Raw genomic sequence first — 57671 nt, 5'->3', positions numbered from 1 at the left:
ATCGTCATGGCAGCGGGCATACGGCCCAATACGGCTTTGGCCAGCGCGAGCGGCATTGAAGTGAAGCGGGGCATCGTCGTCGATGATTACATGCAAACGTCGGCGGATGGCGTGTACGCTGTTGGCGAATGCGCCGAGCACCGCGGCGTTTGCTACGGATTGGTCGCCCCGCTGTTTGAGCAGGGAGCCGTTTTGGCGAAGCAGCTATGCGGCGTGCAAACGAAGCCGTACGAGGGAACGCAATTGTCGACGAAGCTGAAAATTTCGGGCGTAGATGTATTTTCGACTGGCGTATTCTTGGATCAGCCAGAGCTGACGGTCATTCGCAAGCAGGATGACTGGAAACAGCAGTACAAGAAGCTGCTGCTTAAGGACGATACAATCGTTGGCGGTGTGCTTTATGGCGATGTCAGCGATTCGAGCCGGATTCAGCAATGGGTGCGCGAAGGGACTGCTATGACGGAGGCTATTTATGCAGAGCTGATGGGAGCAGGCGGCACCGTGCTGTCGGCCGCTGACCGCGTAGCGCAAATGGCCGACGATGAAATCGTATGCGGCTGCAACGGCGTATCGAAGGGGAGCATCATAAAGGCGATCAAGGACAACTCGCTTACTTCGGTCGATGAGGTGAAGGCGTGCACAGGGGCTGGGCGTTCGTGCGGCGGTTGTGTACCGACAGTTAGCCATTTGCTGCAATATGTGCTAGGTGACGAGTATGCGGGGCAGAAGACGAAGACGGGCATTTGCGGCTGCACCGACCTCAGCCGCGATGAAATCGTAGCTGCGATAAAAGAGAAGCATTTGACGACTGTGAAAGAGGTCATGCATGTACTGCAGTGGCATAATCCGGAGGGCTGCTCGAAATGCCGGCCAGCGGTCAATTATTATTTGGGCATGCTGTGGCCGCAGGAGCATGAGGACGAGAAAGATTCGCGCTTCGTCAATGAGCGGATGAACGCCAACATTCAGAAGGATGGCACCTACACGGTCGTGCCGCGGATGTACGGCGGCGTGACGACGCCGGAGGATTTGAAGAAAATTGCCGATGTTGCCGTGAAATATGATGTGAAAATGGTCAAAGTAACTGGAGGTCAGCGGCTTGATTTGATCGGGGTCGCGAAAGAAGATTTGCCGCTCGTATGGGAAGAGCTGGATATGCCCTCGGGCTATGCGTATGCGAAGGCGCTGCGTACGGTGAAAACCTGCGTCGGTCAGCAATTTTGCCGCTTCGGTACGCAGGATTCGATCGGCATGGGCATTCGGCTGGAAAAAACGTTTGAGCGGATCGACATGCCCGCCAAGTTCAAAATGGCCGTGAACGGCTGTCCGCGCAACTGTGCCGAGTCGTGTACGAAGGATATTGGCATCGTCGGCAATGACGGCGGCTGGGAAATGTTCGTTGGCGGCAATGGCGGAATCAAGCCGCGCATCGCCGAGCTGCTGTGCAAAGTGAAAACAGATGAAGAGCTTGTGCAGATGGTGGGTGCTTTTACCCAATATTATCGTTTAACGGCGAACTACTTGGAGCGCACTTCGGAGTGGGTGGAGCGCATCGGCATAGAGGCGATTAAAGCAGAAGTCGTTGACAATATGGACCGCCGCCGCGAGCTGTATCAGGATATTTTAGCAGTGCTTGCCGAGTTGAAGGAGCCTTGGAGCACAGCGCTTGAGGAGCAGCGGGAAAGCAGCTATCTGTTCGATGCGATTCAAATGAAATAGGCAGCGGCTTAAGGATAGGCTGAGCAAGCGCTAAAAAATAAAAGATAGAAGGCGAGGAGCATCCAAATGACTACACAGGTAAACAAGGATTTGACCTATATTAAAATCGGTACGCTCGAAGACTTTCGGGAACGGATGGGGCGGGTCATTCGCTTGAATCAGAAGGAGATTGCCGTGTTTCGTACAACAGACGGCACCTTGTATGCGCTGGACAATCGCAGTCCTCATCGCAGAGGAGGGCCGCTGGCTGAAGGCATGGTATCGGGACATTTTGTGCTGGACCCGCTATACGATTGGAAGATTGCGCTGGATACTGGGCAGGTGCAGGCTCCTGATTCTGGACTGGTGCAAACCTATCCGCTGCAGGTGGAAGGCACGGACGTGCAGCTGGGGCTAACGCTTGAGCAAGCGGGACAGTTAGGGCTGGAACGATAGAAGCAAGTATCTTAAATGAATAAAGGAGGTTTATCTATTGAATACGGCAACGCTTAACAAGGAAGGCGGTCAAGGCAAGAAGGGGCTAGGACAGTGTGCTTGCTGCAGCGGCAATCACCTGCTGCATGCGCTATTGGAGCAGAAGGAGAGGCAGGACGTTGGCATTCATCCGGAGAAGCTGAAACCGGCAGATTGGAGCAAGCAGTCTATTGCCGGGATGGTGCGCCAGCTCATGTTCGGCTATCATCTGTTTCTCAGAGCCGAGCTGCCGTTGCTGCATGAATTGACCGCGCTCATTACGAGCGTTCATGGCAGCCAGCACCGCCAGCTGATAGAGCTGCAGCAGCGCTTCCATGCTTTAAAGGCTTTGCTGGAGCAGCATTTGATTGACGAGGAAGAATGCTTTTTCCCGCTTATTCTGAAATACGAGCGGCACAATTCCGCTACTGCATTCAGGCAGGCGAAGCAAATGGTCGAGAAGCTTGAAGGCGACCATAGGCGGATCGGCAATATGCTCCTGCATCTTAGGTTGGCTTCGGCGCATTATATGCTGCCGGATGATGCGTGTGAAGCTTTCGCTTATACGTACAGCAGGCTGGAGCAGCTCGAAGCGAAGCTGCTGGAGCATATCCGGCTGGAAAATCATTATTTATTTTATAGATTGTGATAATTTTCACATTATAAAAGGAGATCTGGTTTTATACTGAAGCTATAAAGGATATAGGAGGCGGAAAAGATGGCTGTCAATCAAACCGATCGCATTAAAGTGGCAGAATCTGCGGGTGCTTGGCGCGGCTTTGCAGCAGGCAAATGGCAGGAGCGCATTGATGTAAAGGATTTTCTAGATCATAACATACAGCCTTATACAGGCAATGAGGCATTTTTGGCTGGAGCCACTGAGGCAACAGTCGAGCTATGGCAAAAAATCCAGCAGCTCGTCAAGCAGGAGCGGGCAAACGGCGGTGTGCTGGATATTGACCTGCATACGGTTTCCAGCATTACCGCACATGCTCCCGGCTATATTGACCAGAAGAAGGAGCAGATTGTCGGGCTGCAAACCGACGCGCCATTGAAGCGCTCCATTCAGCCATTCGGCGGCATCAAAATGGTCGTAGATGCCTGCGAGGCTTACGGCTTCGAGCTTCCCGCTGAAATGGTCAAAATGTTTACCGAGGTTCGCAAAACCCATAACCAAGGCGTATTCGATGCCTACACCTCAGAAATGCGCGCGGCGCGTAAAGCGGGCATCATTACAGGGCTGCCAGATGCTTATGGACGCGGCAGAATCATTGGCGATTACCGCCGTGTAGCCCTGTATGGGGTCGACCGTCTCATTGCTGGGAAAAAGCAAGAGCTGGTGCTGCTGGAAACAGGCACGATGACGGAGGACACGATTCGCGACCGGGAGGAAATATCCGAGCAAATTCGTTCACTGCAGGAGCTTAAGCAGATGAGCCTTGCCTACGGCTGCAACATATCCCGTCCGGCAGCTACAGCGAAGGAAGCGTTCCAATGGCTGTATTTTGCTTATCTTGGGGCGATTAAGGAGCAGAACGGCGCGGCGATGAGCCTTGGGCGCGTCTCCAGCTTTCTCGATATTTATATCGAGCGCGATCGGCTGGAAGGAAGACTGACGGAGGAGCAGGCACAGGAGCTGATGGATCATTTTGTAATGAAGCTGCGGATCGTGAAGTTTTTGCGGACGCCGGACTATAATGAGCTGTTCAGCGGTGATCCGACCTGGGTGACAGAGTCGATTGGCGGCATGGCAGTGAATGGGCAGACCCGGGTGACGCGCAGCTCCTTCCGTATTCTTCATACTTTATACAATTTAGGCCCGGCACCAGAGCCGAATTTGACCGTACTATGGTCAGCGAGCCTGCCGGAAGCCTTCAAAAAATATTGTGCGAAGGTGTCAATTGAAACGAGCTCGATTCAATATGAAAATGATGACATTATGCGCCCGCAGTTCGGCGATGATTATGGCATTGCCTGCTGCGTCTCTGCGATGCGGATCGGCAAGCAGATGCAATTTTTCGGAGCGCGGGCTAATCTTGCGAAAGCGCTGCTGTATGCCATCAATGGCGGAGTAGATGAGGTGTCCGGTGCGCAGGTTGGGCCAGCATTTGCCCCGATAACGAGCGATTTGCGGCTCGATTATAAAGAGGTAATGGGCAAATATGACGCCATGCTGGAATGGCTCGCTGGCCTCTACATGAATACGCTGAACATTATCCATTACATGCATGATAAATATGCGTATGAGCGGCTGGAGATGGCGCTGCATGACCGCGAGATTTTGCGTACAATGGCATGCGGCATTGCGGGTTTGTCTGTTGTGGCGGACAGCTTGAGTGCGATCAAGCATGCGGCTGTTATTCCGATTCGCAATGAAAATGGCATCGTTGTCGATTTTGACATTCAGGGCGAATATCCGATGTACGGCAACAATGATGAGCGGGTAGACCGGATCGCCGTACAGCTGACAGAAACGTTTATGAATAAGCTGCGCAAGCATCGCACTTACCGCGGCGCATTGCCAACGATGTCGGTGCTGACGATTACATCGAACGTCGTATATGGCAAAAAAACGGGCAGCACGCCGGATGGAAGAAAAGCAGGGGAGCCTTTTGCGCCGGGCGCAAATCCGATGCATGGCAGAGACCGCAAGGGCGCGCTTGCTTCGCTCGCATCCGTTGCCAAAATTCCGTACGAGGATTGTCTCGACGGCATTTCCAATACGTTCTCGATCATTCCAAAGGCGCTCGGCAAGGAGCCGCAGACACGCATTAACAATCTAGTCTCGCTGCTTGACGGTTATGCGGATAGCTCCGGCCATCATTTAAATGTAAACGTTTTTGAACGGGAGCAGCTGCTTGATGCGATGGAGCATCCGGAAAATTACCCGCAGCTGACGATTCGTGTATCGGGCTATGCCGTCAATTTTATTAAGCTTACCCGCGAGCAGCAGCTCGATGTCATTAACCGTACGTTCCACGGCGCGGTATAGAAAGGAGGCCCCAAGCATGTTAGGCAGAATTCATTCCTTTGATACGTTTGGAACCGTCGATGGGCCAGGGATCCGCTTCGTGCTTTTCATGCAGGGCTGCGCTTTGCAATGCCAGTTTTGCCACAATCCAGATACGTGGGATACCGGAGCGGGAAGACAGGTGACGATCGACGATATTTTGCAGGAAATAGAGCCCTATGTGCCGTATTACCGCCGCTCCGGCGGCGGCATTACGGTTACGGGAGGAGAGCCGACGCTGCAAGCGCCATTCGTAACCGAGCTGTTCAAAGCATGCAAGCAGCGCTGGGGGCTGCATACGACGCTTGATTCGTCTGGATTTTGCGAACCGAATCACGCCGAGCCTCTTATGGCGGTTACTGATCTGGTACTCTTGGATTTGAAAATGATCGATTCCGCCAAGCATGAGCAGCTGACCAGCCGTCCGAACGAGCGGATTTTGCGTTTCGCAGCTGCTTTGAGCTCGTGGAAGCAGCCGGTATGGATTCGGCATGTGCTCATTCCGCAGGTAACCGATGGCGGCGACGATTTGCGCGCGCTTGGCGCTTATATCAGCAAGCTTCAATCGGTTGAGAAATTTGAGATTTTGCCCTATCACCGAATGGGCGTATACAAGTGGCAGCAGCTTGGCCGCAAATATCCGCTTGAGGGCATTCCCAGCCCGACGGAGCAGGAGGTTGCGCGGGCTTACCGGCTCGTACAGGAGGGCGGGGTCCATGCAGCCTCGCAAATGCTAGAAGTTGCGAGCATAGAAAAGAAGCAGCCTATCGGCCGATTGCTCGGCTGAGGGCTGCTTTTTTTTCTTTTCAATTGCTCTGTATTTTCAGCGAATAGATTTATTAACGGCCAACTCTTGTAAAAGCAATTCGCTGCTTTTCTCCAGCTGCATAGGGTATAAATGCACGTTATCGGGCGTTTTTTGCTTCAGATCCTCGAACACGACTGATGAAGCGTATACACGATCAGCCTCACTCAGCACTTTGCTTAGCAGCATGGAATCATCCATTCCCACTGTACTGCAATTTGTGAGTTCAATTCCAGCCTCTAGTACGCGTTCAGCCATCCATTCACCGCCGACTTTACCTAAACAAACGAAAGCAAGCGAGGTAGCAGAAGGCAATTTTGCTATTTCCAATAGGGAAGCCTGTTCGATAATGGCCCCTATAACGGTCAATTTTTTCCCAAATGGATGAATCATTTGCTTTACTTCTTCAGCATGATTCAGAGTAGTTACAAAAGCATCCGCAAGGCTGACAGCCTCATTAAACGAGCTGCTCTCCGAACGTATATCCTCTAAAAACCATATTCCCACATCCGCGCCTGTGAGCCTACTAATCTCATTGCTGTAAAATAAAAGTTTCCAGCATCAGGGTATAGGCTAAGCCTGCCTGAAAATATTCTTTCGCTGACTGAAAAGTCGGACCTTGTATGGATTATGGCTCCGTTTGGAGCCACCTGTGTACTGGTTTTTGGCATATGGGATTCCCCGTTGTCGCAACCACGCAATGTTATTGGCGGGCATTTGATATCGACTGGCATTGGATTGCTCCTTTATCATTTGTTTGGACAGGGGAGCCTCGTTATGGCCGCTGGAGTGGGTCTTGCTATCGGATTAATGATGCTAACCAAGACGACTCATCCTCCTGCAGGAGCCGATCCGCTTGTTGTCAGCGGTTGAAGCATAAGAAGCCCGAAAGATGAACACCAATTTCTTAGTGTCTATCTTCCGGGCTTCAATCTTTCCAATCATCGCTCTACTAATCTGCTTCTTTCGCTTCCTGCTCCTCATTAAACCATAGAGGATCCTCGCAATCGACTTCGCCGTTATAGTTAATCAGCAGTTCTTCTCCTGCCTTAATATCGGAATGGGCAAAAAAGTCTACAGTCAAATTGTCAAAATTAAGCTCATAGAACGTATTCGGCGTATACGAGTGATTAAACAGCATGCCGTAGCCGAGCAAAATGGCGGAATGGTTTGCGCCATATTCAAAGGCATAGTCGCCAATAATCGTTTTCTCAATATGGACATGCTCCTCGTTGTCGTAAGGAATGACGGGTGCTTCGTGAATAAGTGCGCCCTCGGCAATGTCCTGGGTGGCGAAAACGCCGCGGTTCAGCTCGCCGTTGCTAAGCTGGGAAGTTCGAATTTCAATCATGAAAGTATCCTCTGTCCACTAAAGCATATAATGGAATTCTTTTTCTCAACATTATAGCCCGCCTTCGCTGAAAATAGCAATGCTGCTGCCGCCAACCCGTGCAAGTGTAATCAACCGGAGGTACTATAAAAACATGGTACTATTGCGTCCAATCATCCTCTTGTATAGTTAAGTTATTCATATATGGCAAACATACATACTGCTGTTTCCCCTCTTTATCATGGTTACATAGTTAGAAGCTTGGTGAAAAGGGCGCAGCGATGCCTCTTATTCACCAAGCTTTTAGAGAGCGGTTTCGCTTTAGATGAGGAACATTCGCCAGGGCAGGAAGGTGACTTGACGCCATGAACGCAACTTTGACAAGGCAACAGAAGCTGCAGCACAAAGCCGCTGTGCTCAAACAATATGAGGTCTATGGTTATCAGGTCGCTTATTATGTGCTGGAGAATGAAGCGCTGGCGGCTCAGGCAGCGATGCAGGCTTTTAAACAATTGTTTCAGGATGAGCAGTTTTTCGAGCAGCCACAGCCTGTACAGAAGCAGCAAACGAAACGAGCCGTCATGAAGCAATCCTTGCTTAGCAAATGCGCTGCTCTGCAATCCTCGCACGGAATAACATAGATTTGAAGCAGCCATTACGGCAGCTCATCCCCGTTTTTTTCACGAACAACAGCAGTTGGCATGCTTTCCAAAATGAACCTGGACAGCTCAGAGCAAACCGCAATAACCTCCGAAGCTCCCTTGTTTAGGTGAGTTTCGGAGGTTATTTTCAGTTCGGCTCGACGCGGCTAGTTGGAAGCCACTTTCAAGCGGATCATATTCCACGAAGCTTTGCCCAGTACGGCGCTAACTTGGCCGCCATCGACTTTGGCTGTGCCATTGTTATGCGGCAGAACTTGATTAGGACGAGCTTTCGTATTAGCTGCCTTAATATCGTCATGCTCCAGTACGACATACTCGATGATGCTGACGGCACCAAAGCTGCGAACATCGACATCAAGGTCTAGCGCTTCCTTCAAATGACGGTTGACGGCGAAAATCGTAATTTCACCCTGCTCTTCATTATGAACGCTAATCGCTTCCAGATAAGGCACATCAGTGAAATCCTTCGAATCGTATTTTGGCGATGAAGTAATCGGTTGAAGCACTGTGCCTCGTCCATACAGCGATGCGTGCTTGTAAGGAAAATATGTTGTTTGCAGCCATAGCGGACCACCATTTTCCGTCATAATCGGAGCGATGACGTTAATGAGCTGGGCTAGGCAGGCGATTTTCACCCGGTCTGCGTGCTTAAGCAGCGTAATGACGAAGCAGCCGACAGCAAGCGCGTCCTCAAGCGTATATACATCCTCAAATTCCGGCGGTGCAATATGCCAGCGTTCCTCTGCGCGGCTTGTGCCGATGGAGTTCCATACATTCCACTCATCCAGCGACAGCATGAGCTTCTTCTTGCTGCGCTTCTTCGCTTTCATGTAATCCGCAATCGCCGTTACGCTGTAAATGAATTGATCCATATCGAGCGATTTCGCAAGAAAGTTTTCTGAGTTGTTTTCATTATTGTTGTAATACGTATGCAGCGACAGGTAGTCGACCTGATCATACGTCAAATCCAGTACAGTCGCTTCCCAATCAGCAAATGTGCTCATGCCGCTCGACGAGCTGCCGCAGGCAACAAGCTCGATTGATGGATCGACCCAGCGCATCACTTTAGCTGTTTCATTCGCAAGTCTTCCGTATTCGACTGCTGTTTTGGCACCGATCTGCCAAGGGCCGTCCATTTCATTGCCCAGACACCACGTTTTGAACTTATGCGGCTCTTTGTAGCCATGGGAAATACGCAGATCGCTATAATAGGAGCCGGATGGATGGTTGCAATATTCGACGAGGTTGCGGGCCGCATCGACGCCGCGTGTGCCGAGATTGACCGCCATCATCACTTCGGAGCCTACGAGCTTTGCCCAATCGGCAAATTCGTTTGTGCCGACTTCATTCGTTTCGGTCGTCCACCAAGCCAGCTCAAGCAGACGCTTGCGCTCTTCTTTCGGACCAACGCCGTCCTCCCAATTGTAGCCGGAGACGAAATTTCCGCCTGGATAGCGTATAATAGGAACGTTCAGCGCTTGGATCGCTTCCAGCGCATCGCGGCGGAAGCCGTTCTCATCGGCAGTCGGATGCCCCGGCTCATAAATGCCGCCGTATACGGCACGTCCCAAATGCTCGATGAATGATCCGTACAGACGCGGGTCAACCTCGGCAATTTTAAAATGTTTATCAATGAGCATCGTTGATTTCAAAGACATAATGGTAAACCTCCTGTTTAAAAGTCTGGTGTCTGGTGAAAAAAGGTCTGCGCTGCGTGAAAAGGTTGGCTTACGACCGTTGTTGCCCGTTGTTTTTTCGATTAGATCGATTATAGGTAATAAACAACGGGCAAAGACGGGCGCTGACGCTTCTCCAGCTCAACCTTTTCACTCCGCTTGCCTTTTTCTCCTTGCTTATAAAAAATGATGAATTAGCCAAAAACTGAATTCATGTACTTGCTATCTCCTTATATTTTTAACATAATGAATAAATACAAGCAATAATTAAGAGCGGTTATGATGAAGGATTAGCTAAATTGCTAACTCTATAAATAGGATGTGTCAGAATGTACTTAACGACGAATGCGGAATCGCTTCGCGTGTATGAAGCGCTGGCGAGCGAGGTTCGCCTGCAAATTATTGATTTGCTGGATGAGCGGGAGCGGCATATTAAGGAGCTGGCTGCCGAGCTTTATTTGAGCAGCGCCATTGTCAGCACCCATGTGAACAAGCTTCAGCAAGCTGGAATTGTCACGAGCAAAATGAAACGGGTAGGCGGCGGAACGTATAAATATTGCTCGCTGTCGACGGAATATTTGCAAATTCAGTTGTCCAAGCCCAACGATCAGAAGCGGAAAAATATCGAAACGATGCTGCCGGTCGGCCATTATACCGATGTAGCCGCCTTCCCAACCTGCGGCATTGCGACAACGGAAAAACTGATCGGACAATATGATAATCCTAAATATTTTTTGGACCCGGAGCGAATGAATGCCGGCATTTTATGGTTTGCACGAGGGTATGTCGAATATAAGGTGCCCAATCATCTTTTTGTTGATCAACGAGTGCAGGAATTGGAAATTTCACTGGAGATTGGCTCAGAAGCGCCGCAAATTAATGAGAATTGGCCGTCGGATATTCGCTTTTTCATCAATGGCTTGTATTTGGGCGAATGGACGAGCCCGGGCGATTTTGGACGTGTGCGCGGCAGGCTGTCACCGGATTGGTGGCAGGGCGATGTCAATCAATATGGCTTAATGAAGGTGCTGCGCCTCAATGCGAATGGAACCTTCATTGATGGCTTGCAAATATCCGAGCTGACGATTCATGATTTGGATTGGGATAGCCCATATTTGATGCTGCGCATCAGCGCGGAGGAAAGTGTGCCGGGCAGGGGAGGATTAACCTTGTATGGCAAGGGGTTTGGCAATTACAATCAGGATATACGAATTCGCACCTATTATGAATAAGCCCCAGACACTTCGGAATGAATAGCAGGATGAAAATGGAGGGAACGTAATGGCTCCTTATTGCCGCGTGCTCATTGTAGATGATGAACTATTAGTCAGGCAAGGCATTAAGCATTTATTGAATTGGGAAAAGGAAGGCTTTCAAATCGTCGGCGAGGCGGCGAGTGGAACGGAGGCGCTGGAGAAAATTCAGCAGCTGGAGCCGCATATCGTTATAACGGATATCGTCATGCCAGTCATGGACGGCGCGGAGCTGACCCGGATTGTCAAAGCGAGATTTCCGGAAATCGAAGTTATTGTGCTTAGCAGCTTTGGGGAATTTGATTATGTCAGATCGACGTTTCAAAGCGGCGTTGCCGATTATATATTGAAGCCTAAATTGGAGGCGACCCATCTGCTTGAGGTTTTGAAGCGCACCGCGCAGCGAATTCCTTCATTGAAGCTGGAGCTTGCCCCAGCAGATAAAAACACAACGGTCCAGGTGCTGCTGGACATGCTGATGGATGGCTTCGGCGTAGAGCTTGAGGAAGAAACGGAGACGTTCCCTTACGACAGCTTTCGGATGCTTGGTGCAGAGTGCAAGCCGTCTGGAGACAAAAATGCCGTGCTCGCCGCAGCTGAGCTGCTCAAAAAAAGGATGCAGGCGGAGCTCGTCGTTTCGCTTGAAGAGTCGGTCTATTTTCCGCTTAGGGCGGAAGCGGGACGCGCCGTGCTGCTCATTAATTTGAATGAGCGGGAAAGCTCGCAGCTTGCCGCCGCAGCGCGCAGGCTTGATGAGTGGACAGGCGAGCAGAAGCTTGAGGCGAGATGGACGCTGGGCGAGCCGTTTAGCGATTATACCGAGGTGGGAGACCATTTCAAGCTCAACTTTCTGAAAATGAGCGACTACCGCTTTTTTTTGGCAGACCCGGATCGTCTGCTTATTGCAGGGGAACTGCCATACATGCCGCCTATAGAGGATAAGTTTGATTTGCCGCGTTTTTCCGAGCAGCTGAGCAAGCAGCAGTTTGATAACGCTTTTAGCGAACTGCTTGCTTATGTGCAGGGCGCCCCGCATTTTTATAAGAAGGATGTATTTGAGTTTAAATCATTCCTTAGCAATGTTATTTTTAATATGACGATTGTATTGGGCCGTCTGGAGGTGGATGCCACGCATCTGGAGGAGGCGAAATACCGCTACTTCAAGGAAATTGGCGATGCATCGCATATAAGCGAGGCTATTGTTTTAATGGAGGCATTCGTGAGCGAAGCGGAGGCCGTGCTGGCCACAAGGAAGCAGGGAGCTGGCAATCCGAATATGGCGATGCTGATTGCCTATATTGGCGAGCATTATGCCGAGCCGCTTAGCCTGACGGAGCTGGCGAAGCATTTTCATTTTAACCCTTCGTATTTGTCTACGTATTTCAGTGCGCATAATAATGAGGGCTTTAGCGAATATTTGAACAAAATTCGGGTGGAGAAGGCGGCAGAGCTGCTGCTAGCGGATACGGCATCCATTTCGGAAATCAGCGGCATGGTAGGCTATTCGGATCACAGCTATTTTACAAAAGTGTTTAAAAAAATAACGGGCTTGTCGCCTAGCCATTACCGCAAACAATATGTCAACCAGAAAAGGAACTAGTGCATGAAGGCATTTTTAGCAAAATTTAAATATCATGGCTTGTTTATTAAAATGTTTACCGTCACCTTAGTCAGCATCATTTCCGTTTCGCTGCTTACTACGCTTGTGATGATGCAGATGTCGCAGCGTCTGTTTATGGATACGTTCAGCATTACGAATGGAAAGATCATCAATCAGGTCCAGACCAATTTCGAGTCGTTCAGCTATTCCATTGTGACCGCGACGAATGATGTGCAGCAAAGCGGAACACTCAAATCATTTCTGAAGGAGCCCGATCAAGGGACCGCTCAGTCGCTGAAAAGATATTATGAAGCCAATACGCAGATGAAGCGGATTCAATCGAATGTCTCCGCTTATTCGGTGAACATTACGATAACGGGCATTAATGGGCGCAGCCATTCGTCTGACAGCAGCTATTGGCCTCGCTCTATCGAAAAGCTTCGCAGCAGCGAGCTAACGGAGCATGCGCTGCTGGAGCCGCGGCGTATTTTGTATGAGCTGGACCAGGAAAGCATGAAGGCTGGAGACAGCTCAAATGCGGTTGTTGTTGCCTCGAAAACGCTGCTGGAGCGGACGAGCAGCCAGCCTTATGGCCAGCTTTATTTTGCAATAAAAGAGAAGGATTTTCGGAAGTTTTATACGAGCTTTACGAGCATCGGAAATGATGTCGTTATATTAAACAAAGCGGGCATGATCGTTTCGAGCAACCGTGAGCAGCTTGTAGGGACAACGGTACCAGATCTTTTGACCTATGCCAAGCAAATTGAAGAGCAGCAGCTGGACGTTATGGATACAACGGCGATGGGAAAAAGCAGCCTTGTGCTGTCGAAATATTTGCCGACCTATGATTTTTATTTGGTGAACTTGATTGATAAGCAGCAGGTCATGAGCCAAATGGTTGATTTCAAAATGGTTGCGCTCATCTCTCTTGCGATCGTGCTGCTGGCGCTCATTATCGTCTTCGTGATTTCAAGGCGGCTAACGAAGTCGCTTACGCTGCTGGCACGGCAAATTTCGCGGGTGACGAAAAATGACTTCAACAATTATACGTCGGTAACGGGAAGCTACGAAATCAAGCAACTGGGCAATGCCTACAACTATATGCTGGATGAGCTGAACGATTACATTAAGCGGCTCATTCAAACGCAGAAGGATCAGCGCAATGCCGAGCTGTCTGCGCTGCAAATGCAGATCAATCCACATTTTTTGTATAATACGCTGGCATCGATTAAAATTTTGGTGCAGCAGGGCAACAAGGACAAGGCCGCGGACACGATAAATGCCCTGATCTCCTTGCTGCAAAATACGGTGAGCAATATTAGCGAGACGATTCCGGTTTCGCAGGAGCTCGTCAATCTTAAAAATTACGTATTTATTAACCATGTGCGTTATGGCGAGCAGATTCGGGTCAACTATTTTGCGGACAAGGATTGTATGGGGGCGCATTTGCCGAAGTTGATTATCCAGCCGTTTATGGAAAATGCTTTTTTCCATGCGTTCCATGATCGCAGTGAAGGATATATTTACGTGCTGATTTCCCGCGAGGGCGACTCGCTTATTTGTGAAGTCGTAGACAACGGCGTCGGTATTAGCGGCTTGGGACAAGCGGGCTCAACAGGGAGCACAGCCGTTGTCCAGTCTGGTGGCGCCGCGGATTTGGAAACCGGAGTTAAAGCACACAGTTGGGGTGCGAGTGAGGCAGCAAATGGGGAAGCGGAAAATAAGCGAAGCATGAAAGGAGGGGGAGCTCCTGCGGATTCGCCTGGCAAGGGGGATGACCGCGAGCGCGGACAAGGCCTGCATTCGGCCAGCCATTTTTTCTCGGGCATTGGCATTCGTAATGTGCATGACCGCTTAACCCTGCTCTATGGCGAGGGCTATGGGGTGACGATTATCAGCAATCCTGGGCAAGGTACCCGAGTAAAAATCAAGCTTCCTTTGCTGTTTGAGTAATGGACACGACTTAAGAAGTATGAAATCGGAAGTATGAGCATTATCAAAAAAACAGCAATTCTCCTAATTGGAGAGCTGCTGTTTTTTGCTAAAGGCAGGCCGGAGTGCAGCTCTGCATTTAATTAGTAGCGTGTACCGTGCACTGTATCTTTTGGACTAGCAGCTTCAATGCGGGCCAGATCCTCGGCGCTTAGTTCAATATCGACCGCTCCTGCATTTTCCTCGATATATTTTAAGCGTTTAGTTCCCGGAATAGGAAGTGTACCATTTGCAATGGTCCATGATAGTGCCAGTTGCGAAGCGGTGACATTTTTTTCAATGGAAATTTCTTTGATTTTGTTTACTAGCTCCACATTTTTTTGGAAGTTCTCCTTTTGGAATCGCGGCAAATGTCTGCGAACGTCATTCGCTGCAAGATCCTCAAACTTCTGCAATTCGCCAGTAATGAAGCCTCGGCTCAGCGGACTGTAAGCTACAAACGTAATACCCAGCTCGTTCACGGTAGGTAAAATTTCATCCTCCACTTCTCGGCTCCAAAGCGAATATTCGGTTTGCAAAGCAGTGATCGGATGGACGGCATGAGCTCGGCGAATGGTAGCGGAATCTGCTTCAGACAAGCCCAAATAACGAACCTTACCGGCAGCAATCAGTTCAGCCATCGCACCTACTGTTTCCTCGATAGGGACATTTGGATCTACACGGTGCTGGTAATACAGATCAATATAATCAATGTCTAAACGTTGCAGGCTCTCGTCTATTGATTTCTTTACATAATCGGGATGACCGTTAATAACGCCGAAATTGGGTGCGAAAGCAAACTTTGTAGCAACGACAGCTTGTTCACGACGGCCCTTGAGGGCTTGTCCCAGTAATTGTTCATTATGTCCATTGCCATAAACATCTGCAGTATCCAATAATGTAACACCTAGCTCCAAGGCACGGTGAATCGTACGGATGGAATGTTCATCATCGGTAGCTCCATAAATACCGGGGGACATGCCCATTAAACCTAGACCAATTGAAGAAACAACCAAGTCACTATTGCCCAGCTTACGTGTTTTCATTATGAGTATCTCTCCTTCGTTTCTCGGATTCGAAATCATCATATCATAAGGGTTTATACAATTCAAACAAAATATATTCTTTTTGTCTATTTTATATGTTTCGTTCGTGGACTGTGTTTATTCTAGAGGTGGGATCAGGTATACTAAACAGATATGAGGGGGCATTTGAAATGCACGATGAGAATAAAGTCAATGATAAACTAAACGAGACCAGATTGAGACTAATCGTAAAATTGATGCCGTATGTTCTTAAAAACGGCTTTCAAGCTTTACGGATGGATGATATTGCGAAAATTATGGATGTGAGCCGAGCCACTCTTTATAAATATTTTTCCGCGAAAGAAGAGATTATTGGGGGACTTGTAGAGGGTTTTGTAACCTATATTAATGAGCTCGTTGGGGATGAGATGGAAAGTGAACGAAGCTATGGGATCCGCTTCCAACGACTCTTTGAGCAGTCTGTCTTGCTTGCAGTAAACATCACAGATGTGTTCCTAAAGGAACTGACGGACAGCTATCCAAACGGTTATGATCGGCTAAAAAATGCGATGCAGAAACGGGAGCAGCAATTGCTGGACTTTTATGCAGAGGGGGTACAAAAAGGTATATTTAATAAAATCAGCGGCAAGCTGTTGATTTTGCAGGATGAGCTATTGCAGAGCATGATTGATGTTAAATATTTAGTGGAGAATCAGCTGTCGGTGCATCAGGTACTCTCTGATTACTACATCTTAAAAAAACTCCAATTGTTCAAGCCTGAAAAGCTGGAGGTTGTAGATGATGAGCTGATGTCACCAAGGTTTGACTATTTGGTTCAGAAAATTAACAAAAGTTTATATTAAAATGCCGATTTCGTTCTGCAAAAGACGAAAAATGAGCTTGCTCATTATTGAAAAACAGTGGCTGTCAGGTTAAACCTGCATCAGCCACTGTTTTTTTTGGATAGCGCTTGTGAATGCTTGCTGGGTGTATAATCAGACTGTCGATGGAGCAAAATTCATATACAAGGCATGATTGTCCAAGAAAAAGAACGATGTAGAGTGAAGAGAAGCCGGATGGGGGAGGCGGAGCGGAGTGAAAAGGATTTGGTAGGAGAAAACGCTTGCGCGCACGTCTTGGTTATTGGATCCCCACCTTTAAATGTTTTCACGCAGCGCAGCCAATCTTTACCAGAAGTATCTATTCCTTCCCATCAAGTGTCTAAATATATTACCAATAAGCAAATTAATTACTATTGGTAAAAAATCACTGTTGTATATCAAATAAAAGAATAACAAATCCCTATAAAGATATTGCTATCGAATGCAATAAACAGATTGTTATAATGAATAACGTTAGCCGGCAAACGCTTTCAGTTACGCAGACAATAATAAAGGGGTTGGGTTTCGTGAAAAAAATGCTTGCCATCCTATTGGCCAGCTTCGTGCTGCTCACAGCATGTTCAGCTAAAACAAACGATGCTACAAACACAGGCAGCGGAGACGCTACAAAAGAACTTACCGTTTGGGCTTGGGACAAAACGTTTAACATCGGCGCTATGGAGCGTGCGGGTGAGGCTTATGCCGCTAAGCACCCTGATTCCGGCGTAAAACTTAACATTGTTGAAAATGCACAAGCTGACATTATTCAAAAGCTGAATGCAGGTCTAAACTCGGGTACAACGAAAGGCCTTCCAACCATTATTTTGATTGAAGATTACCGTGCGCAAAGCTTCTTGCAAGCTTACCCGGATGCTTTCTTTGACCTAACGGATTACATCAAACCGGCAGACTTTGCCGATTACAAAATCGGACCGACAAGCCTTGACGGCAAACAATACGGCGTACCATTCGACTCCGGTGTAACTGGTCTTTATGTAAGAACAGACTACTTGGAGCAAGCTGGCTACAAAGTAGCTGATCTGCAAGAGCTGGACTGGAACCAATTGATCGAAATCGGCAAAGCAGTAAAAGCTAAAACAGGCAAACAACTGCTGACACAAGATCCTAACGATCTTGGCCTGATTCGTATGATGATTCAATCCGCTGGCTCGTGGTATTTGAAAGATGACGGCGTAACGCCGGATCTGGCAGGCAACCCGGCTTTGAAAGAAGCGTTTGAAACGTACAAGAAACTGATGGAAGCGGACATTGTAAAAGTGACTTCCGACTGGAGCCAGTTTGTAGGTGCGTTTAACAGCGGCGAAGTAGCAAGCGTTCCAACGGGCAACTGGATTACCGCTTCGGTTAAAGCAGAAGCATCGCAGTCCGGCAAATGGGCGGTTGTACCGTTCCCTAAACTGGCGAACAACGCTGATTCCGTTCGCGCTTCGAACCTTGGCGGCAGCTCGTGGTATGTAATGAACGTTGATGGCAAGGAAGCGGCAGCTGAATTTTTGAAAGAAACATTCGGTTCCGATGTGGATCTGTACCAGAAGCTTGCTACAGATATCGGCGCAATCGGCACACTGAAAGCAGCAGCTGACGGCGAAGCTTACAAAGCAGCTGACGATTTCTTCGGCGGACAAAAAGTTGTAGCTGATTTTGCAAAATGGACAGCTGAAATTCCAAGAGTTAACTACGGTATGCATACGTATGCAATCGAGGACATTCTTGTTGTAGAAATGCAAAACTTCATGGGCGGCAAAGCAATCGATCAAGTATTGGCTGATGCTCAAGCTCAAGCAGAAACACAAGTTAAATAAATTCGACCATACGGCAGATGAATAAAATCTTGGGTGATCACAAGCCCTCGCCAGAAAAGCTCGTGCTTGGATGGGCGGGGGCGGCGATTGCCCCGAGATTTTATTTCCGTGAAGAAAGGGGTTAGGCTTTCGTGAAATCAGCGCAGCCTGGCATAAAAATTCGTAATCGAGCTAACTTGACGGGATGGCTGTTCGTCATCGTTGCCGTCGTGCTAATCGCATCCTTTTATTTTTACCCAATGATTCAAGCGCTTCTTCTCTCGTTCAAATCAGGCAAAGGGATGAACCTCCACTACGTTGGTTTTGACAACTACATTCGTCTATTCAGTGATCAGACGTTCCGTGTGGCGTTAAAGAATACATTTATTTATCTGATCATTCAAGTACCGGTTATGATTGTGCTGGCCATGTTTATTTCCGTGCTGCTCAATGACAGCAAGCTGAAGCTGAAGGGCTTTTTCCGCACAGCGATATTCCTGCCGGCGGTTACTTCACTTGTTGCCTACTCGGTTATATTCAAATACTTATTCGCAGGCGACGGCCTTGTGAACCAATTGCTGCTCAAGCTGCATCTGATTGGCACGCCTATTCAATGGATAACAGATCCATTTTGGGCTAAAATTACGGTTATTATTGCCATTACATGGCGCTGGACGGGCTACAACATGATTTTCTATCTATCAGCTCTGCAAAATATTGACCATTCGATTTATGAGGCTGCCAAAATCGACGGAGCTTCCTCGACGAGACAGTTTTTCGGTATTACAATGCCATTGCTTAAACCTATTATTTTATTTACATCCATTACATCGACTATCGGTACACTGCAGCTGTTCGACGAGGTTGTGAACATTACGAAGGGCGGACCGGGTAACGCGTCTATGTCCATCTCCCAGTACATTTACAATCTGTCCTTCAAATATTCCGCAGATTTCGGATATGCAGCAACGGTGTCTTATTCTATCGTAATTATGATTATTATTTTGGCATTTGTTCAGTTTAAAGCGGCAGGTGATAAAAATGGATAAGCTAAAACGGGTATCGGTTTATATTTTTCTCAGCGTTGCAGCGTTCATTTCCATTTTCCCGTTTCTGTGGATGATCGTCAGCGCGACGAACAGCTCCTCAGATGTAACGCAGGGCAGACTGCTTCCAGGCAGCAAGCTTATTGAAAATATTAATAACTTGTTCAGCTCGGTCGACATTGTGCCGGCGCTCATGAACTCGGCTAAAATCTCCATTTCGACGACGCTGCTGGCGATGCTGATTGCTTCGCTTGCAGGGTACGGCTTTGAAATTTACAAAAGCAAGGCGAAGGACATCGTCTTCACAATTTTGCTGCTGTCGATGATGATTCCGTTCGCGGCGATTATGGTTCCGCTCTATCAAATGTTCGCGGGAATTTCGAGCAGCGTCCCGTTTCTAGGGCTTGATACCCTTTCGGGCGTAGTGCTGCCGACGATGACGACAGCGTTTCTCATCTTCTTTTTCCGTCAAAACACTAAAATGTTTCCGAAAGAGCTGCTTGAAGCAGGCCGTATTGATGGCTTGAACGAGCTGGCCCTGTTCTTCCGCATTTATGTGCCGACGATGAAAACGACGTATGCGGCAGCGGGAATTATTACGTTCATGTCGAGCTGGAACAACTACTTGTGGCCGCTTATCGTGCTGCAATCGCCAGACAAGCGTACCATTCCAATGCTGATCTCCAATCTGGGCTCCAGCTACACGCCGGATTACGGCATGATCATGATGGCAATCGTTATTTCAACGATTCCGACAGCGCTTGTATTCTTCCTGATGCAAAGACATTTTGTAGCGGGTATGACCGGTTCGGTCAAATAATTAACTTAAAAGCAAGGGATAGGCGGCTGCATGCCGAGCATGCAGCCGCCTGACTTATCATCTACGTTATGGAGGAATTATTTTATGACTACTGCAAAACCGAGCCTCGACTGGCTAACTGATGTAAGTGTATTTGCTGTTAACCGCCTGCCTGCCCATTCCGATCACCGTTATTATGAAACCGCAGCAGAGGCGGAGGCAGATGGCAGCATGCGTCTGCGCCACAGCCTGAATGGCAGCTGGAAGTTCAACTATGCTGTGAGACCTGCTGATCGTCCGGCTTCTTTTTACGAGCAAAATTTTAATAGCGACAGCTGGGAAGCGATCGAGGTGCCAGGCCATATTCAGCTTCAAGGCTTCGGCAAGCCGCAATATGTAAATACGATGTATCCATGGGATGGACATCATGAGCTGCGTCCGCCGGCAATTTCAGAAAATGATAATCCCGTTGGAAGCTATGTAAAGCATTTTTCCGTGCCGCAGAACATGCTGGGCAAGCCGGTATATATATCTTTTCAAGGCGTAGAATCGGCCTTCTATGTATGGCTGAATGGACAATTCGTTGGCTACAGCGAGGACAGCTTTACACCGGCCGAATTTGATTTGACTCCATATTTGCAGGAGGGAGACAACAGGCTCGCAGTTGAAGTTTATCAGCGCAGCACGGGAAGCTGGCTCGAGGATCAGGATTTTTGGCGGTTTTCCGGTATTTTCCGCGACGTCTATTTGTATACCGTTCCAGCGATCCATGTTCGTGACCTGTTTGTAAAAACGGAGCTTGATGCGGCTTATGAGCAAGGCAAGCTGCTGGTAGATTTGAAGCTGAGCGGTGCGGTTGAAGGCGCAAGCATGAAGCTTGTACTGAAGGATGCAGATGGACATAAGGTAGCGGTTGGAGCTGCAAAGGCAACTGAAGCTGCGGCATGGACGGCTTCGCTTGATGCAGGAGCGGTGTCGCTGTGGAATGCGGAAAATCCATATTTATATAAACTGTACGTAGAAGTTTATAATGCTGCAGGCGAACTCCTTGAAGTAGTTCCGCAGCGCGTAGGCTTCCGCAAATTCGAGATGATCGATAAAGTGATGCATATCAACGGCAAACGGATTGTTTTCAAAGGCGTTAACCGCCACGAATTTAATCCCCGCAGAGGACGGGCGATTACGGCAGGCGATATGCTGTGGGATATTAAGACGATGAAGCAAAACAATCTAAATGCTGTTCGCACCTCCCATTACCCGAACCAATCGTTATGGTATGAGCTGTGTGACGTGTATGGACTGTATGTCATTGACGAAATGAATTTGGAAACGCATGGCTCATGGCAAAAAATGGGTGCTGTTGAGCCATCGTGGAACGTTCCTGCGAATAAGCCAGAATGGCAGGATATCGTGATGGATCGGGCGATTTCTATGGTCGAGCGTGACAAAAACCACCCATCCATTTTAATCTGGTCGGTCGGCAATGAAGCTTACGCAGGCGAGGTGCTGCTGAACGTTTCGAACTATTTCCGCAGCGCTGACCCTAGCCGCCTCGTTCATTATGAAGGTGTATTCCATAATCGCGACTATGACGCCACGAGCGACATGGAGAGCCGCATGTATGCGAAGCCAGCAGATATCGAGCTTTATTTGAACGATAATCCACAAAAGCCTTACATCAGCTGCGAATACATGCATGCAATGGGCAACTCGGTTGGCGGCATGCACAAATATACAGAGCTTGAGCAAAAATATGCGTTGTACCAAGGCGGCTTTATTTGGGATTACATCGATCAGGTCATTGTGAAAAAAGACCGCTTCGGCAAAGAGTTCCTCGCGTATGGCGGCGACTTCGACGACCGTGCAACCGATTATAATTTCTGTACGAACGGTATCGTCTATGCCGATCGGAAAGTATCACCGAAAATGCAGGAAGTGAAGTTCCTCTACCAGAACATCAAGCTGCTTCCTGACCGCGAAGGCGTGAAAATCGTCAATGAAAATCTATTTGAAGGAACAGCTGCTTATGAGCTGGTCATTAAGCTGCATCTGGAAGGCGCGGAAATTTTCCGCAGCGTAAGCGAAGTTAACGTAGCTGCACAAAGCGAAGCCTACATTCCAGTTGCGCTTCCGGCGGTAGAGCAAGCGGGTGAGTATGTTATCCACGCGTCCTTGCAGCTGAAGGAAAGCACGCTTTGGGCGGATGCAGGACATGAGCTGTCGTTCGGACAATTTTTATTTTTAGTGGAGCAAAAGGAAGCTGCGATCCTTCCAGCAGGAGAACTGCGCGTCGTAGAAGGCGATGTCAACATCGGTGTGCATGGCCGCGATTTCAGCATCATGTTCTCCAAGCAGGCAGGCACGCTGACCTCGGTCAACTATGCGGGCAAAGAGATGATTGCACTGCCTCCGGCTCCGCTGTTCTGGCGGGCAACGACGGATAATGACAAAGGATTTTCGCTTGGTTTTGATTCCGGCATGTGGTTTGCTGCCAGCTTGACACGCAAATGCATTAGCGTTGTTTTGACAGAAGAGGCGGGAACAGCAACGGTGACGTTCCAATATCGTCTTAGCATTAGCGCCGATGTATTGGTGACAGTGGCCTATACGGTGCTGGGTGACGGAAGCGTGCAAGTGAAATCGCGTTATGAGGGAGCGGCGAATTTGCCGAAGCTGCCGATTTTCGCTCTTTCGTTCAAGGTGCCTGCGGATTATCATAAGCTGGACTGGTATGCGATGGGTCCGGACGAAAACTACATTGACCGTGCATTCGGGGCGCGCCTTGGCGAATTCCAAAACGTTGCCGCAGATAATGTATCCGGTTATGTTGTCCCGCAAGAGTCGGGCAATCGTACGGGCGTCCGCCGCGTAAGCATTACGAATGATCTCGGACGAGGCATTCGCATTTCGGCACCAGCGACTCAGCCTGTGGAATGCAATATTGCGCCTTATACCGCATTTGAGCTGGAGAGTGCGCAGCATCACCATGAGCTTCCAAACGTTCATTATACGGTCGTAACGGTAGCAGGCAGACAAATGGGTGTCGGCGGAGACGACAGCTGGGGCGCGCCTGTCCATGATGAATATTTGATCCAAGCGGATCAGGAGCTGGCTTTTGAGTTCCTAATCAGTCGGGTATAAGTGTTAATGTAAAGAGCGATTTGTGCTTGAATTGCTGTATAACGAGAGTGAAAATAAGAGGAGGGCGGCTGCCCTTCTCTTATTTTTTATAGTGGGGTTTACATGATTTTATTAAGAAGATTTGCTTCTATTGTTTGCAAAATAATCCTTGCCTCAACAGGTCTGCAAGCCAGGGAGGCAAGCCCTTTGAACGAGGATAATAAAGGTTGAAAATAGTTTTTAAATCACCAAACACATTAATTCTATTTTGTCAAATTTGCTAAGCCAGTGGCAATTTGACGTCTTCCGAATCTTCCATCATACTAAACTTAATTTAAGTGAAAGGTCGGTTGACTTGATGGAAAACAAAATTATTGAATCAACTTTGAAGGAGTTGCTTTCTGTCGTTAAGATCATTAACGAACGGGTCGGAACGTTGGAAGAAGGTCAACAATCGCTTGCTAGTAGTCAGCAAGCACTTGCTGAAAGTCAGCAAGCACTTACTGAAAGTCAGCAAGCACTTACTGAAAGTCATCAAGCACTTACTGAAAGTCATCAGGCGCTTGCTGATAGTCAGCGTGAAGGCTTCAGAAAAGTGAATGAGCAACTGGAACGTATGGAATTAAAGCTTGAAGCAACCTTTGAGCAGACAGCGCGCATTACCGAGGAAGTGTCGTCTGTAATCGTTGATCGGCTTGACGCCCATCGGAACATGATTGCGAAGGTGGAAGAAGAGGTTGAAATTTTAAAAAGTCGTCACAAATCATAAGCTCGTAAGCAGAAGAAGAGGAGGGCAGCTGCCCTCCTTTTCTTTCGTTGCATTAAAGATTTTTTATTTCTGAAGATATGCCTTTATCGCAGACTTGCAGTTATTCAAAAATTAACGATTCAGCTGCTCATAATCCGCCCTTGTCAATCCGTAAAAGACCAAGTCCTCAAATTCACCCCATTTGAAAATATGCTGCTTGAATTCACCTTCATATTTCATCCCGACTTTTTTCATGACATTGGAGGAAGAAGGGTTTTTAGCCATGGCTGCTGCCATTATTTTATTTAACTCCAACTGCTCAAAGCCGAATTGGATAACACGCTTAGCCGCTTCTGTCGCATAGCCATGTCCCCAATAAGGCTTTCCTGACCAGTAGGACAGCTCGCCTCGCTGATCCGGCTTGCTTAGATTCAAGCTCATACAGCCGATTAAGGCATGGTCGTCTTTGCGGGTTACTGCGAAAGGAAATCCCTCTCCATTGCTTGCTCTAATTGTATTGGTGCTAATCCATTCCTCGGCTGCCCCGTCAGGATAAGGGTAAGGTATAGACAATGTTGTGCTTGCTACTTCAATATTGCCGGCTAGTTTCTGGACCCTGCTTGCGTCGGCTAAGTTAAAAGCTCTCAAAATCAATCGTTCTGTTTCAAGTGTTGGCTGCATAAGGTAACACCTCGCAATAATTGATTTTTTTGTCCTTGTCTTATTTTATAGGTTTACCCTTAAAAATAGCAATGAGCGAATCGTCACGGGTAGACACAGGACATCTGTCTTGAAAACGCTAACAAAATGACTGAGTATGACCGTTTGTAAAAATAATAGATAAAGAAACCATTTGACATCGCGTTAATGACTGAATATAATCGATTTATAAACAAAACGTTCATAAACATTCAATTGAATGAGCGAACGATTTCATAAACGATCAAACAGGCGGTGAGGAATATTTTTGGCGAGGAACGCAAAAATTTAATTTTAGCTTTAGTGGAAGAACAGAAGCGCGTTGACCTTCAGGCTCTATGTGAAAAATTTCAAGTATCGGAGTCGACGATTCGACGGGATTTGCGGGAGATGGAGGAAGCCGGACTGCTCAAGCGCACACATGGCGGAGCGATCTCAATCCGCAGCGTTAACTTTGAACCAAGCTTTTCCGAGCGGGAGATTACATCAACGGAGCAAAAGAAAGCGATTGCAGCTAAAGCGGTCCAATGGATTAGCAATGGAGATACGATTTTGCTTGATTCCGGCACGACCACTTTTTATTTGATGCAGCAATTGACAGCGTTTACGAAGCTGACGGTCGTTACTAATTCGCTCATGCTGCCGCAGGATTTGGAGCTGCCGCCAGGCATTGATGTCATTGTACTGGGCGGTGCTTACCGGCCTGGCGTATTGTCATTGGTCGGGCCGATTACTGAGCGCAGCCTGGATTTCATTAAGGTTGACAAGGCGTTTATGGCGACGAACGGCATGGACTTGGAGGAAGGGCTCAGCACGCCGAACGTGGTGGAGGGAGACATCAAGCGCAAAATGATCAAGCGCGCTGACCGCATTATTTTACTCAGCGACAGCAGCAAGGTCAATCAGGTGAGCTTCTCGCGCTTCGCTGATTGGAGCGATATTGATGTATGCATTACCGATTCGGCGATGCCGGAGGAATTTGCCCGGAAGCTGGAAGAGCGAGGCGTAGAGGTATATAGAACCTCGGTAGGAAAGGAGACATAACAGCATGTCCAAGCAGCAAGTTATTACACTTACTTTGAATCCTTCCATGGACAAGACGATTATGCTTCAGGAGCTGAAGGTGGGCGGACTCAACCGAGCGGAGGATATCCGCCTTGACCCTGGTGGAAAAGGCATCAACGTGGCGCGAATCGTTCACACCTTCGGCGCGAGCGTCACCGCTGCTGGATTCATCGCTGGCGGCATAGGCAAACGAATTATAGGAGAGCTGGACCGTTCGGGCATTCATACTGCTTTCGTTGAAGTACCGGGCGAGACGCGTACGAATATGAAGCTTGTTGACCAGAAGCAGCGAACGACGACCGAGGTGAATGAGCCAGGTTTTACGGTTAGTGAAAGCCAGCTTGCCGAGCTGGATCAATTGCTGGATGAGCTGCTGCCGAAAGCGTCCGTACTCGTACTTGGAGGCAGCTTGCCGAAGGGAGCGCCACCTGAGCTATATCATGATTTTATTATAAAAGCGCGCAAGCTAGGCGTACGAACGATTCTTGATGCGGATGGCGAGGCAATGGTCACCGGAATTAAAGCGATTCCTTATGCGGTCAAGCCTAATCATTATGAGCTGGAGCAGCTTGTGCAGCGTAAGCTGGACACGGAAGAGGAAATCGTACAGGCGGGAAGACAACTGCTTGCCCAGGGGATTACGCTCGTTATCATTTCGATGGGCGCGGATGGGGCCATCGTCATGAGCGGTGAAGAAGCATACCTGGCCAAGCCATTCCCTATTGAGGCGCTGAGCACAGTTGGCGCAGGCGATTCGATGGTAGCCGTGCTTGCGCAGGCTCTTTTGCAAAATAGTAGCCTCGAGAATGTCGCGAGGTGGAGCACGGCCGCAGGAACGATAACGGCTTCCAAAGCGGGAACCCAAGTATGCGAGTTCGAGGAAATTCGCAGCCGGGCGGGAGATATTTATATTCAAGCATTGTGATTATATCGAAGTGAATAGCGACATCATAAGGGAGGAATTGACATGAAGAAATTGCTGGCTGTAACTTCTTGCCCCACAGGCATTGCCCATACGTATATGGCAGCGGAATCTCTGCTTAAGATGGCGGAGGAGAAGGGTGTTCCGCTAAAGGTTGAAAAGCGCGGTGCGCTTGGCGTAGAGGATGAGCTTACGCTGGAGGAAATTGCCGAAGCGCATGCTATTATTTTGGCAGCGGACACCGACGTATTGGAATCGCGATTCGCAGGCAAGCCGATTATTAAGGTGGGCGTTGCTGAAGGCATCCGCAATCCGGCAGGCTTGATTGAGCAGGCGCTAGCGAAAGAAGCGGCTCAGGCTCAAGCGGCTGCTCCCATGCAGGAGCAGGCGAAGAAAGAGGGCAGCTCCGTTCGAACCGGTGCCTACAAGCACTTGATGACAGGCGTATCGAACATGCTGCCGCTCGTGGTGGCAGGCGGTATCATTATTGCGATTTCGTTTATTTTCGGAATAACAGCGTTCCAAGAGGAAGGTACGCTTCCGGCAGCACTGATGAGCATTGGTGGCGGGGCGGCATTTGCCTTGATGATTCCGATTTTGTCCGGCTTTATTGCTTTCTCCATCGCAGACCGGATCGGGCTAGCTCCCGGACTAGTAGGCGGCATGCTGGCCAGCCAGCTGGGAGCCGGCTTCCTTGGCGGTATTATTTCAGGCTTTCTTGCCGGTTATGTGGCAAAATGGCTGCGACATGCGATCAAGCTGCCGAAATCACTGGAAGGCATTAAGCCTATCTTAATTATTCCCGTGCTATCGACGCTCATAGTCGGGCTGATGATGGTTTATGTTGTAGGAACACCAGTGAAGACGCTGATGGATATTTTGACGACATGGCTGACGGGTCTAAATTCAACGAATGCCATTTTGCTCGGCTTGCTGCTTGGTGCAATGATGGCGTTCGATATGGGCGGGCCGCTTAATAAGGCAGCGTATACATTTGCTGTCGGCTTGCTTGCAAGCCAAGTTTATGGCCCGATGGCAGCGGTTATGGCAGCGGGAATGACTCCGCCGCTCGGCTTGTGGCTTGCTACCGTCATTCGCAAAAACAAATTTTCCAAAGAAGAGCGCGACGCAGGAAAAGTGGCGGGTGTAATGGGTCTGGCCTTTATTACTGAAGGAGCTATTCCTTTCGCAGCTGCTGATCCGCTCCGGGTCATTCCAGGTACGGTACTCGGTTCAGCGGTAGCGGGAGCGTTATCGATGGTGTTTGGTGCGACGCTTCAAGCGCCACATGGCGGGGCATTCGTACTCGCTATTCCAAATGCAGTGACGCATCTCGGCGCTTATGCCGCAGCGATTGTCATTGGTTCTGTTGTTACAGCCGTAACGGTATCCTTGCTCAAAAAAAGTAAGCCGACAGCGGCTTAAATCCCACTCCATGGAGGTAATTACAATGTCATCCCAAACTTTATTAAATATAGAAACGATTATTCTCGATTCGTCCGCCAGTGACCGCAAGGCCGTTATTAAAGAGCTTGCTGAGCGTCTGCAAGCGGCTGGTTATTTGAACGATGAGACTGCTTTTCTAGCTTCGGTTGAAGCACGTGAGCAGCATGCTTCAACAGGAATCGGCTTTGGCGTCGCGATTCCGCATGGCAAATCCGCTGGTGTCATCAAGCCTGGCCTAGCGTTTGCCCGTCTTGCACAGCCGATTGATTGGGGCTCCCTTGATGGAAAGCCGGTCACTTCGATTATTTTGCTGGCGATTCCGGAATCGGATGCGGGCAAGGAGCATTTGCGGATTTTGGCTTCGGTGTCGCGCAAGCTGATACACGAAAGCTTCCGCCAAGAGCTGCTGGATGGCCAAAGCGCAGCGGACATTTTGGAAACATTGGAAAGCGCCCTGTAAGCACAGCGAGACTAAAGGAGGAGACAGAGCGATGCAAACACGTGTATTGACGATCATAAATGAAGAAGGGCTGCATTTGCGTCCGGCCCAAGTGCTGGCTAATGCAGCGGGACAATTCGCAGCTGATATTTATGTAGAGGTGGCAGATGGGCAAGAGGCAAATGCGAAAAGCGTACTCGGCATCATTGCGCTTGGTTTGGAAAAAGGCGCTGAAGTCAAGCTGTCGGCAGACGGCGAAGATGAGGAGCAGGCTGTCGCCAAGCTTGCTGAACTATTCGAGCAAGGTTTCGGAGAACAATGAGCGAGCAACGTATCAAAGGTATCGGCGTTTCGGAAGGTATCCGCTTCGGGAAAGCGTTCATCTATGGCGCACCTGCTGTAGAGGCAGCTTATCCCCAGCGGATTGAGCCTGAGCAGGTGGAGGCGGAGCTTGAACGTCTGGAGCAGGCGAAGCGTCAGTCGGCAGCAGAGCTGAAAACGATCATTGCCAAATCTGAAGCGAAGCTGGGGAAGGATAAAACGGCGATTATCGAGGGGCAGCTGAGCTTTCTGGATGATCCCGCCTTTTACGGCGATATTCGCAGTCAAATTAAGCGTAAGCAAGCATCCGCTGAACAAGCGGTACAAACCGTGCTGGCTAAGCTTTCTGCGTTGTTCGAAAAGATGAACAATGCTTACGTAAAGGAACGTATTCATGATGTGAAGGATGTTGCAGATCGGCTCATGAGCCATTTGCAGCAAGTATTTTATCCAGATCTGGCGAGTATTACAGAGCCCATTATATTAGTAGCGGAGGATTTAACGCCTTCCGTCACCGTGCAGCTTGATCGCAGCATTGTGCTCGGCTTTGTGACACGGGTTGGCGGGGAGACGACGCATACTGCGATTTTGTCCCGCTCGCTTGGCATTCCTGCGGTTGTTGGCACAGGCGCTGCTTTCGAGCAACTGGGCCATGGTGATGAGCTGATCCTTGACGGTACGGAGGGTGTTATCGTGCTGAATGCCGATGCGGCTACTCGCTCGTCCTATGAAGCACGGCAGCAGGAGGAGCAATCGGCAGCAGGGAAGCTTGCGAAATACAGGCTGCTGCCAGCACAGACGGAGGATGGCAAGCTGATCGAGCTCGCTGTAAACGTTGGCATGCCGGAGGAAATGCGTGAAGGGCTTGTAGACGAGGCAGATGGCGTCGGCTTGTTCCGAACGGAATTTCTGTTCATGAACGCGGACCGCTTCCCGGACGAAGAAAAGCAATTTGCTGTATATAAGCAGCTTGCTGAAGCGTGGCAGGGCAAGCCTATCGTCATTCGTACGCTGGATATTGGCGGGGACAAGGAGCTGTCCTATTGGGATTTGCCGCATGAGGATAATCCATTTCTCGGCAATCGCGCCATCCGCCTCTGTCTGAACGAACGGGAGTTGTTTCGCACCCAGCTGCGGGCGATTGTTCGCGCCAGCGCCTTCGGTACCGTTAAAATCATGTTTCCGATGATATCCTCGATGCAGGAGTTCCGTGCGGCCAAGCAGTTGACGCTTGAAGTCATGGACGAGTTGAAGGGGCAGGGCATCACCTTTGACGAAAAACTGGAAATCGGCATTATGGCCGAGGTTCCGTCTGTCATTCAGCTGGCGGACCGTTTCGCCAAAGAGGTCGACTTTTTCAGTATTGGCACAAATGATCTGGTGCAGTATACGCTTGCTGTTGACCGCATGAACGAGAAGGTCGCGCACTTATATGATTATTTCCATCCGGCGGTTATACGCTCAATTCACAGCTTGATACAAGCGGCGCATAAGGAAGGCAAATGGGTCGGCATGTGCGGCAAAATGGCGGGCGACCCGCTGGCAGCTCCGCTGCTGCTCGGCATGGAGCTGGATGAATGGAGCATGGATGCGGCTTCCGTGACGAAGCAAAAGTTTACGCTCTCTAGGTTAAATGTGCAGGATAGCGCCAAGCTTCTCGGCGATGTGCTTGATCTCGACACGGCTGAGGAAATTCGTCAGCAGGTTAAAGCTTTTCATGCTGCTAGATTTAGCGAGTAGCAGCAATTCAGGACGCTTTCGTAAAATTCGATTCCTCTAGAAGGAACGATTTTACGGAGGCGTTTTTCTTTTTGTTAAAAATTAAATTTCACATTTGTTCATAATTCAATGAGTGATATGCAGAATAAAGGGATGATTTATTAAAGTGGTTGACGAAAAGACTGAAATTCGACATTTTACTGTTTTATTTTTGAACATAAGTCCATATTAAAGTTTACATATGATCAAATTCGTGCTAAAATAAGTTTGTATTTGAGGAATTCGTATATGGGGAAGGGGAACAGGTCATGTTAAATTTGTCTGGAATGATTGATCATACGCTGCTGCGTGCCGATGCGACGAAAGCTGAGATCGCTAGGCTGACGGAGGAAGCGAAACAATATGAATTTGCTTCGGTTTGTGTGAATCCGACTTGGGTCGCTTTTGCCGCCGAACAGCTAGCAGGAAGCAAGTCTAAAGTTTGCACGGTTATCGGCTTTCCATTAGGAGCATCAACGAGCGCAGTTAAAGCTTTTGAAACGAGCAATGCGATTGCAAATGGTGCAGATGAAATCGATATGGTCATCAACATTGGCGCTTTGAAAGATGGCAACGATGATTTCGTGGAGCAGGACATTAAAGCGGTTGTTGATGCGGCTGCAGGCAAAGCGATTGTGAAGGTCATTATTGAAACATGCCTGCTCACCGATGAAGAAAAGGTTCGTGCGTGCGAGCGTTCGGTGAAAGCCGGAGCTGATTTCGTAAAAACCTCGACAGGCTTCTCCACTGGCGGAGCAACAGCGGAAGACGTAGCGCTCATGCGCAAAACAGTCGGCGACAAGCTCGGCGTTAAAGCATCGGGCGGCGTTCGCGGACTTGAGGATATGAACCAAATGATCGAAGCAGGCGCAACCCGCATTGGGGCAAGCTCCGGTGTGAAAATAATGCAGGGCGAGCAATCCAGCGCCGCTTATTAATGAAGCAACCATAGAACACGGTGCTGCTCCTTTAGAAGGAGCGGCCCGCTTTTCACGATAAACGAAAGAGCGGCGGCATCAGCATAACTTTGTAAGCGCTCTATTCAGCCAATCATCTTCCATTATCATGAAAAAATAGGAGACGACAACTATGAAATATATCGTTGCTTTATTAGGCTTGCTTGTTGTGCTAGGATTGTCCTATATCGTCAGCAACAATAAGAAAAACATCCGTTTCAAGCCCATCGCCATCATGATCGTTTTGCAGGTGGTTCTTGCTTTTGTACTATTAAATACGTTTGCGGGCGCGACCCTGATTAAAGGTTTTTCCGGCGTGTTTGAGCAGCTGCTTTCCTATGCGCAGGAAGGAATCAACTTTGTATTTGGCGGCATCTTAAATGAAGGACAATTTTCCTTCTTCCTGTCGGTACTGCTGCCAATCGTCTTCATTTCCGCGCTAATTGGTATTTTGCAATACTTGAAAATCCTGCCTTTTATCGTAAAGGGCATCGGATATGTGTTAAGCAAAGTGAATGGCATGGGCAAGCTGGAGTCGTATAATGCGGTTGCTTCAGCCATTTTAGGCCAATCGGAAGTATTCATTTCGGTCAAAAAGCAAATCGGCTTGCTGCCGAAGCATCGCCTGTATACGCTGTGCGCCTCGGCGATGTCCACCGTATCGATGTCGATCGTCGGCTCGTATATGCAAATTTTGGACCCGAAATATGTCGTAACAGCGCTCGTCCTCAACCTGTTCGGCGGCTTTATTATTGCTTCGATTCTTAACCCGTACACGGTAGAGGAAGGCGAGGACGTGCTGCAAGTACAGGAGGAGGGGGAGAAGCAGACCTTTTTCGAAATGCTGAGCGAATATATTATGGACGGCTTCAAGGTTGCGATTATCGTAGCAGCGATGCTGATCGGTTTTATAGCTCTCATCGGAATGATCAATGGTTTGTTTCTTGGCACTATCGGCATTTCATTTCAGCAAATTCTTGGATTTATTTTTGCTCCTTTCGCTTTTATTATGGGGGTGCCGTGGAAAGATGCTGTTGATGCGGGAAGCATTATGGCCACGAAAATGGTTTCTAATGAATTTGTAGCGATGCTGGAAATTAGCAAATATCCTAATCTTTCGGCCAAAGCAGTCGGCGTCGTATCAGTGTTTCTCGTCTCTTTTGCGAATTTCTCCTCCATCGGCATCATTGCAGGCGCGGTAAAAGGCTTGCATGAGAAGCAGGGCAATGTCGTTGCACGCTTCGGCATGAAGCTGCTTTATGGCGCAACGCTGGTCAGCGTGCTATCGGCGACAATTGCAGGGATTTTCATTTAATGAGAGCGGTGCAAGGCATGGCAGCATTTGAACGGATACACCTGATTGTAATGGACTCGGTAGGCATCGGCGAAGCGCCGGATGCTGCCGCGTTCGGAGATTATGGCGTCCATACGCTCTCGCATATTGCCCGCGAGCAGGGTGGACTCAATATGCCGAATATGGCCGTGCTTGGGCTGTCGAATATTGAACCGATTGCCGGGGGTCCGGCTCGCAAGGTCATTGGCAATAAGGCGGCTAGTGGAACGGAAATTATTGAAGAGCTGGGCGAAGAGCATGTGAAGACAGGCGCGCTCATTGTCTACACCTCGGCGGATTCGGTGCTGCAAATCGCTGCACACGAAGATATTGTACCGCTTAAAGAGCTATATGATATTTGCGAATACTGCCGGGAAATTACACTGGAGGACCCATATATGCTGGGGCGAATTATTGCCCGGCCGTTTGTAGGGGAAATCGGACATTTCAAGCGTACTGCTAATCGCCATGATTACGCGCTTAAGCCTTTTCAGCCAACGGTGATGAATACGCTCAAGGATGCTGGTCTTGCTGTCATATCGTTTGGCAAAATTGCCGATATATTTGATGGGGAAGGTGCAACGAAGGCCGTTCGCACCGTCTCGAATGAAGATGGCATGGATAGCGTTAAGCTGCCTGATCACGAAACCAGCTTCTTGCCGTCGTTAAACGAACCAATAAACGAATCAACTAACTAACGAAGCAGAGGAGATTTTTCAATGAGTGTTCATATTAATGCAAAGCAAGGCGACATCGCCGAAACGATTTTATTGCCAGGTGACCCGCTAAGAGCGAAATATATTGCGGATACGTATTTGGAAAATGTAACGTGCTATAACGAAGTGCGCGGTATGCTCGGCTTTACCGGAACGTATCAAGGCAAGCGTATTTCCGTGCAAGGAACAGGGATGGGCGTACCGTCCATCAGCATTTACGTCAATGAGCTAATCCGTGAATATGGCGTGAAAAATCTCGTTCGTGTCGGCACATGCGGCGCGATGCAAAAAAGCGTAAACGTGCGCGAGGTTATTTTGGCGCAAGCGGCTTGTACAGATTCCAGCATGAATCGCCACGTATTCGGCGGCTATGATTTCTCGCCAATTGCCAGCTTCGAGCTGCTGAAGGCGGCTTATGAGCGCGGCGTAGCCAAAGGCCTCAAGCTGCATGTCGGCAATATTTTCTGCTCGGACAGCTTCTATCGGGATGATAAGTCCATTGTAGAGAAGCTGATGGAGCACAATGTGCTTGGCGTTGAAATGGAAACGACGGCGCTTTATACGCTGGCTGCTAAATACGGCGTCAATGCCCTGACGATTTTGACCGTAAGCGACCACTTGCTGACGGGCGAGGAAACGACTTCTGCTGAAAGACAAAGCACGTTTAATGACATGATGGAAGTAGCGCTGGAAACGGTAACTTCCCTGTAATAGGCAGGGTAGCTTGGCATGTAGATTTCATTTAAAACCGTGAGGAGAATGCAGCATGAGAATGGTAGACCTGATTGAGAAAAAACGCGATGGCGAAGTGCTGAGCGCTGAAGAAATTAACTTTTTTATTCAAGGGTATACGAAAGGCGAAATTCCTGATTATCAGGCCAGTGCTATGGCGATGGCGATTTTCTTCAAGGATATGACAGAGCAGGAGCGCGCTGATTTGACGATGGCGATGGTGAACTCCGGCGATACGATCGATCTGTCCGCTATTGAAGGCATCAAGGTAGACAAACACTCCACTGGCGGCGTAGGCGATACGACGACGCTCGTTCTGGCTCCCCTCGTTGCGGCGCTGGATATTCCGGTAGCGAAAATGTCGGGACGCGGCCTTGGCCACACCGGCGGAACGACAGATAAGCTTGAAGCGATTGCCGGCTTCCACGTTGAGCTGGAGAAAGAAGAATTCGTTCGTCTCGTTAACAAGGATAAAATCGCGGTCGTTGGCCAATCCGGCAACCTGACGCCTGCTGACAAAAAGCTGTATGCGCTGCGCGATGTAACGGCTACCGTTAACTCCATTCCGCTTATCGCAAGCTCGATCATGAGCAAAAAAATCGCTGCCGGCTCCGACGCTATCGTGCTTGACGTGAAAACAGGCGCAGGCGCCTTCATGAAGACGGTAGACGATGCGAAGGAGCTTGCGCACGCGATGGTGAGCATCGGCAATAACGTTGGACGCAAAACGATGGCGGTTATTTCCGACATGAGCCAGCCGCTCGGCTTTGCCATCGGCAATGCTTTGGAAGTGAAGGAAGCGATTGACACGCTGCAAGGCAAAGGTCCGAAAGATTTGGAGGAGCTGTGTCTGGCGCTAGGGCGTCAAATGGTCTATTTGGCGAACAAAGCAAGCTCGCTGGAAGAGGCGGAGGAGATGCTGAAGGAAGTTATTCGCAACGGCAAAGCACTGGAGAAATTCAAAGTGTTTATTGCCAATCAGGGCGGAGACCCTTCGGTCGTTGACCATCCGGAGAAGCTGCCGCAAGCGGCTTACTTAATTGAAGTGCCAGCGAAAACCGATGGTGTTGTAGCAGAGATTGTAGCTGACGAAATCGGTACGGCAGCGATGCTGCTAGGCGCAGGACGCGTGACGAAGGACTCGGAAATCGATCTGGCTGTAGGCCTGATGCTGAATAAAAAAGTTGGCGACACCGTCAAAGCCGGCGAATCGCTCGTAACCATTCATGCCAATCGCGAAAATGTGGAAGATGTGCTCGCGAAAATTTATGACAATATCCGTATCGGCGATAAAGTTGAAGCACCTGTCTTGATCTACGGAACTGTAACCGAGTAGAAAAAAAGTGATTTTACTACAAAATCGAAACCGCCATCCGGTTGCAGCTGCTGCCGGGATGGCGGTTTTTGTGCTGCAAGGAAACGGCTGGGCAAGGCTTATAAAAGGTGTATAAAAGATTTATTGAGTCAAGCAACCGAAATGCTTAACCTACAAATACTTAACAACTAAAATATTTGACAATAAGGTAAAATGCCCTTATGATATGTGATGGGACAGATGTCCATTGGGAAATGGACACGTAAGTCATCTTGTGTTGATAGGCTAGAGGGGGAGAACAAATGTCGCAAACCGTATCGAAAGGCGGCGCAGAGCCTGAATTTCGCTTGGCAAGTATTATCGTACCGATGATCGCCATTATTTCAGGCATATTTATGGTTATTTTGGATTCGACGGCGATGAATGTTGCGTTATCCAGACTCGTTATTGATTTTAAAACCGATTTGCCAACTATCCAGTGGACGGTAACGGGCTATATGCTGGCGACGGCGGCGGTCATTCCGCTTTCGGGCTGGCTTTCGGATCGTTTTGGGGCCAAAAATATATTTTTAGGCTCGGTTGTAGCCTTCACCTTGGCATCATTGCTATGCGCATTGCCTAGCAGCGCCGAGTGGCTCATTGTATTTCGGATTATTCAAGGCTTGGGCGGCGGTTTCGTTATGCCGGTCGCTATGGCTTATGTATTTCGTTTAAGCCCGCCGAATAAGGTAGGGCAAGTTATGGGGATGATGGGCGTGCCGATTTTGCTTGCGCCTGCGGTTGGTCCAATTTTGGCGGGCTGGCTCGTTGAATATCACTCCTGGCACTGGATTTTCCTGATTAACATTCCGGTCGGCATTTTCAGCATTATATTCGGCCTTTGGAAGCTGCCGAAGACGGAGCGCAAGCAGGTGACCGGCATTGATGTTCCGGGCATGATTTTAGGTCCGCTTGCTTTTGCCTCCTTATCTTATGGGGTTACGCAAGGCGCAGAAAGCTGGTCGTCGGATAAAACGATTGGCGGGCTCGTTATCGGCGGCATCGCGCTCATCGCATTTATTATCGTAGAGCTGCGGTCAAAAACACCGCTGCTGGAGCTTCGCGTGTTCCGCTCGGTGGACTTTTCGTTCAGCATTTTTGTGCAGTGGCTGCTGCAATTTTCGCTTTTCGGCGCGATTTTCCTGCTTCCGCAATTTTTGCAGCAGGCTCGCGGCTACGGCGCCTTTGATACGGGGCTGACCTTGTTCCCACAGGCGCTTGCTTCCGCATTTATGATGCCGATTGGCGGCTATTTGTTTGATAAAATCGGGGTAAGATGGCTTGTCGTTATCGGCCTCAGCCTTGTATCTGGTGCGATCTTTCAATATACGCAGGTCGATTTGACGACAGAGGGCAGCGATTTGCTGCTTCCACTCATTATGGCGGGCATGGGCTCCGGCCTCATGATGATGCCGCTCAACTCGCATTTGCTGCAAAAAGCGCCGCGTGATCTCGTCAGCCGAGTAACGTCACTGACAAGCGCTTTGCAGCAGGTAGTTAGCTCCTTCGCGGTTGCTACTTTAGTTACGGTGCTCTCGTCACGAGTGAAGACGCTCATTGTGGATCAGCAGCTGCCGCTTACGACGCCTGCCGAAGTGCAGAAAGCGACGCTTGCCGTTGCTCCAGAAGCTTTCGGCTATACGTTCGGCATTATGCTCGTTATTGCCATCGCCGGCATTTTCCTCGGTTTGTTTCTGCGCAGAGGCAAAGTGCAGGCGGGAGCGGAAGAGCAGAAGGGCAAGCAGGAATTGGGGCTTGAGGGACTGCATTAATCTAAATCAATTCAATCGAGCTTACGTCAGACGCCTGGTTCGCCAGCGGCGGTCTGGCGTATTTTTTTATTGTTCAGTTGAACAGCCTGCGAATAAGGGGGATTCTCACACAGAGGGAATTGCACAAGGCCATTCCAGAAATTTTCACAAGCTGAAATGATCCTTGAAGGGTCTGCTAACTCACCAGACATAACCATTCGCACAACATTGTCAAATCCTTCTGGACGACTAGGAAGTTCTAATGCCTCTGGTAGAACCATTGAGCCAGTCGAGAAGAGTTTTTGGTTGTGTAACCCGACTAACATAGCTCCGTAATGGGCAAACTCCACTGCCAAGTATGGCAAGTAGGTGTAGGGACCATTTACACTGACATTTCTAAGTTTCCCAACAAATTCGTACATTTCCCCTACAAGGACTTCGTTAATTGAACACCGGAAATCTTCCCTTGCTGGTGATTGGGCAGCTTCCTTCAACAGTAGAGGCGGTTTTAAGGAGAACGTCCTCCCTACAAATGCCGACTTCTGCTTTCCAAGGCCCCGCCGACCATTCATAGCTGAAATCTACGGGTTCGCTTGATTCACTTAGTACACAAAACATCTCAATGTCTGAGAAAGGGCCGTCTGTGCCTCTGGAAACAGAACCGTAGACTCCAATGGCAACGATTTTTTCTCCGTGCACCTCGTTTAATCTCGAAGCAATTTCGTGGCAGGTTTCAAGTCTTTCGTTTCGAGAAATATTTACAGGTCCATTTATGTGCATTAGCGTGACTCTCCCTGTGATTTATTTGGGTGAATATTCACTAACACATGGATGGAGGACCTCGGGCTTAACGGGGGATTTTTTTTGGATGCATTTGATTTCCTCCTACAAATTTTTATGGTAATTGTACCTAAGAAAATCTGTTTTCACAAGGTGTGAAGGGGGCTCTCGAAGACGCCAGTTCCTTGTTGATCTCTACTATAGCTGCCCGGCAGGATATTGAATAGGCTTCTAGAATTATAGTCTAGGAAGGCAGTTTAATATTTAGACTGAAAGGGTAGGGGAAAAATGGTTGAATACAGAATGGCAACTCCGAATGAGCGCGATGAATACATAGATTTAGCCAACTATGCTTTTCGCTTAGATTTTGAAACCCTGATGCCCAAAGCGTATGAAAAGAGCATCGATTCTTCAGCGATGCATATGGTTGCTGCGGATGAGAAAGGCAGACTGCGCGCACAGGTGGCCGTTTTTCCAGAGCCTATGACGGTATGCGACTATACGCTGCGAGCCTGCTATTTGGGTACCGTATCGGTCCATCCTCGTGCGCTGTGGGTTATATCATCAATTGAGACTAGTTCTAATCAAGATTGAGACAAGTTATAAGATTCGAAAGAATCTTATAAACCCTGCTGTTAAAGGCTTTATAGCAAGTTAACACATTAAATAATCTATTTTAAAATGATAATTTACATCGTATTTAGAAGTTCTATTTTTATACGTAATTTTGAGATAATCTTCAAGTGCTTTGCAAATTCATGTCGGCTGGGTTGGTTATTTATTTTTTGACAATGTTTTCAGTCCTGATTTTCAAGAAACCCTTGAAATATCGGGATTTTTTAATTTTCTTGGGTGGAGGAGATATTAATGCATGATATAGGCGGAAGAATTAAACATTTAAGAAAGTTGCAGATGATTAATCAGATTGAGTTTGCCAAGCGGATCGGGATATCACAATGAAGCTTATTTGAAAGCGGTAAAATTTTATGCAACGCTAGTGATAATAAATAAAACAAATTGCAATTATTATTGAAAAAATATGGGTAGAAAGCTGTACACGTCCTGCCCACTTAGACATGGATCTCCAGTTCTTTTTCACCCAACAGCTTAACGGCGTCCTCGTATTTCTTTTGGAGATCCTGAAACTGTGCAGCATCTTGCTCGAGCGGCTTGTCCTCTTTTTGCTTTTTTACCATAAGGTCATCCACCTCATCCTGATATTGGCGAACCCAGTTTCCGAGTGTTTTAGGGGAGAGGCCATGCTGCCGGGCTACCGCCTCTATCCGGTACCCCGACAGCACCTCCACTACAAACTCTTTCTTCGTTTGCACCGGGCACCGAAACCGTCTTTTCATGGATACTTCCTCCACTTCTTGTAGTGTATCTGAAGGGGACAAAAGTGTCCAAGTGGATTAGGGGGCTAAAGAGAATTCATCCCAGTTGTTGCAATAGGAGTACACTATTTTATGTCAGCCATTACCTTATCAATCCACATTCCTAGCAGTTCGTAGCTTATCAAAAGGATTATGGAGCAAAATGATTCGGTCACGTTCGTAGTCAGTACAGTGATTCAACATAGCCTGCATCTCTTGGTCTTTTAGTTTGTAATCATTTATGTTTATACCGTATAATTGTATGCCTCGGTTTTGAATATTAACCTTCCCCTTTTGTTTATAAACTCGTCCCCACCTCACTGTTTTAAGCACCATTAGGTCCGTTGAATCCGTAACTTCCCGATAGTAAAGCTTATATAGATTTAAAGATCGATATTACATCAAATCGGATAAAATAATTCGTTATATTACCTTGGTTTATAACCGGTCACTTGCCTAGTCATTGGCGCTTAGCGGCTTTTTCGCAGAACCTCATGAGGCTTTTACTCAATAAGCTATTTACGCTGCATTGGCAAACTACCCTGATCAACACCTTATGTAGAAAACTGATTCCTGTCCGTACACATTAGAGACCAAGCAGAGAGAGTATAACAGTTCAAACAGAATGCTAGTTAACATACAAGCTGTAAACATCTCAGATTCTAGTTTATTTACTTGTGTACAATATGACAACAGAAGCACCGGAAAAGTCGATAGTCAAATTACCATAAGGACAACGACCTTGTAAAGGAACAAGAACTGGTATCTACCCTTTGAAAGGTAGCACAAAGGAACTTGAGTACATATACATAATATTACATGGGAGTGTAAAGGAAAATGTGGAGATCCACTATGCGATCATCTCTATTAAGATAAGTCTTGGAATTAAAAGACCAAAGTTCTGTACCCGCCAACGCTCATACAAAAAAACATCAACTAGAAAATATTTAGCATGATATCTCTCAAACTGTCAATGTTGAAAAAAAAGTATGAGCGAAAAAATAGGAGAAAACATTTCTTTATAGAGATAGGTCAAGAAATTAGATCAGCAAAACCATCAAAATGGGTTCAAACAGAAGTTTTAAACAGGGAAATATAAAATAAATAATCGCGCTCGGAGTGCATTGCTATAGAAAATTTCAGTTCAACTCGTGGATATCAGTATCAGGAAATATCGACCATTAAAAGATAAAGTTATTAGTAAATTATAACCAATATCGGTCGATTTAAGCTATTTTGGTTCGGTAAAAAAATATATAAATACCTTATTCGACATAATTCTACTTTTTTAGCTATATACAAGAATGTCATATGAAAGTTATAATTAAAAAAATTGAGTTTTTAGTTACGAGTCTGAAATCTGTTACACGCTAATATCAGGAATTAACAATTTATCTATATTATTTTTCTTTATGTACATTCGTCTTCAAGTATAATTTCAAAAATATACTGTATTATTCGTAGATTGGAATGGAATCATGTAAATGATAAATTTCCCCAAAGAAAGTGGTGTTTACTTTGGTTCGGCCCGAAAAAAATACTGCAAAAGCAAGGTTGGACGAGAAGGTCTTGGAACAGCATATTATGAAAGCAAATCAGCTTGGCATTAATAAAGTTATGGTTTTTCAAGAGAGCGTAATTCCTGAAACGTATTATCATTTTTCTGATCTATTTCCTGTGTACGAGATAAGCCGCACCGAAGGTAAGCAGAAGGTAACAAATCATTTGACGGTGTCCAAGCTGGAACAGAGTAAGAATATGAGAAAATCTTATATTGCCACAGAGCCTCTGCCGATTAAGCCGCATGCACCGAAATCTTTACAGGAAGTATTACGAAATATTCAAAAAAGCAACTCTATCCGTACGTTGACTTTTTTCGATCGGGAAGGAAGAGAGGAAACTTGGACATACCAAGAGATGCTTTTGGAAGCAGAACGTATTTTTGCGGGGTTAGTGGCAAACGGGGTAGTGGGCGGCGATTATGTCATTTTTCAGTTTATATACAATCGTTCTTTCATTTCTACTTTGTGGGCATGTATACTAGGAGGCTTTTTGCCCGCTCCGCTCGGGGTGGTTCGTGATTATACGGGATGGAATAATGATGTTAAAAAGCTAAATAACATTTGGAACTTACTTGATCATGCAGTAATTGTTACGGATTCGGAATTGTTGCCCCCTCTTTCGAAATTATCCGAACTGTGGAATGTGGAAGAGATTAAGGTGTTGGATATTCAAACGCTTTCGACATATGAGGCCAACCATAATTGGAATGAGAGCATGGAAGACGATCTTGTTCTGAATATTTTCACTTCCGGCAGCACAGGCGTTCCGAAATGTGTGCAACATACGAATAAAAGCGTACTAAGCATGATTCATTCTTCATCGACGGTATTGGGCATTACGAGTGAGGATATATTTTTGAATTGGATGCCCTTGGATCATGTGGGAGGGCTTATCCTCTCGCATCTGCAAAGCACTTATTACTACTGCAGTCAAGTTCATCCTCAAATCGAGCAATTTATCTCCCGACCGCTCAACTGGTTGGATTGGATGGATCGTTATCAGGTGTCCGTCACGTGGGGACCAAACTTTGCCTTCGCTCTTATTAACAGCTTAGAAGAGGAGCTTCAAGCGGGGTCTTGGAATTTACAGTCGGTACGCCATATCATTAACGGTGCGGAATCAATTGTTCCCCAGACGACTCAAAAGTATTTAAACCTACTTGAACCGCATGCTTTGCGAGAAAGCGCTATTACGGCTGCTTTCGGAATGTCCGAATTTTGCTCAGTCATTACCTATTCCAAAAGCATTATACGCGGGAACTTACATAGCGGTACCAATACGATGACGCAAGAATCATTGACAGGCGCGCTGGAATTTGTCGATCCGGATAGTCCGGATGCGGCATCAATGACTGAATTAGGAGCTCCCCTGCCAGGTGTCTCACTGCGCATTGTTGGCCGCGACAACGAGCTATTGCCTGAATGTATGATCGGCCGATTCCAGGTGAAAACGGATCAACTCATGAAAGGCTATTACAGAAACCAAGCAGCGAACGATGAAGTCATGCTTGATGACGGTTGGTTCGATACCGGTGATTTGGCATTTCTCAAGGAAGGGATATTGACGATCACAGGACGCGATAAAGATGTAATTATTGTTAACGGAAAAAACTATCATAATTATGAAATCGAATCTTGCGTCGAGAGTGTAAATGGGGTAAGCGTGACCTATGCAGCCGCATGCGGAATAAGAGACGACGCTAATTCAGTGGAGAGACTGGTGATCTTTTTTGTTCCGGCGGATGACCAATTCGAGTATGTTCTAACCGTAATCAATAAAATACAAGAAGAGATTGTTCACAAGATTGGAATTATGCCGGAAGTCATCATTCCTGTCGCTAAACAATTGTTTCCGAAAACCAATTCAGGAAAGATTCAGCGTAATGAGCTTAGCAACAAGTATAAGGCGGGACATTATAGCGGCATTATCCAAAAGATCGAAAAGGCTACAGGTCATGCCAATGTCATTCCGCATTGGTTCTTTCAACCGGAATGGAAGCAGCAGAAATTGCAAGAGCACTCCAGCGATGTGGCGAGCATTTCCCGTTGTTATGTGCTGTTTGCAGACGAGCATGGACTATATAAGAAGATCGCCGATAATGTCATTCTGGTTGAAGCGGGCGTTTCATTCGAGCAAGTCGATGCCAATCGTTATAAGCTGAACCCAGCTAAACCGGAAGATTATAAGGAATTGCTGCAAGAGCTTGCTCTTCGTCAAGCCAATATCACTGATATTGTGCATATGTGGAATTATTCTGAACCCGCATCGGCAGCGCATACGTTAGCAACGCTACGAGATTCGCAAGTCCAGGGTAGCCATAGCCTGTTGCTACTAATCAAGGGATTGTCGGAGCTGATGCTGTCATCGGTTACTGTGACGGTCGTTACGACAAATGCGCTTCTCGTTAATGAGGACGATCGGATCGCTTACGACAAATCAACTATGATCGGGTTGGTAAAGACAGTAGAGCACGAGTATTCAAATATGCGCTGCCGCGTGGTGGATTTTGACTCGATCTTGCCTGAGCTTCACGGCGAAGCCGTTAAGCGGGAGATCGAGTGTGCCGAGGCGCCAGCTCTCGTTGCTTATCGGGATGGGAAGCGGCATATCGAATGCTTGCGACAGCTGATTCCGGAGCATGTACACGAACCGAAAATTCCGTTTGTACATGCGGGGATGTATGTCATCACCGGGCTAGGAGGTATTGCGAAGCTTGTCGCTGCCCACTTGCTGAATGTTTACCAAGCCAAGCTTGTCATCGTTGGGCGTACTTCGCTTGAAGAGCTTTCTGCAAACAAGAAAGAAATATGGTCACGGCTAATTGAGCAATCTGTTCGCTCGGGGGGACAGATAGAATACCGTCATGCCCAGATTGAGAATGAGGATGAGATGAGTTGCATAGTCAGGGAACTTGAGGTGAAGTGGAAAACTCAGCTTCGAGGAATTATCCATCTGGCAGGCATTATTAGGGAACAATTGCTTACAGACATGACCGTCGACAGCTTGGAAGAGCATTACACGGCCAAGCTGTACGGCACCTATGTGCTTCATCAAATTGCATTGGAAAGAGCTGACTGTCTGTTCGTTGCAGCTTCCTCTGCGCGTACAATGACTTCGGGTATGACGGTTGGCGGCTATTGCTCAGCGAACAGCTTTGTTGAGGCATTCGTCCAGCATCAGCGGCTATGCGGTATCCAGGCGGTATGCTTGTCTTGGAGCTTTTGGGATGAAGTCGGGATGAGTCAAGGCTTAATTGCCAAGGAAGCTATGATTGCAAAAGGGTATTCCGCGATTTCCGCAAAGCGTGGATTGGAATCGTTATTGACTGGAGTTTCAGTTCGGCAGCCCGTGCTATACGTGGGGTTGGACGGCACCCATCACGATATTCGAGCGCGTACGGTTAATCCGTCGCCATTGCAGCTAAATATACATGTCTTGCTGCAGACCAAGGATGGCAGAGGCGTATTTCCTACCAGGCTGTCAGAAGTTATTGCTGATTATCTCCAGGGCATAGGCCAGAGCGGCGATTTTCGATTAGTAGTAGACGAGGTTCGGACGTGGCCAGAGCTTCCGGGAGGAGAGAGCGAGACAGAAGCTTTAATGGCTCATCTGGCATCCAGATTAACTAGGCATCGATTCGTCGCTCCTCAGACCGAACTAGAGCATGAATTGGCGGGCATGTGGAAGGAGCTTCTTCATGCCGACCGTGTTGGGCTAACCGACAGCTTCTTTGCTCTTGGAGGACACTCTTTGATCGCTACCCAGCTCGTGTCTAGACTGCGGGAGCGGTTCGGCGTGCCTATCAGCCTGCAGGATTTATTCGTCAATCCGACGGTTAGCCAATTAGCCGAATGCATACAAGGAATGCAGGAGCAGTCCGTTATGCCGACTATTCAAGCAAGACCACGGCCTGCCCGCATTCCGATGTCCAATGCTCAGAAGCGGCAATGGTTTATTTACCAATGGGAGCCAGACAACGTGTATTACCTTAACACGTTTACATTGCGCATAACCGGCAGGCTAGACGTGGAGATGCTGCGACAAAGTATTCAAAGCGTCGTGGATCGCCATGAAACGTTGCGTACTTCTTTCAGCGAGCTGGACGGAGAACTCGTCCAGATTGTGCACCCGTCATGCCGGCTAGACATTCCGCTCTTCGATATTCGGCATGAGCCGGATATTGAAGTGGAGGCTCGGAGACGGAGCAAGCTAGAAGCAACGAACCCGATCCATTTGGCTCAAGATCCGTTGATCCGGGCGCAATTACTAAGAACTAGCGAATTCGGGCATCAGCTGCTCATTACTATTCATCATATCGTATCGGACGGCTGGTCGATTGGCGTATTTCTACGAGAGCTGAATGAGCTGTATACCGCTCTGTCTCAGGGCACAGCACCTAATTTGGCACCGCTGTCCATTCAATATGTAGACTTTAGCCTGTGGCAAGAAGAGTGGCTTGACAGCCGCGAATGCCATGATCAGCTATCGTATTGGAAACAGCAGCTTGACGGTGCGCCGCAAATGATGGAATTGCCAACGGATTTCGCAAGGCCGATTAATCAAACCTTCCATGGCAGACGCAAATATTGGACGCTTAACAAACCATTGTCCGACGGCATTCGAATGTTGACTCGAAAGCATGAGGCGACGTTGTTCATGACATTAATAAGCGCATTTTCGACTCTGCTCTATCGGTATTCGGGTCAGAATGATCTGGTCATTGGGACGGCAATCGCGAACCGCAACCGGGTTGAGGTCGAGCAAGTTATCGGAATGTTTGTGAATACGTTGGCGCTGCGGTTTTCTTTTTCGAATAACCTTACATTCGGCGACCATCTGCAGCAGGTCAAGCAAATGATGCTGGATGCGTACGAGCATCAGGATATTCCATTTGAGGTGCTGCTTAACGAGCTTAAGGTGGATCGGGACCCAAGCACCCCGCCACTTGTTCAGGTTATGTTCATCGTACAAAATGAAAACTTGCACATTACAGGTCTCCATGACCTTGATATCGCGTTTCAAATCGAAGAGAATGATTCGTCGTACTTTGATATTATCGTCCACGTATTTGAACAACAGAACGGCGAACTAACTATACAGTTGGATTACAATGAGGATCTTTATCGGGATTCGACGATTGAGGCCATGTTAAAGCATTACGAGGCATTGCTGGAGCGTATGACAGGCAATGATAGACAGAGGCTGAATGCACTGCCGCTTCTTAGCGAAAAGGAGCTCGTTCAGTTGGAGTCGTTCCATGAATCCGCTACAGTTCGACCATACAAGGCTTCTTCGCTTCATGAATGGTTTGAGCAGCAGGTGTTGAGATCGCCGGACCGGTACGCCTGTTCCGATGAAACGGAGCGTCTGTCCTATAAGGAGCTTAACGAGAGGGCCAACCAGTTGGCGCGTTCCTTGCGCAGCATGGGAGTGTCGCGCAATCGTCTGGTCATACTGCTTCATGAACGTTCGGTATCTATGCTTGTAGGAATGCTCGGCATATTAAAAGCAGGGGGCGCGTTCCTTCCGATTGATCCTGAACTTCCGCCTGAGCGTGTCGCATACCTGATTGAGGACAGCGGAGCGGAGTTTATGGTAACCCGCAAAGAGCTCGGGCTGTCTCGCTCCTTCACAGGCAACATGCTGCTGCTGGACGATGCAAGCGTGTATGAGGGAAGTTCGGATAATCTCGAGGTTGATAGCGGGGAGAATGATTTACTATATGTAATCTACACGTCCGGTACGACAGGGAAACCAAAGGGCGTTCAATTGGAGCATCGGACGCTGTTGAATCTGCTTGCCTACCAGCAGGCGCACACAGATCTTGTATTCGATCGAGTGCTTCAGTTTACAACGCTTAGCTTCGATGTGTGCTATCAGGAAATCTTCTCTACCTTATTAAGCGGTGGAGAATTGTACATGATAGACGACGAACGGAAGCGCGATGTGCAGCAACTGGCTGCATTCGTGAATAGACATCGCATTCAGACGATGTTTCTTCCTACGTCATTCTTGAAGCTTCTGGCTTCGGACCCGGCGTATTTTGAACCGCTTGCCGGACAGGTGAGGCAAATCGTGACAGCTGGGGAGCAGCTTGTTCTATCGAATACAATGTGCGAGATGCTTCGCCAATACCAGATTAAGCTATACAACCATTACGGACCTTCAGAAACGCATGTCGTTACGATTCATGAGGTTAATGCGGAACAAAGCAAGGAATTGCCTCCAATCGGCAAGCCGATATCCGATACCGAGATTTTAATATTGAATGATGCTGGTCTCTATCAACCGATTGGGGTTATCGGTGAAATGTATATCGCCGGCATTAGTCTGGCCCGCGGGTATCACAATCGGCCGGAGCTGACCGACGAGAAGTTTATTGCACACCCCTATCGAAGGAATCAGCTTATGTACAGGACGGGGGATTTGGCACGTTGGCTGTCTGACGGATCAATCGAGTATGTCGGCCGACGTGATCACCAGGTGAAAATTCGGGGACACCGCGTGGAGCTAGGCGAAATCGAAGCGCAATTACGAGAGCATGGTGCCGTTAAAGACGCGGTCGTCCTTGTGCGCGGCGAAGGGGAACATAAGTATCTGAGCGCTTACGTCGTCTTTGCTGGTGTGGTAAATGCCGTAGAGCTGCGCACGCAGCTCGCTAATGTTCTGCCCGATTATATGATCCCGTCCAGGTTTATACCGCTTAATGCAATTCCTTTAACGGCCAATGGCAAAGTAAACAGAACTGCACTGACCGAACAGGAAGGCTTCGTGACGCTGGAGACGGAACATATCTCCCCGCGTAACGAAACAGAAGCAAGGCTCATTGAAATTTGGCAGGAGCTGCTAGGCATCGAAACGATTGGTATCAGCTCCAATTTCTTTGCGTTGGGTGGCCACTCGCTTAATGCTACTCTCTTGCTGACCCGCGTGCGGAAAGCGTTCGGCGTTGAATATGCCCTGCGCGAGTTTTTCGCCGGACCGACAATCAAGGAACAGGCCGAGAGAATTCGCCAAGCGGGAGGAAAAGGGCAGGCTTTAATACCGCAAATCGCTGCCAGCGATTATTATGAAGCATCTTCAGCCCAGAAGAGGCTGTATGCGATTACCCAATACGAGGGTGCTTCGACCAGCTACAACATGCCGTCCTTGTTCAAGATAGAAGGAGCGCTTAATGAGGACCGTTTGAGAAATGCGGTGCAGCGAATTGTTGATCGGCACGAAGTATTGCGCACCACATTCGTCATCCAAGATGGCGAATTAAAGCAGTGTATCCATCAGAACGCGGTCATTACAATCGAGAAGGAGCTTATTGAGAAGGAACAAGTTTCATCCTATGTAAGGGCACTCATACGTCCCTTTGATCTAAGCGAGGCTCCGCTGCTTAGGGTCGGACTGCTCGAGTGTGAAGACCGTACGCAGCTGTTATGGATTGATCGTCATCATATGGTGTTCGATGGGTTGTCCATGAATGTGTTTATGCAGGAACTGATTGACAATTACGACGAAGGCGCTGCACCCGACGCACTGCCGGTGCAATATAAGGATTTTGTAGCGTGGACCAACGGTCGAATGCAGGAATCGTTAGCGAAGGACGAGTCATATTGGAGCGAGCGTTTATCCGGTGAGCTGCCAGTTTTACAACTTCCTGTTGATTATCCCCGCCCGTTGACGAGATCGTTCGAGGGGGCGCGGCAGCCTTTCTCCGTTCATGGCGAACTAACCGGTATTTTGCGGAAATTGGCGGAACGGGAAGGGGCAACGCTGTATATGGTGCTATTGGCCGCCTTCAACATACTGCTTGCCAAGTACTCAGGACAAGAAGATGTGATCGTCGGTTCTCCAATTGCGGATCGCCCGCATACGGATCTTGAGCAATTAATCGGAATGTTCGTAAATACGCTGCCGATGCGCAATGCACCTTCGGCGGACAAGTCGTTCGTTTCTTTCTTGGCGGAGGTCAAGCACCATACGCTCGCGGCATTCGAGCATCAGAATTACCCCTTGGAAAGCCTGGTGAGCAATCTCGCGATTGAAAGGGATGTGAGCAGAAATCCGCTCTTTGATGCGATGCTTGTCTTTCAGAATTTGGCATCGTCGAAGTGGGCGTCGAAAGACGCGGCCTTTGCCGCATATCCGCTCGATTTCAGCGCGGCAAAGTTTGATCTGACGTTTGACGTGATGGAACAAGCGGAAGAATTGTACTTTGAAATTGAATATTCAATCCGATTGTTCGCGCCTGAGACGATTGAACGAATGGGGCGGCATTATATTCAACTGCTCGAATCCTTGGCAAATAGGCCAGATTGTCTCATCGGCGAGCTGGATATGGTCACGGAAAAGGAAAAGCAGCAGCTATTAACGGACTTTTGCGGCGTTCCGAATAAGTATTCGGTTAAAACCTTGCACGAGTTGTTTGTTGAGCGCGCTATGGCGTATCCGGACCGTGTAGCGATTGAGTTCGGAACGCGCTGTATGACGTATGGGGAGCTTGATGCCAAATCCAATGCGCTCGCTCACAAGCTGCGTGAAAGCGGCATTGGATCCGATCAGATTGTGGCTATTATGGTAGAGCGGTCTTTTGAGATGATCATCTTTATTATTGCTGTCTTGAAAACGGGGGCTGCCTATCTGCCTGTTGATCCAGGGTTCCCAGCCGAACGTATCAGCTTCATATTGTCCGACAGTGGCGCGAGAATGCTGCTCGTTAAGGATAGACCGGCGATGGGCATATCTGCTCAGGTTCCGGTACTGGCCGTTCATGAATCTGAATTGACGGCAGTATGCAGCGATTCGTTCGCAGCCCACCCTTCGTCCCAAGCTGCGGCTGCTTATGTGATGTATACGTCGGGATCGACTGGAAATCCGAAGGGGGTAATCGTGAGGCATTCCGGCGTAGTTAATTTGCTCACGTATTTGGAGCAATGCTATCCGCTGCAGGAGTCCGATGCTTTTCTTCTGAAAACGACTTATACCTTCGATGTGTCCGTCACGGAAATATTCGGCTTTTTCTTCGGCCATGGGCGGCTGGTTATATTGGAGCAAGGGGCGGAGAAGGACCCGCAGCGGATTATGGAGGTTATTAAGCGCTGTCGGATCACGCATATTAATTTCGTGCCTTCGATGCTCAGCATTTTTCCGTTCGAATCCGAACAGATACGGATGATGGAGACGTTGGACTATGTGTTCGTTGCCGGAGAAGCAATGCCAATGGATCTGGTTCGCCGGTTCCGTGGTGCGCTACCGGGCGTTTCACTGGAGAACTTGTACGGGCCGACAGAGGCGACTATTTACGCAACGGGATGTTCGCTTGACGCTTCATGTCAGCATCACGTTTCCATCGGCAGGCCTGTAGCCAATACACAGACTTATATCATAAGCCCTTCTGGACAGCTTCAGCCGATCGGACTGCCTGGAGAATTGTGCATCGGTGGCGACGGCGTAGCGATAGGTTATTTGAATTACCCAGAGCTGACTGCTCGGAAGTTCGTGGCGAATCCATACACGAACGACGGGCTGCTATACTCTACCGGAGATCTTGCGCGCTGGTCGGCAGACGGCACGATCGAGTATCTGGGCCGAATGGATCATCAGGTCAAGATCAGAGGATATCGCATCGAGCTTGATGAGATTCGTCAACGGTTGATCGAGCTGGAGACGGTTGAAGATGCGGTTGTTGTAGCTCGTTCCACTGATAATGGGCAGTCTTATCTATGCGCGTACTATATTGCGAAGCAGCAGTGGACGGTGAAAGAGCTTCGGAGGAAATTGCTGGAGTATCTTCCGGACTACATGGTTCCTGCTTTCTTTATATCAATGGAGCAGTTTCCTCAAACGAGCAGCGGCAAGATCGATCGCAAGCAGCTGCCCGACCCGGAAGGCAGCGTGGATACAGGGGAGGATTATGTCGAGCCCCGCAGCGAACTCGAAAGGCTTCTGTGTGATTGCTGGGAGAAAATTCTTTTGTTGGACAATGTTGGTGTGCTGGATGATTTCTTCGCTCTCGGTGGGGATTCAATTAAAGCGATTCAAATCGCTTCCAAATTTAATGGAAACGAACGGGGGTGGCGATTAGCTGTCGGCGACGTGCTCACGCACCGCACGATAGAGCGAATCGCGTATCACGTCAAGACGAACCAAGAGCATGTTGGATATGAACAGGGGCTAATCGCCGGCGATAAACAGTTGACGCCGATCGAGCACTGGTTCTTTGCAAGAAAACTGACTGAACCCCATTACTTTAATCAATCGATCATGCTGGAGTGGCGCAAGGAGTTTAATATCGTACGGCTGGAAGCGGCGTTCGAGCAGTTAATCGCTCATCATGACGGGCTGCGTCTCAATGCGGATTTACGCGCCCGCTCGCTCTTCTTCAATAACAACCATCTCCATGTGCCGTTTAAGATTGCTTATTATGACTTATCCGGACAAGGAGATTCTGCACAGCTTGCCGTCGAAGAGGCTACGCAGGTGATCAAATCAAGCTTTAACATAGAACTGGATTTGTTGATCAAAGTTGCCGCATTCGATATGGGCCAGTCTGAGAGACGGTTGCTGATTACGGCGCATCATTTGCTGACCGACGGCATTACATGGCGTATTTTACTTGAGGACTTGGCTTACGTTTATGGAGAGCTGGAGATGGGTAGGAAGCCGTCCCTGCCGGACAAGACAGCCTCCCTGCTCGATTGGCAGGCTTATGTGGAGGGAGTATCCGTAGCCGGCACTCATCGCGAGGAAAGGGCTTATTGGGAGGAAGCGCTGCTTCAACCGTTCAGTCTTCCTCTGGATGCGGAGACGGATGAATGGATAATTGCAAAGCAGCAGACGATACGGGGGGCATTGGATCCTGCCCGTACGCTCCTTCTTCGCGGTGAGTCCAACCGTGCTTTTAATACAGAAATTACCGACTTGCTTCTGACGGCGCTCGCATGCGCAGTTCATCAATGGACGTCAGTTACCGACCTCGTTGTTATGCTGGAAAATCACGGTCGTTATACGGAAGCTTTGGATGTCTCCCGGACGACGGGATGGTTTACGACAATGTATCCGATGCGATTGCAGTTGATAGGCGAAACGTTGAGCGAAAGGATAAAAGGAATTAAACAGCAGACGCGAATGCTGCCGCATGACGGAATTGGCTTTGGTATTTTGCAATATTTGGATAAGGCGCTCCCCGAAGACAACGGGAATTTGACGGAGCTTCGTTTCAACTACTTAGGGCAGTTTGACCAGGAATTCAACAATGGGCTGTTCGGCTTTACCAATATGAGTGCAGTCGGGGAAATCGGAGCAGGGAATCCAATGTCGGCCAAGGTTGATGTGAACTGCATGATCGTAGAGGGCATCTTCTCCTATGAAATTGCTTACCATGGTACAGCAATGAGGGAAGAGACGATGCTTGTCTTCGCGGAATCATTCATGAATCATTTGGAGCAAATCATTGAATATACGATGTCTCAGGAAGAAGTAGAGTTTACTCCGTCTGACTTTGAACAAGCCGATCTTGATCAGAACGCGCTTGACTTGTTATTTCAATAGACGGCAACCTGCTAAAGGAGCTTCTCCTTTTGCAGGTTGCTAGCTCTAAAATCCTATATACGGAAAGATGAGAGCCAACAGTTGATGCAATCAGGGGGACTTAAAGCCATGTCAGGCATGCAATTAGATAAGCGTAACGTGGAAGATATTTTATCATTGACTCCTATGCAGCAGGGGATGCTGTTTCATTATATTCAAAATCCGGAAAGTGACCTGCATTATCAGCAAATGAGCATGAAATTGCGTGGAAAAGCAGATGCAAGCACGATTGAACAGGCTTGGAACGCAGTCATCGCCTGGAATGAATCGCTGCGTACCGTATTTCGGTGGAAAAGGCTAGAAAGCCCGGTTCAAATAATTTTAAAAGAGCGTCCCATCGAAATGCGCCAGCATGATTTATCGCGCTATTCGACAGAGGAAAGGGAGGAGCAGCTAGAGCGAATAAGGGAAAAGGAGCTTCGCGAAAGGTTTAATTTGGAGGAAGTTGCTTTTCGTGTTACCTGGTGCAAGCTAGAACATGATTTATGCGAGATGATAGTTAGCAATCATCATATTTTGTATGACGGCTGGAGCAATGCGATTCTATTGAAGCAGTTTTTTTCGGCGCACCGGGCGCTTGTAGCCGGAGACACATTGCGGAAGCCAATGAAGAATCACTATAAAGAATACATTAAATATTTGCGCGGCCTCGATAAGGAGAGCCAGCATAAGTATTGGTCCGATACGCTAGCCGGTTGGGAGGGCGGCGTTGTACTGCCGCATTCCGATGTTGCCAAGGGACAAGAGACATTTCTGCCCGGCCATTATACCTTCAAGCTGGACAGCGGGATGGCCGCAGCGTTGGAAGCATTCGTAAAAACCCGGAAAATTACGCTTGCCTCCGCGCTCTACGGCGCATGGGGCCTCGTCTTGCAGCAATACAGCGACCGGGATGATGTCATTTTAGGCACGACGGTTTCCGGCAGGAACAACGACGTCAAAGATATTGTTGAAATGGTGGGTCTATTCATCAATACATTGCCTTTGCGGGTGAGAACGACTCCGGATATGTCATTAATTGATTATTTGGAAGCGATCGGTCGTACGATGACGGCGAATATCCTTCATGAAAGCAGCTCCCTGGCCGAGATCAAGCAGTGTGCGAACGTGAATGTAAATGAATCTTTGTTTAACTCCATTATGGTCATCGAAAATTTTCCGCTGACCGATGTGTTTAGCGACGATTATGCGTTACAGATGGTTTCCTTTACCGATTTTGAGATGACCGTATTTGATCTGACTTTAGCAGTAGCGGTTTACGACGGAATCGAGTTCAAGATCAAATTCAACCGTTGTGTAATCGATGAAGCGACTATAAAGCGTATTGTGGTCCATCTATACAATGCCATTGAATTGCTGATCACGGCTGCCGACCAACCAATCGGTCAAATCAGCTTAATCAATCAGGAAGAGGAGCGTATGCTCCTGCAGGCATGGAACGAAACGTCTACGCCGTATCCGCGCGAGCTGACGCTGCACGCGCTGTTCGAGCGTCAGGTCGAGAAATCGCCCGATTCAATTGCTGTACAATTTGGCAGTCAAACGGTCACCTTTCGAGAGTTGAATATGCAAGCGAACCGGTTGGCGAAGCGTCTCCGTAATGCCGGAGTACAGGTCAATGAAGCAGTAGCTTTGATGGCTGAACGTTCGATCGACATGATTGTGGGCATTCTCGGCATATTGAAGGCTGGCGGGGCCTACATGCCGATTGATCCGGAATATCCGGAGGCCCGCATTGCTTACATGCTGGAGGATTCAATGGCCAAATGGATGGTCGCACAGTCGAAGCTTATGCAGGGGCGGTCGTTCGAAGGCGCCGTTTTGCTCATCGATGATCCTATCGAATCGACCGGCGCAGGCGAATCTATGAATGAGCCGTCAAATGTTCAGGCTTCTGATTCGCTGGCTTATATCATTTACACGTCAGGATCTACAGGCAGACCGAAAGGAACGCTGATTCGCCATTTCAATGTTAGCCGGGTCGTGCTGGACACCAATTATATCGATTTACGGCATGACGATGTCGTGCTGCAATTGTCCAACTATGCCTTTGATGGGTCGACATTTGATATTTTTGGCGCATTGCTGAACGGTTCGAAATTGGTTCTAGTGCCTAAAGAGACAGTGATCGACGCTGCCGCGCTGGCGGCTGTCATCACAGAGCAGCAGGTTACTGTGTTCTTCCTTACGACTGCCCTTTTCAACACATTGGTGGACATTCAGTTGGACGGTTTTAAGCATGTTCGCAAAGTGCTGTTTGGAGGCGAGCAGGTTTCTCTCAAGCATGTGCAACGCGCTTATGAAGTTCTCGGGGCTGGAAAAATTGTTCATGTATACGGGCCGACGGAAAGCACAGTATACGCGACGTATTACGTTCTGAACGAAATAGACCCGATGCTGGAAACAATCCCGATTGGACTGCCAATTAGCAATACGACTGCGTACGTGCTGGATAGCAAGCTGCGTCCCGTTCCGGTCGGTGTGCCGGGAGAGCTATATATTGGCGGCGATGGTTTGGCGGCGGGCTATTTGCATAATGAAGAGCTTACGAATGAGAAATTCGTCCATCATCCGTTCATCGCAGGGGAGAAGATATATCGCACCGGCGATTTGGTTCGCAGGCTGCCAGACGGCAATATCGTCTATATAGGGCGCGTAGATCATCAGGTTAAAATTCGCGGCTTTCGCATTGAACCGGGCGAAATCGCCGATCGGCTTAACCGGCATGACTCTGTTCAGGAGGCGATAGTGACAGCCTATACGGATGAGCGGGGCGCATCCTTGTTATGCGCTTATTTCGTTCCGTGCGGAGACTGGACAGCTGCTGAATTCAAGCGCTATCTCGCGCAGTCTTTGCCTGAGTATATGATACCGGCACAATTCATGCCGCTTGCTCATATGCCGCTGACGCCTAACGGCAAGGTAGACCGTAAAGCATTGCCCGTGCCGATAAGAAATGCATCGACTGATACCGCAGCAGCGCCGCAGACAGCTACCGAAAACAAAATGTATCTCATTTGGCAGCAGATTCTTGAGGTTGAAGCGTTCAGTCCAACGGACAGTTTCTTTGATTTAGGCGGACACTCGCTTAAAGCGATGAGGCTTGCTGCGCGCGTGTGGAATGAATTTAATCTGTCCGTGCCGCTGAAGGAGCTGTTCGAGCGACCAACCTTGCAGCAGTTCTCCGCGTGGATTGACAAGAGAGAGGCGGAGGAAGCCTTCGTGTTCAAATCTGCGGAGGAGGCCGACTATTACCCGGCCTCCTCCGCTCAGAAGCGACTATACGTCCTTCGGCAATATGAAGGTGCGGATACGAGTTACAATATTCCGTTTGTGTATAAAGTGAAAGGTTTCCTGCATCAGGAGCGATTGTCCACAGCGGTCAGGCAGCTTGTACGGCGGCATGAATCGCTCCGCACCTCCTTCCAGATGATAGATGGCGATCTGGTCCAGTACGTACATGAGGAAGCCGAAGCGGTGATCGAGTATAAGGAAGCGAATATCGAACAGGCTGACGAAATGCTGAGAAGCTTTATGAGGCCGTTTGATTTGGCAGCCGCTCCGCTCATGCGCTTGCTGGTCATCAAACAAAGCGGCGAACAATGGTACTTGGCTTTCGACATTCATCATATCGTAACGGACGGTGCGTCCATTGAGCTGCTGCTGCAGGAGCTGTTTGCCCTATATGAAGATCGGGATCTTCCTAAGCTAAACCTGCAATATAAAGATTATGCGGTATGGCAGCATGAATGGAGGAAATCCGCCCATTATCAAAAGGAAGAGCAATTTTGGCTGAAGACGCTTGGCGGTGAAGTTCCGGTGCTTCAGCTAGCAACCGATTATACCAGACTGCGTACACAAAAGTTCGAGGGCAAGCGGATACGGTTTGAAATTGGGGAACATTTAGTAAGCCAGTTAGAACGAGTTTCGGTCCAGCACGGGGCCACTATGTACATGACGCTATTGTCCGTATTCAAAGTGCTTCTGCACAAATACTCGGATCAAGAAGACATTATTGTCGGTACACCGGTAACAGGCAGAATTCATCCAGATTTGCATTCGGTATCGGGCATGTTCGTCAACACGCTGCCAATTCGCAGCTACCCGCGCGGAGACAGCACCTTTGTCCAGCTGCTTGGCAACGTGAAGGAGCAGGTTATCCAAGCTTACGATCATCAGAGCTATCCACTGGAGGAATTAGTCGAGCATCTTGGGATTCAGAAGGATCTAAGCCGAAATTTTTTATTCGATGTCATGTTCTCCTATCTCAATAACGATGTAATGGACATTCGAGTGAAGGATCTGGAGCTAACGGCTTGTTTCTTTGAAACGTATACAGCGAAAGTCGATCTTACGCTCACCGTATTGGAACGTTCCGATTGTCTAGCCTGCGAATTTGAATACAGCACCGACTTGTTCGCTGAAGCAACGATACTGCGCATGCAAACCCATTTCCTGAAGCTGATTCAACAGCTTACAGAAAACGCGGAGGCTGAATTATCAGAAATTTATGCGGTTACCGATACGGAAATCAGCGAACAGTTGGAGCAGCTGACGCAAACGCGGACTGCGTATGGGAAAGAGCGGACGCTGGCGGAACTGTTCGAGGAGCAGGTGCGGCGGAATGCGGGGAAGGCGGCTCTTGTCTTCAAGGGAAGGGAGCTAAGCTACGGGGAGCTTAATGCGCTGGCCAACCGGGCGGCTCATCGCTTGCGTGAGCGCGGGGTCAGGGCAAACACAATCGTCGGGGTGCTGAGCGACAGGTCGCCGGAGATGATCGTCTCGCTGCTGGCGGTGCTGAAGGCTGGCGCAGCGTACTTGCCGATTGATCCTGAGTATCCGGAGGAGCGAATCCGGTACATGCTGACGGATAGCGGAGCCGCCTGGCTGATAAGCCGACGGCATCTGGCGGACCGCGTGAAGCAGGATATCTCGCTGATTACGATAGAGGAGGCTGTGGCGGATGACGGCTCGCTGGATACG

The 57671-nt window shown here is 48.5% G+C and carries 35 protein-coding genes and 3 pseudogenes (1 of these 38 running past the window's edge); 31 read left to right on the top strand and 7 right to left on the bottom strand.

Annotated features, from left to right (window positions below; translation table 11 throughout):
* The 5 genes from nirB to pflA form a co-directional block, all read left to right on the top strand.
* Window positions 1–1719, top strand: the 3' portion of a protein-coding gene (nirB, locus tag WH37_RS27060; RefSeq protein WP_046233770.1) for a nitrite reductase large subunit NirB. Its footprint begins 708 nt before the window's first position; 1719 of the gene's 2427 nt are visible here — the last part of the coding sequence; its start codon lies off the left edge, out of view; the stop codon is at window positions 1717–1719.
* Window positions 1720–1785: 66 nt separating this feature from the next.
* Window positions 1786–2154 carry a nitrite reductase small subunit NirD gene (gene nirD, locus WH37_RS27055; protein WP_046233769.1) on the top strand — a complete coding sequence of 123 codons (369 nt, stop codon included), beginning with the start codon at window positions 1786–1788 and terminating at the stop codon, window positions 2152–2154.
* 37 nt (window positions 2155–2191) lie between these two features.
* Window positions 2192–2821 (top strand): hemerythrin domain-containing protein, encoded by a 630-nt coding sequence (locus WH37_RS27050; RefSeq protein ID WP_052737250.1) that lies wholly within the window; start codon window positions 2192–2194, stop codon window positions 2819–2821.
* 69 nt (window positions 2822–2890) lie between these two features.
* On the top strand, window positions 2891–5164 hold the full coding sequence (gene pflB, locus WH37_RS27045; RefSeq protein WP_046233768.1) for a formate C-acetyltransferase: 2274 nt from the start codon (window positions 2891–2893) through the stop codon (window positions 5162–5164).
* Window positions 5165–5180: 16 nt separating this feature from the next.
* On the top strand, window positions 5181–5969 hold the full coding sequence (gene pflA, locus WH37_RS27040) for a pyruvate formate-lyase-activating protein (protein WP_046233767.1): 789 nt from the start codon (window positions 5181–5183) through the stop codon (window positions 5967–5969).
* Window positions 5970–6005: 36 nt separating this feature from the next.
* Here pflA and WH37_RS27035 read toward each other — a convergent pair whose 3' ends face one another.
* Complete coding sequence (locus WH37_RS27035; protein WP_052737249.1) at window positions 6006–6494, bottom strand: hypothetical protein; 489 nt, start codon at window positions 6492–6494, stop codon at window positions 6006–6008.
* 72 nt (window positions 6495–6566) lie between these two features.
* Between WH37_RS27035 and WH37_RS27030 the strand changes: the two are divergent.
* A pseudogene (locus tag WH37_RS27030) lies at window positions 6567–6851 on the top strand (HPP family protein); the annotation flags it as partial.
* A gap of 88 nt (window positions 6852–6939) precedes the next feature.
* Here WH37_RS27030 and WH37_RS27025 read toward each other — a convergent pair.
* Window positions 6940–7338 (bottom strand): SET domain-containing protein, encoded by a 399-nt coding sequence (locus WH37_RS27025; RefSeq protein WP_046233766.1) that lies wholly within the window; start codon window positions 7336–7338, stop codon window positions 6940–6942.
* A 344-nt stretch (window positions 7339–7682) separates the two neighbouring features.
* Between WH37_RS27025 and WH37_RS27020 the strand changes: the two genes are divergently transcribed.
* Complete coding sequence (locus WH37_RS27020; protein ID WP_046233765.1) at window positions 7683–7958, top strand: hypothetical protein; 276 nt, start codon at window positions 7683–7685, stop codon at window positions 7956–7958.
* Window positions 7959–8125: 167 nt separating this feature from the next.
* On the opposite strand, the gene arfA is transcribed toward WH37_RS27020, so the two are convergent.
* The gene (arfA, locus tag WH37_RS27015) at window positions 8126–9637 is read right to left on the bottom strand and encodes an arabinosylfuranosidase ArfA (RefSeq protein WP_046233764.1); all 1512 of its coding nucleotides are present in this window, start codon (window positions 9635–9637) and stop codon (window positions 8126–8128) included.
* Between the two features lie 347 nt (window positions 9638–9984).
* On the opposite strand from arfA, the gene WH37_RS27010 reads away from it, so the two are divergent.
* From WH37_RS27010 to WH37_RS27000, 3 genes are read left to right on the top strand one after another with little or no spacing between them, the layout of a single operon-like run.
* Window positions 9985–10887: an ArsR/SmtB family transcription factor gene (locus tag WH37_RS27010; RefSeq protein WP_046233763.1), complete on the top strand. Its 903-nt coding sequence runs from the start codon at window positions 9985–9987 to the stop codon at window positions 10885–10887.
* Window positions 10888–10936: 49 nt separating this feature from the next.
* Window positions 10937–12508, top strand: a complete 1572-nt coding sequence (locus WH37_RS27005) for a response regulator transcription factor (RefSeq protein WP_046233762.1) — start codon at window positions 10937–10939, stop codon at window positions 12506–12508.
* Window positions 12509–12511: 3 nt separating this feature from the next.
* Window positions 12512–14461, top strand: coding sequence for a sensor histidine kinase (locus WH37_RS27000; protein WP_046233761.1), 1950 nt, complete (start codon window positions 12512–12514; stop codon window positions 14459–14461).
* A 122-nt stretch (window positions 14462–14583) separates the two neighbouring features.
* On the opposite strand, the gene WH37_RS26995 is transcribed toward WH37_RS27000, so the two are convergent.
* Window positions 14584–15525 (bottom strand): aldo/keto reductase, encoded by a 942-nt coding sequence (locus tag WH37_RS26995; protein WP_046233760.1) that lies wholly within the window; start codon window positions 15523–15525, stop codon window positions 14584–14586.
* 170 nt (window positions 15526–15695) lie between these two features.
* On the opposite strand from WH37_RS26995, the gene WH37_RS26990 reads away from it, so the two are divergent.
* The 6 genes from WH37_RS26990 (at window position 15696) to WH37_RS26960 (ending at window position 23921) form a co-directional block, all read left to right on the top strand.
* A complete protein-coding gene (locus tag WH37_RS26990) occupies window positions 15696–16367 on the top strand; it encodes a TetR/AcrR family transcriptional regulator (RefSeq protein WP_046233759.1) in 672 nt (223 codons plus the stop codon).
* A 545-nt stretch (window positions 16368–16912) separates the two neighbouring features.
* Complete coding sequence (locus tag WH37_RS26980; RefSeq protein ID WP_046233757.1) at window positions 16913–18208, top strand: ABC transporter substrate-binding protein; 1296 nt, start codon at window positions 16913–16915, stop codon at window positions 18206–18208.
* A 131-nt stretch (window positions 18209–18339) separates the two neighbouring features.
* The gene (locus WH37_RS26975) at window positions 18340–19236 is read left to right on the top strand and encodes a carbohydrate ABC transporter permease (RefSeq protein ID WP_046233756.1); all 897 of its coding nucleotides are present in this window, start codon (window positions 18340–18342) and stop codon (window positions 19234–19236) included.
* Window positions 19229–20053 carry a carbohydrate ABC transporter permease gene (locus WH37_RS26970; RefSeq protein ID WP_046233755.1) on the top strand — a complete coding sequence of 275 codons (825 nt, stop codon included), beginning with the start codon at window positions 19229–19231 and terminating at the stop codon, window positions 20051–20053. Before WH37_RS26975 ends, WH37_RS26970 begins: the two co-directional genes overlap by 8 nt.
* Window positions 20054–20137: 84 nt before the next feature.
* A complete protein-coding gene (gene lacZ, locus WH37_RS26965) occupies window positions 20138–23173 on the top strand; it encodes a beta-galactosidase, LacZ type (RefSeq protein ID WP_046233754.1) in 3036 nt (1011 codons plus the stop codon).
* Window positions 23174–23510: 337 nt separating this feature from the next.
* Window positions 23511–23921: a hypothetical protein gene (locus WH37_RS26960; RefSeq protein WP_046233753.1), complete on the top strand. Its 411-nt coding sequence runs from the start codon at window positions 23511–23513 to the stop codon at window positions 23919–23921.
* 111 nt (window positions 23922–24032) lie between these two features.
* On the opposite strand, the gene WH37_RS26955 is transcribed toward WH37_RS26960, so the two are convergent.
* Complete coding sequence (locus tag WH37_RS26955; protein WP_046233752.1) at window positions 24033–24581, bottom strand: GNAT family N-acetyltransferase; 549 nt, start codon at window positions 24579–24581, stop codon at window positions 24033–24035.
* Between the two features lie 273 nt (window positions 24582–24854).
* On the opposite strand from WH37_RS26955, the gene WH37_RS26950 reads away from it, so the two are divergent.
* The 12 genes and pseudogenes from WH37_RS26950 to WH37_RS26895 all read left to right on the top strand — a co-directional run bounded on the left by WH37_RS26950 (window position 24855) and on the right by WH37_RS26895 (window position 37413).
* Window positions 24855–25643: a DeoR/GlpR family DNA-binding transcription regulator gene (locus WH37_RS26950; protein WP_231594381.1), complete on the top strand. Its 789-nt coding sequence runs from the start codon at window positions 24855–24857 to the stop codon at window positions 25641–25643.
* A 4-nt stretch (window positions 25644–25647) separates the two neighbouring features.
* The gene (pfkB, locus tag WH37_RS26945; RefSeq protein WP_046233751.1) at window positions 25648–26589 is read left to right on the top strand and encodes a 1-phosphofructokinase; all 942 of its coding nucleotides are present in this window, start codon (window positions 25648–25650) and stop codon (window positions 26587–26589) included.
* Between the two features lie 42 nt (window positions 26590–26631).
* Window positions 26632–28011, top strand: coding sequence for a PTS fructose transporter subunit IIC (locus tag WH37_RS26940; protein ID WP_046233750.1), 1380 nt, complete (start codon window positions 26632–26634; stop codon window positions 28009–28011).
* Between the two features lie 25 nt (window positions 28012–28036).
* The gene (locus WH37_RS26935) at window positions 28037–28492 is read left to right on the top strand and encodes a PTS sugar transporter subunit IIA (protein WP_046233749.1); all 456 of its coding nucleotides are present in this window, start codon (window positions 28037–28039) and stop codon (window positions 28490–28492) included.
* Between the two features lie 31 nt (window positions 28493–28523).
* Window positions 28524–28793, top strand: a complete 270-nt coding sequence (locus WH37_RS26930; protein ID WP_046233748.1) for an HPr family phosphocarrier protein — start codon at window positions 28524–28526, stop codon at window positions 28791–28793.
* On the top strand, window positions 28790–30532 hold the full coding sequence (ptsP, locus tag WH37_RS26925) for a phosphoenolpyruvate--protein phosphotransferase (RefSeq protein WP_046233747.1): 1743 nt from the start codon (window positions 28790–28792) through the stop codon (window positions 30530–30532). The genes WH37_RS26930 and ptsP overlap by 4 nt, the downstream gene beginning before the upstream one ends.
* 287 nt (window positions 30533–30819) lie before the next feature.
* On the top strand, window positions 30820–31488 hold the full coding sequence (gene deoC / locus WH37_RS26920) for a deoxyribose-phosphate aldolase (protein WP_046233746.1): 669 nt from the start codon (window positions 30820–30822) through the stop codon (window positions 31486–31488).
* A gap of 151 nt (window positions 31489–31639) precedes the next feature.
* Window positions 31640–32821, top strand: a complete 1182-nt coding sequence (locus WH37_RS26915; protein WP_046233745.1) for a NupC/NupG family nucleoside CNT transporter — start codon at window positions 31640–31642, stop codon at window positions 32819–32821.
* A 17-nt stretch (window positions 32822–32838) separates the two neighbouring features.
* A pseudogene (locus WH37_RS26910) lies at window positions 32839–33498 on the top strand (phosphopentomutase); the annotation flags it as partial.
* 60 nt (window positions 33499–33558) lie between these two features.
* Window positions 33559–34266, top strand: a complete 708-nt coding sequence (deoD, locus tag WH37_RS26905; protein WP_046233744.1) for a purine-nucleoside phosphorylase — start codon at window positions 33559–33561, stop codon at window positions 34264–34266.
* 55 nt (window positions 34267–34321) lie between these two features.
* The gene (locus WH37_RS26900; RefSeq protein ID WP_046233743.1) at window positions 34322–35623 is read left to right on the top strand and encodes a pyrimidine-nucleoside phosphorylase; all 1302 of its coding nucleotides are present in this window, start codon (window positions 34322–34324) and stop codon (window positions 35621–35623) included.
* A gap of 281 nt (window positions 35624–35904) precedes the next feature.
* Window positions 35905–37413: a DHA2 family efflux MFS transporter permease subunit gene (locus WH37_RS26895; RefSeq protein ID WP_046233742.1), complete on the top strand. Its 1509-nt coding sequence runs from the start codon at window positions 35905–35907 to the stop codon at window positions 37411–37413.
* A gap of 26 nt (window positions 37414–37439) precedes the next feature.
* Here WH37_RS26895 and WH37_RS26890 read toward each other — a convergent pair.
* Window positions 37440–38172 (bottom strand): annotated as a pseudogene (locus tag WH37_RS26890) (kanamycin nucleotidyltransferase C-terminal domain-containing protein).
* Between the two features lie 288 nt (window positions 38173–38460).
* Between WH37_RS26890 and WH37_RS26885 the strand changes: the two are divergent.
* A complete protein-coding gene (locus tag WH37_RS26885) occupies window positions 38461–38766 on the top strand; it encodes a GNAT family N-acetyltransferase (RefSeq protein ID WP_046233741.1) in 306 nt (101 codons plus the stop codon).
* Window positions 38767–39242: 476 nt separating this feature from the next.
* Here the strand turns inward: WH37_RS26885 and WH37_RS26880 are convergent, their stop codons facing one another.
* Entirely contained in the window at window positions 39243–39527 is a 285-nt protein-coding gene (locus WH37_RS26880) for a transposase (RefSeq protein WP_046233740.1), read from the bottom strand.
* Window positions 39528–41129: 1602 nt separating this feature from the next.
* Between WH37_RS26880 and WH37_RS26870 the strand changes: the two genes are divergently transcribed.
* Both WH37_RS26870 and WH37_RS26865 read left to right on the top strand, forming a co-directional pair.
* Complete coding sequence (locus WH37_RS26870; protein WP_143088667.1) at window positions 41130–52649, top strand: non-ribosomal peptide synthetase; 11520 nt, start codon at window positions 41130–41132, stop codon at window positions 52647–52649.
* A gap of 108 nt (window positions 52650–52757) precedes the next feature.
* A partial coding sequence (locus tag WH37_RS26865; protein ID WP_046233737.1) for a non-ribosomal peptide synthetase occupies window positions 52758–57671 on the top strand: 4914 nt, incomplete at its 3' end.

Origin of the sequence: Paenibacillus algorifonticola, assembly GCF_000971975.1 — a bacterium.
Classification (GTDB): domain Bacteria; phylum Bacillota; class Bacilli; order Paenibacillales; family Paenibacillaceae; genus Pristimantibacillus; species Pristimantibacillus algorifonticola.
Note: the sequence above shows the minus strand (reverse complement) of the source record. Positions and strands in the feature narration are given on the sequence as shown.

What these genes read in the sequence shown, in the direction of transcription:
- WH37_RS26930 (WP_046233748.1), top strand. Translation starts at nt 28,524, where the DNA reads ATGCAAACACGTGTATTGACGATCATAAATGAAGAAGGGCTGCATTTG.
- deoC (WP_046233746.1), top strand. Translation starts at nt 30,820, where the DNA reads ATGTTAAATTTGTCTGGAATGATTGATCATACGCTGCTGCGTGCCGAT.
- nirD (WP_046233769.1), top strand. Translation starts at nt 1,786, where the DNA reads ATGACTACACAGGTAAACAAGGATTTGACCTATATTAAAATCGGTACG.
- WH37_RS27025 (WP_046233766.1), bottom strand. Translation starts at nt 7,338, where the DNA reads ATGATTGAAATTCGAACTTCCCAGCTTAGCAACGGCGAGCTGAACCGC.
- WH37_RS26900 (WP_046233743.1), top strand. Translation starts at nt 34,322, where the DNA reads ATGAGAATGGTAGACCTGATTGAGAAAAAACGCGATGGCGAAGTGCTG.
- WH37_RS27020 (WP_046233765.1), top strand. Translation starts at nt 7,683, where the DNA reads ATGAACGCAACTTTGACAAGGCAACAGAAGCTGCAGCACAAAGCCGCT.
- WH37_RS26870 (WP_143088667.1), top strand. Translation starts at nt 41,130, where the DNA reads ATGAAAGCAAATCAGCTTGGCATTAATAAAGTTATGGTTTTTCAAGAG.
- WH37_RS26885 (WP_046233741.1), top strand. Translation starts at nt 38,461, where the DNA reads ATGGTTGAATACAGAATGGCAACTCCGAATGAGCGCGATGAATACATA.
- WH37_RS26960 (WP_046233753.1), top strand. Translation starts at nt 23,511, where the DNA reads ATGGAAAACAAAATTATTGAATCAACTTTGAAGGAGTTGCTTTCTGTC.
- WH37_RS27005 (WP_046233762.1), top strand. Translation starts at nt 10,937, where the DNA reads ATGGCTCCTTATTGCCGCGTGCTCATTGTAGATGATGAACTATTAGTC.
- WH37_RS26895 (WP_046233742.1), top strand. Translation starts at nt 35,905, where the DNA reads ATGTCGCAAACCGTATCGAAAGGCGGCGCAGAGCCTGAATTTCGCTTG.
- arfA (WP_046233764.1), bottom strand. Translation starts at nt 9,637, where the DNA reads ATGTCTTTGAAATCAACGATGCTCATTGATAAACATTTTAAAATTGCC.
- WH37_RS26995 (WP_046233760.1), bottom strand. Translation starts at nt 15,525, where the DNA reads ATGAAAACACGTAAGCTGGGCAATAGTGACTTGGTTGTTTCTTCAATT.
- WH37_RS26990 (WP_046233759.1), top strand. Translation starts at nt 15,696, where the DNA reads ATGCACGATGAGAATAAAGTCAATGATAAACTAAACGAGACCAGATTG.
- WH37_RS26955 (WP_046233752.1), bottom strand. Translation starts at nt 24,581, where the DNA reads ATGCAGCCAACACTTGAAACAGAACGATTGATTTTGAGAGCTTTTAAC.
- WH37_RS27000 (WP_046233761.1), top strand. Translation starts at nt 12,512, where the DNA reads ATGAAGGCATTTTTAGCAAAATTTAAATATCATGGCTTGTTTATTAAA.
- pfkB (WP_046233751.1), top strand. Translation starts at nt 25,648, where the DNA reads ATGTCCAAGCAGCAAGTTATTACACTTACTTTGAATCCTTCCATGGAC.
- ptsP (WP_046233747.1), top strand. Translation starts at nt 28,790, where the DNA reads ATGAGCGAGCAACGTATCAAAGGTATCGGCGTTTCGGAAGGTATCCGC.
- WH37_RS26935 (WP_046233749.1), top strand. Translation starts at nt 28,037, where the DNA reads ATGTCATCCCAAACTTTATTAAATATAGAAACGATTATTCTCGATTCG.
- WH37_RS26970 (WP_046233755.1), top strand. Translation starts at nt 19,229, where the DNA reads ATGGATAAGCTAAAACGGGTATCGGTTTATATTTTTCTCAGCGTTGCA.
- WH37_RS26880 (WP_046233740.1), bottom strand. Translation starts at nt 39,527, where the DNA reads ATGAAAAGACGGTTTCGGTGCCCGGTGCAAACGAAGAAAGAGTTTGTA.
- pflB (WP_046233768.1), top strand. Translation starts at nt 2,891, where the DNA reads ATGGCTGTCAATCAAACCGATCGCATTAAAGTGGCAGAATCTGCGGGT.
- lacZ (WP_046233754.1), top strand. Translation starts at nt 20,138, where the DNA reads ATGACTACTGCAAAACCGAGCCTCGACTGGCTAACTGATGTAAGTGTA.
- WH37_RS26940 (WP_046233750.1), top strand. Translation starts at nt 26,632, where the DNA reads ATGAAGAAATTGCTGGCTGTAACTTCTTGCCCCACAGGCATTGCCCAT.
- WH37_RS26915 (WP_046233745.1), top strand. Translation starts at nt 31,640, where the DNA reads ATGAAATATATCGTTGCTTTATTAGGCTTGCTTGTTGTGCTAGGATTG.
- pflA (WP_046233767.1), top strand. Translation starts at nt 5,181, where the DNA reads ATGTTAGGCAGAATTCATTCCTTTGATACGTTTGGAACCGTCGATGGG.
- deoD (WP_046233744.1), top strand. Translation starts at nt 33,559, where the DNA reads ATGAGTGTTCATATTAATGCAAAGCAAGGCGACATCGCCGAAACGATT.
- WH37_RS27010 (WP_046233763.1), top strand. Translation starts at nt 9,985, where the DNA reads ATGTACTTAACGACGAATGCGGAATCGCTTCGCGTGTATGAAGCGCTG.